The organism is Streptomyces sp. ID05-39B (assembly GCF_033794725.1).
GTDB classification, from domain to species: domain Bacteria; phylum Actinomycetota; class Actinomycetes; order Streptomycetales; family Streptomycetaceae; genus Streptomyces; species Streptomyces bobili.
In genome coordinates this window covers 56,494-112,308 of the sequence record NZ_JARGEF010000001.1, presented here as the reverse complement: position 1 = coordinate 112,308, position 55,815 = coordinate 56,494, and the positions used below count along the sequence as shown (strand labels likewise).

54 protein-coding genes and 1 pseudogene (2 of these 55 cut by a window edge) are annotated in these 55,815 nt (G+C 70.6%); 21 read left to right on the top strand and 34 right to left on the bottom strand.

The features are described from left to right. Positions 1-321, top strand: the final stretch of a protein-coding gene (locus P1P75_RS00515; RefSeq protein WP_319250795.1) for a substrate-binding domain-containing protein. It extends 861 nt beyond the left edge of the window; the window shows 321 of its 1,182 coding nt (coding positions 862-1,182); its start codon lies off the left edge, out of view; its stop codon occupies positions 319-321. 52 nt (positions 322-373) lie between these two features. Here the strand turns inward: P1P75_RS00515 and P1P75_RS00510 are convergent, their stop codons facing one another. Next, positions 374-3,289: a GH59 galactosidase gene (locus P1P75_RS00510; protein ID WP_319250793.1), complete on the bottom strand. Its 2,916-nt coding sequence runs from the start codon at positions 3,287-3,289 to the stop codon at positions 374-376. A gap of 213 nt (positions 3,290-3,502) precedes the next feature. Further along, on the bottom strand, positions 3,503-6,493 hold the full coding sequence (locus tag P1P75_RS00505; protein ID WP_319250791.1) for a glycosyl hydrolase 115 family protein: 2,991 nt from the start codon (positions 6,491-6,493) through the stop codon (positions 3,503-3,505). Positions 6,494-7,006: 513 nt separating this feature from the next. Here P1P75_RS00505 and P1P75_RS00500 point away from each other — a divergent pair. Then, complete coding sequence (locus tag P1P75_RS00500; protein ID WP_319250789.1) at positions 7,007-7,897, top strand: alpha/beta hydrolase; 891 nt, start codon at positions 7,007-7,009, stop codon at positions 7,895-7,897. Positions 7,898-8,011: 114 nt separating this feature from the next. Here the strand turns inward: P1P75_RS00500 and P1P75_RS00495 are convergent, their stop codons facing one another. After that, positions 8,012-8,350: a thioredoxin domain-containing protein gene (locus P1P75_RS00495; RefSeq protein ID WP_319250787.1), complete on the bottom strand. Its 339-nt coding sequence runs from the start codon at positions 8,348-8,350 to the stop codon at positions 8,012-8,014. A gap of 298 nt (positions 8,351-8,648) precedes the next feature. Continuing rightward, complete coding sequence (locus P1P75_RS00490) at positions 8,649-9,788, bottom strand: helix-turn-helix domain-containing protein (RefSeq protein ID WP_319250785.1); 1,140 nt, start codon at positions 9,786-9,788, stop codon at positions 8,649-8,651. Positions 9,789-9,874: 86 nt separating this feature from the next. Between P1P75_RS00490 and P1P75_RS00485 the strand changes: the two genes are divergently transcribed. Together P1P75_RS00485 and P1P75_RS00480 are read left to right on the top strand one after the other, a co-directional pair. Beyond that, complete coding sequence (locus P1P75_RS00485) at positions 9,875-10,930, top strand: ferredoxin reductase (protein ID WP_319250783.1); 1,056 nt, start codon at positions 9,875-9,877, stop codon at positions 10,928-10,930. Between the two features lie 7 nt (positions 10,931-10,937). Continuing rightward, a complete protein-coding gene (locus tag P1P75_RS00480; protein ID WP_319250781.1) occupies positions 10,938-12,056 on the top strand; it encodes an acyl-CoA desaturase in 1,119 nt (372 codons plus the stop codon). Between the two features lie 212 nt (positions 12,057-12,268). On the opposite strand, the gene P1P75_RS00475 is transcribed toward P1P75_RS00480, so the two are convergent. The 4 genes from P1P75_RS00475 to P1P75_RS00460 form a co-directional block, all read right to left on the bottom strand. Continuing rightward, complete coding sequence (locus tag P1P75_RS00475; RefSeq protein ID WP_319250779.1) at positions 12,269-12,775, bottom strand: DinB family protein; 507 nt, start codon at positions 12,773-12,775, stop codon at positions 12,269-12,271. A 91-nt stretch (positions 12,776-12,866) separates the two neighbouring features. Further along, positions 12,867-13,148 carry a hypothetical protein gene (locus P1P75_RS00470; protein ID WP_319250776.1) on the bottom strand — a complete coding sequence of 94 codons (282 nt, stop codon included), beginning with the start codon at positions 13,146-13,148 and terminating at the stop codon, positions 12,867-12,869. Between the two features lie 432 nt (positions 13,149-13,580). After that, positions 13,581-14,051 (bottom strand): MarR family transcriptional regulator, encoded by a 471-nt coding sequence (locus P1P75_RS00465; RefSeq protein WP_319250774.1) that lies wholly within the window; start codon positions 14,049-14,051, stop codon positions 13,581-13,583. A 174-nt stretch (positions 14,052-14,225) separates the two neighbouring features. Beyond that, complete coding sequence (locus tag P1P75_RS00460; protein WP_319250772.1) at positions 14,226-14,372, bottom strand: malic enzyme-like NAD(P)-binding protein; 147 nt, start codon at positions 14,370-14,372, stop codon at positions 14,226-14,228. A 223-nt stretch (positions 14,373-14,595) separates the two neighbouring features. Here P1P75_RS00460 and P1P75_RS00455 point away from each other — a divergent pair. After that, positions 14,596-15,177, top strand: a pseudogene (locus P1P75_RS00455) (LLM class flavin-dependent oxidoreductase); the annotation flags it as partial. A gap of 48 nt (positions 15,178-15,225) precedes the next feature. Here the strand turns inward: P1P75_RS00455 and P1P75_RS00450 are convergent. Then, on the bottom strand, positions 15,226-15,888 hold the full coding sequence (locus tag P1P75_RS00450) for a response regulator transcription factor (RefSeq protein WP_319250770.1): 663 nt from the start codon (positions 15,886-15,888) through the stop codon (positions 15,226-15,228). Next, positions 15,885-17,012 (bottom strand): sensor histidine kinase, encoded by a 1,128-nt coding sequence (locus P1P75_RS00445; protein ID WP_319250768.1) that lies wholly within the window; start codon positions 17,010-17,012, stop codon positions 15,885-15,887. Before P1P75_RS00445 ends, P1P75_RS00450 begins: the two co-directional genes overlap by 4 nt. 226 nt (positions 17,013-17,238) lie before the next feature. Here P1P75_RS00445 and P1P75_RS00440 point away from each other — a divergent pair, with 226 nt between their 5' ends. Further along, complete coding sequence (locus P1P75_RS00440; RefSeq protein WP_319250766.1) at positions 17,239-17,613, top strand: DUF6223 family protein; 375 nt, start codon at positions 17,239-17,241, stop codon at positions 17,611-17,613. A 95-nt stretch (positions 17,614-17,708) separates the two neighbouring features. On the opposite strand, the gene P1P75_RS00435 is transcribed toward P1P75_RS00440, so the two are convergent. Beyond that, a complete protein-coding gene (locus tag P1P75_RS00435) occupies positions 17,709-18,497 on the bottom strand; it encodes an MBL fold metallo-hydrolase (protein WP_319250764.1) in 789 nt (262 codons plus the stop codon). A 92-nt stretch (positions 18,498-18,589) separates the two neighbouring features. Between P1P75_RS00435 and P1P75_RS00430 the strand changes: the two genes are divergently transcribed. Next, on the top strand, positions 18,590-19,198 hold the full coding sequence (locus P1P75_RS00430) for an ABATE domain-containing protein (protein ID WP_319250762.1): 609 nt from the start codon (positions 18,590-18,592) through the stop codon (positions 19,196-19,198). A gap of 426 nt (positions 19,199-19,624) precedes the next feature. Here P1P75_RS00430 and P1P75_RS00425 read toward each other — a convergent pair whose 3' ends face one another. Next, positions 19,625-20,065: a hypothetical protein gene (locus tag P1P75_RS00425; RefSeq protein ID WP_319250760.1), complete on the bottom strand. Its 441-nt coding sequence runs from the start codon at positions 20,063-20,065 to the stop codon at positions 19,625-19,627. 557 nt (positions 20,066-20,622) lie between these two features. On the opposite strand from P1P75_RS00425, the gene P1P75_RS00420 reads away from it, so the two are divergent. Next, the gene (locus tag P1P75_RS00420; protein ID WP_319250758.1) at positions 20,623-21,510 is read left to right on the top strand and encodes a hypothetical protein; all 888 of its coding nucleotides are present in this window, start codon (positions 20,623-20,625) and stop codon (positions 21,508-21,510) included. Between the two features lie 243 nt (positions 21,511-21,753). On the opposite strand, the gene P1P75_RS00415 is transcribed toward P1P75_RS00420, so the two are convergent. Then, positions 21,754-22,632, bottom strand: a complete 879-nt coding sequence (locus P1P75_RS00415) for an alpha/beta hydrolase (protein ID WP_319250756.1) — start codon at positions 22,630-22,632, stop codon at positions 21,754-21,756. A 662-nt stretch (positions 22,633-23,294) separates the two neighbouring features. On the opposite strand from P1P75_RS00415, the gene P1P75_RS00410 reads away from it, so the two are divergent. The 4 genes from P1P75_RS00410 (at position 23,295) to P1P75_RS00395 (ending at position 24,908) form a co-directional block, all read left to right on the top strand. Then, positions 23,295-23,630: a metalloregulator ArsR/SmtB family transcription factor gene (locus tag P1P75_RS00410; protein WP_319250754.1), complete on the top strand. Its 336-nt coding sequence runs from the start codon at positions 23,295-23,297 to the stop codon at positions 23,628-23,630. Then, entirely contained in the window at positions 23,630-24,349 is a 720-nt protein-coding gene (locus tag P1P75_RS00405) for a cation transporter (protein WP_319250752.1), read from the top strand. Before P1P75_RS00410 ends, P1P75_RS00405 begins: the two co-directional genes overlap by 1 nt. A 104-nt stretch (positions 24,350-24,453) precedes the next feature. Next, complete coding sequence (locus tag P1P75_RS00400) at positions 24,454-24,675, top strand: hypothetical protein (protein WP_319250750.1); 222 nt, start codon at positions 24,454-24,456, stop codon at positions 24,673-24,675. Beyond that, on the top strand, positions 24,672-24,908 hold the full coding sequence (locus P1P75_RS00395; protein WP_319250749.1) for a hypothetical protein: 237 nt from the start codon (positions 24,672-24,674) through the stop codon (positions 24,906-24,908). Before P1P75_RS00400 ends, P1P75_RS00395 begins: the two co-directional genes overlap by 4 nt. A gap of 201 nt (positions 24,909-25,109) precedes the next feature. Here P1P75_RS00395 and P1P75_RS00390 read toward each other — a convergent pair whose 3' ends face one another. Further along, positions 25,110-25,859 carry a hypothetical protein gene (locus P1P75_RS00390; RefSeq protein WP_319250747.1) on the bottom strand — a complete coding sequence of 250 codons (750 nt, stop codon included), beginning with the start codon at positions 25,857-25,859 and terminating at the stop codon, positions 25,110-25,112. A 91-nt stretch (positions 25,860-25,950) separates the two neighbouring features. Here P1P75_RS00390 and P1P75_RS00385 point away from each other — a divergent pair, with 91 nt between their 5' ends. Continuing rightward, positions 25,951-26,868, top strand: coding sequence for a LysR substrate-binding domain-containing protein (locus tag P1P75_RS00385; RefSeq protein ID WP_319250745.1), 918 nt, complete (start codon positions 25,951-25,953; stop codon positions 26,866-26,868). 386 nt (positions 26,869-27,254) lie between these two features. On the opposite strand, the gene P1P75_RS00380 is transcribed toward P1P75_RS00385, so the two are convergent. Further along, the gene (locus P1P75_RS00380) at positions 27,255-27,725 is read right to left on the bottom strand and encodes a pRL2-23 (protein WP_319250743.1); all 471 of its coding nucleotides are present in this window, start codon (positions 27,723-27,725) and stop codon (positions 27,255-27,257) included. A gap of 268 nt (positions 27,726-27,993) precedes the next feature. On the opposite strand from P1P75_RS00380, the gene P1P75_RS00375 reads away from it, so the two are divergent. The 3 genes from P1P75_RS00375 to P1P75_RS00365 are packed head-to-tail and all read left to right on the top strand — an operon-like array spanning position 27,994 to position 29,584. After that, positions 27,994-28,890: a hypothetical protein gene (locus tag P1P75_RS00375; RefSeq protein WP_319250741.1), complete on the top strand. Its 897-nt coding sequence runs from the start codon at positions 27,994-27,996 to the stop codon at positions 28,888-28,890. Beyond that, entirely contained in the window at positions 28,887-29,291 is a 405-nt protein-coding gene (locus P1P75_RS00370) for a hypothetical protein (RefSeq protein ID WP_319250740.1), read from the top strand. The genes P1P75_RS00375 and P1P75_RS00370 overlap by 4 nt, the downstream gene beginning before the upstream one ends. Next, positions 29,288-29,584 (top strand): hypothetical protein, encoded by a 297-nt coding sequence (locus tag P1P75_RS00365; protein WP_319250738.1) that lies wholly within the window; start codon positions 29,288-29,290, stop codon positions 29,582-29,584. The genes P1P75_RS00370 and P1P75_RS00365 overlap by 4 nt, the downstream gene beginning before the upstream one ends. Before the next feature lie 29 nt (positions 29,585-29,613). On the opposite strand, the gene P1P75_RS00360 is transcribed toward P1P75_RS00365, so the two are convergent. The 4 genes from P1P75_RS00360 to P1P75_RS00345 form a co-directional block, all read right to left on the bottom strand. Then, a complete protein-coding gene (locus P1P75_RS00360) occupies positions 29,614-29,961 on the bottom strand; it encodes a VOC family protein (RefSeq protein WP_319250736.1) in 348 nt (115 codons plus the stop codon). Between the two features lie 104 nt (positions 29,962-30,065). Continuing rightward, positions 30,066-30,554, bottom strand: coding sequence for a DUF6882 domain-containing protein (locus tag P1P75_RS00355; protein ID WP_319250734.1), 489 nt, complete (start codon positions 30,552-30,554; stop codon positions 30,066-30,068). 562 nt (positions 30,555-31,116) lie between these two features. Next, positions 31,117-31,545, bottom strand: a complete 429-nt coding sequence (locus P1P75_RS00350; protein WP_319250732.1) for a hypothetical protein — start codon at positions 31,543-31,545, stop codon at positions 31,117-31,119. Between the two features lie 407 nt (positions 31,546-31,952). Then, positions 31,953-32,894, bottom strand: a complete 942-nt coding sequence (locus P1P75_RS00345; protein WP_319250731.1) for an aldo/keto reductase — start codon at positions 32,892-32,894, stop codon at positions 31,953-31,955. Positions 32,895-32,940: 46 nt separating this feature from the next. Between P1P75_RS00345 and P1P75_RS00340 the strand changes: the two genes are divergently transcribed. Beyond that, a complete protein-coding gene (locus P1P75_RS00340; RefSeq protein WP_319250729.1) occupies positions 32,941-34,368 on the top strand; it encodes a PLP-dependent aminotransferase family protein in 1,428 nt (475 codons plus the stop codon). A 48-nt stretch (positions 34,369-34,416) separates the two neighbouring features. On the opposite strand, the gene P1P75_RS00335 is transcribed toward P1P75_RS00340, so the two are convergent. Beyond that, entirely contained in the window at positions 34,417-34,734 is a 318-nt protein-coding gene (locus tag P1P75_RS00335) for a hypothetical protein (RefSeq protein ID WP_319250727.1), read from the bottom strand. Here P1P75_RS00335 and P1P75_RS00330 point away from each other — a divergent pair. Then, positions 34,717-35,676, top strand: a complete 960-nt coding sequence (locus tag P1P75_RS00330) for a PP2C family protein-serine/threonine phosphatase (protein ID WP_319250725.1) — start codon at positions 34,717-34,719, stop codon at positions 35,674-35,676. The genes P1P75_RS00335 and P1P75_RS00330 overlap by 18 nt on opposite strands. A 265-nt stretch (positions 35,677-35,941) precedes the next feature. After that, a complete protein-coding gene (locus P1P75_RS00325; protein ID WP_319250723.1) occupies positions 35,942-36,772 on the top strand; it encodes an alpha/beta hydrolase in 831 nt (276 codons plus the stop codon). A gap of 52 nt (positions 36,773-36,824) precedes the next feature. On the opposite strand, the gene P1P75_RS00320 is transcribed toward P1P75_RS00325, so the two are convergent. The 4 genes from P1P75_RS00320 to P1P75_RS00305 form a co-directional block, all read right to left on the bottom strand. Further along, positions 36,825-37,469 (bottom strand): dihydrofolate reductase family protein, encoded by a 645-nt coding sequence (locus P1P75_RS00320; protein WP_319250721.1) that lies wholly within the window; start codon positions 37,467-37,469, stop codon positions 36,825-36,827. A 143-nt stretch (positions 37,470-37,612) separates the two neighbouring features. Beyond that, positions 37,613-38,197 (bottom strand): hypothetical protein, encoded by a 585-nt coding sequence (locus P1P75_RS00315; RefSeq protein WP_319250719.1) that lies wholly within the window; start codon positions 38,195-38,197, stop codon positions 37,613-37,615. A gap of 252 nt (positions 38,198-38,449) precedes the next feature. Beyond that, entirely contained in the window at positions 38,450-38,863 is a 414-nt protein-coding gene (locus P1P75_RS00310; RefSeq protein WP_319250717.1) for a hypothetical protein, read from the bottom strand. Positions 38,864-39,069: 206 nt separating this feature from the next. Beyond that, positions 39,070-40,227: a M20/M25/M40 family metallo-hydrolase gene (locus P1P75_RS00305; protein WP_319250872.1), complete on the bottom strand. Its 1,158-nt coding sequence runs from the start codon at positions 40,225-40,227 to the stop codon at positions 39,070-39,072. A 168-nt stretch (positions 40,228-40,395) separates the two neighbouring features. On the opposite strand from P1P75_RS00305, the gene P1P75_RS00300 reads away from it, so the two are divergent. Continuing rightward, positions 40,396-41,283 (top strand): LysR family transcriptional regulator, encoded by an 888-nt coding sequence (locus tag P1P75_RS00300; RefSeq protein WP_319250715.1) that lies wholly within the window; start codon positions 40,396-40,398, stop codon positions 41,281-41,283. A 242-nt stretch (positions 41,284-41,525) separates the two neighbouring features. Here P1P75_RS00300 and narI read toward each other — a convergent pair whose 3' ends face one another. From narI to P1P75_RS00270, 6 genes are all read right to left on the bottom strand, one after another. Next, the gene (gene narI / locus P1P75_RS00295; RefSeq protein ID WP_319250713.1) at positions 41,526-42,299 is read right to left on the bottom strand and encodes a respiratory nitrate reductase subunit gamma; all 774 of its coding nucleotides are present in this window, start codon (positions 42,297-42,299) and stop codon (positions 41,526-41,528) included. Then, complete coding sequence (narJ, locus tag P1P75_RS00290; RefSeq protein WP_319250711.1) at positions 42,296-42,958, bottom strand: nitrate reductase molybdenum cofactor assembly chaperone; 663 nt, start codon at positions 42,956-42,958, stop codon at positions 42,296-42,298. The genes narI and narJ overlap by 4 nt, the downstream gene beginning before the upstream one ends. After that, positions 42,955-44,709, bottom strand: coding sequence for a nitrate reductase subunit beta (gene narH / locus P1P75_RS00285; RefSeq protein WP_319250709.1), 1,755 nt, complete (start codon positions 44,707-44,709; stop codon positions 42,955-42,957). Before narH ends, narJ begins: the two co-directional genes overlap by 4 nt. Next, positions 44,709-48,398: a nitrate reductase subunit alpha gene (locus P1P75_RS00280; protein WP_319250871.1), complete on the bottom strand. Its 3,690-nt coding sequence runs from the start codon at positions 48,396-48,398 to the stop codon at positions 44,709-44,711. Before P1P75_RS00280 ends, narH begins: the two co-directional genes overlap by 1 nt. 302 nt (positions 48,399-48,700) lie before the next feature. Beyond that, on the bottom strand, positions 48,701-49,177 hold the full coding sequence (locus P1P75_RS00275) for a hemerythrin domain-containing protein (protein ID WP_319250707.1): 477 nt from the start codon (positions 49,175-49,177) through the stop codon (positions 48,701-48,703). A gap of 48 nt (positions 49,178-49,225) precedes the next feature. Next, positions 49,226-50,437 (bottom strand): MFS transporter, encoded by a 1,212-nt coding sequence (locus P1P75_RS00270; protein ID WP_319250869.1) that lies wholly within the window; start codon positions 50,435-50,437, stop codon positions 49,226-49,228. A gap of 388 nt (positions 50,438-50,825) precedes the next feature. Between P1P75_RS00270 and P1P75_RS00265 the strand changes: the two genes are divergently transcribed. Then, positions 50,826-51,248, top strand: coding sequence for a pyridoxamine 5'-phosphate oxidase family protein (locus tag P1P75_RS00265; RefSeq protein WP_319250705.1), 423 nt, complete (start codon positions 50,826-50,828; stop codon positions 51,246-51,248). 112 nt (positions 51,249-51,360) lie between these two features. Here the strand turns inward: P1P75_RS00265 and P1P75_RS00260 are convergent, their stop codons facing one another. The 4 genes from P1P75_RS00260 to P1P75_RS00245 all read right to left on the bottom strand — a co-directional run. Continuing rightward, a complete protein-coding gene (locus P1P75_RS00260; protein ID WP_319250703.1) occupies positions 51,361-52,365 on the bottom strand; it encodes a nitroreductase family protein in 1,005 nt (334 codons plus the stop codon). A gap of 131 nt (positions 52,366-52,496) precedes the next feature. Next, positions 52,497-52,943, bottom strand: a complete 447-nt coding sequence (locus tag P1P75_RS00255; RefSeq protein ID WP_319250701.1) for a hypothetical protein — start codon at positions 52,941-52,943, stop codon at positions 52,497-52,499. After that, positions 52,943-55,573, bottom strand: a complete 2,631-nt coding sequence (locus tag P1P75_RS00250) for a multicopper oxidase domain-containing protein (RefSeq protein WP_319250699.1) — start codon at positions 55,571-55,573, stop codon at positions 52,943-52,945. Before P1P75_RS00250 ends, P1P75_RS00255 begins: the two co-directional genes overlap by 1 nt. Beyond that, positions 55,570-55,815, bottom strand: the 3' end of a protein-coding gene (locus tag P1P75_RS00245) for a TIGR04053 family radical SAM/SPASM domain-containing protein (protein ID WP_319250698.1). It continues 1,104 nt past the right edge of the window; 246 of the gene's 1,350 nt are visible here — the last part of the coding sequence; the start codon falls outside the window, past its right edge; it ends in the stop codon at positions 55,570-55,572. Before P1P75_RS00245 ends, P1P75_RS00250 begins: the two co-directional genes overlap by 4 nt.

Below are 55,815 nucleotides of genomic sequence, written 5' to 3'. Positions count from 1 at the left end.
AGCGACCCCGACGCCCTCTCGGTGGTCCAGTACCTGACCGAGCAGGGCATCCGCGTCCCCGACGACATGGCGCTCGTCAGCTACGACGACGAGGTCGCCCATCTCGCCGACCCGGCCATCACCGCGGTGCGGCCACCCAAGGCGCTCGTGGGCCGCACAGCCGTCGAGATGATGCTGGCACGCCTCCTCGAAGGCAGTGGCAGACCCGCACAACGAAGCCTGATCCTCCCGGAGTTGATGATCCGCTCATCCTCGCTCCCGGCCACGCCCCACTGCCTGCCCGCGCCCCCGCCCCGGCGTAAACGCCGCGAAACGGTGTGAGCGGCCCCGGCGACACCAGCGCCAGGACCACTCACCCCAGGTCGAGGACCGTCTACTGCGCGGTGTCCTCCCTACGCACCAGCTGGTCGTACGCCGCCCCCAGCCGGGCCGTGATCTGCTCGACGCCGACCATGTCGAGGCCCTTCTGCCCGTCCTCGGCGGCCTTCGCTGCGGCGAGGGCACGGGCGAACACCGGCCACGAGGTGTCGGTGTAGTCGCCCGGCTCCGGCGACCCCACGTCCGTCAGCGCGCGCCGGATCGGTGCCGTGTCGACGGCGCCGTCCACGTCGTGGCCTGAGACGGTGGTGAGGGCGTCCAGGACGAGCTTGCCGGACTTCAGGACGAAGCGCACCTCATGCCTGCCGTCGGGCAGGCCGCGCAGCGTGTACGTCGCCAGGCGCTTGTCGGTGGCGGCGGTCTTCGCGTTCGGGACGATCAACTCGCCGTCGACATGGACGTCGAGGACGGCGCTGCCGTCGTTGCCGCCGATGACATCGACGCCCGTGCCGCGGAACGGGACCGTGAAGGACGCTCCGGCCGTCGTGCTCGTCGACGTCGACCGGTACCAGTCCATCGCGTCACCGAGAGACGCCTTCCGGCTCCACGTGCCCTCGTACGACACCGCACTGTCCATGTTGTCCAACTGCGCGGCGGCGTACGGCGTGTAGCCGTCGATCGTCTCGACCTTCAGGTTGTCGAAGCCGGTCTTGTGGAATCCGCTGCCGAGCTTGACGCGGCCCTCGGTCTGCGGGGTCGGGTCGTGGTACGCCGCGACCGCCTGGCCGTCGACGAAGGCGGTGACCGTCGCCCCCTTCGCCTCGACTGCGAGGCGGTAGCCGCCGGCCGCCGCGACCGTGCCCTGCGCGATCGCCGTGCCGTACTCGTAGAACGTCCAGGCGCCGTCGGGTCCGATGCGCAGGTTGTAGGCGGCGTCACTGATCGCCATGCCCTTCTGCTGGCGCACGCCGAGGGCGGCGAGCCCGCCGTCCCGGTCCGGGAACGAGACGTCGACGGACGCCTTGTAGTTCTCCCAACGGAAGTCACCGACGGTGGTGTTGGGGGTGTTCCTGTTCCAGGCGGCGGTGTCCTTCATGGACTGGTCCATGTACTGGTACAGCACTCCGTCGCCGCCCACCTCCCACGCGCCGGTCTGGTCGACCAGGTAGCGGGGCTGGTTGCCGCGCGAGGAGAGGTACGGCTGGAACGTCCTGCCGACCCGGACCTTGCCCTCCTCGTCGTACGCGAAGTCGTCCGCGTAGAGGTAGGCGTCGCGGGTGTCGGCCCGCTTCCCGTTCGCGTCGGTGTCGAGGACTGCGCGCTTGCCGGACTTCGGCAGGCGCTGGTTCGTGGAAGCGTCGGCGCTCTTGTCGAGAGTCGTCAGGGTGGTGATGGACCGCGGCTTCACGGTGTACGTGTAGAAGCCGTCGGCGCCGGGGCGCGTCTGCCGGACCAGGTGCTTGAAATTGGCGTCGTAGCGCTGCCCGGCGTCGGCCGCCCGCGTCTCCCACACCTCCATCGTCGGATCACTGCCGAGGCGCAGGTTCTCCGCCTTGATGCGATAGGTCCTGCTCTGGTCACTGTCGTTGACGACGACGGTGGAGAAGTCCTTCTTCGCCGGGTCGGCCAGCGTCATGTAGCTCGGGGCGCCGTTGGACCCGTCGACGTTCTCGGTGCCGCTCACACCGCTGTGACTGGCCTCGGGAACCGTACGCCAGATACCCGCCGTGTTCGTCTCGTTCTCCCAGCCCGTCCTCGCGAACTGGGTGAACTGCTGCATGACGTACAGCGCCGCGTCGTAGTGCAGATACCCGGACCACGGGTCGCGCGCGCTCACCAGTTCCTTGTGGCTGTACTGGGCGCCCTCGTAGAAGGAGCCGATCGCAGGCTGGAAGATGTAGTGGGTGCGTTTGGAGTTCGCGTAACTCTTGACCAGGCGGTTGGCGACGTCGAGTGCGCTCTGCACGCCACCGATTCCGGTGCTGGCCCCGTTCGGGCCTTCGTTGTTGTTGACCCGGTAGTCGGTGTATCCGAACGAGGCGGTGCCCTCGCTGTACCAGACCTCCTTGTCCTGGCCGTACTTGTTGTCGCCGGTCGCCAGCTTCGTGTAGGGAAGGTATGTGGCGCTGTCGGCGGCACCGTCGCGCCGGTCCTCTGTCGTGTAGTGGTACCCGGCCGCGTCGACGATCCCGAAGAGGTCGGCGTCGCTGAGCATGGCCGGCCCCATGTTCAGGGTGTTGTTCTCATCGGAGGCGACGATCTTGATGCGGTGGTACGCATCCGCCACCGCGCCCCGCTTCGCGGCCGGAATGCCGTACCGCTCGTCGGCGAAATCCGTGTCGTTCACGATGGCGTTCTTGTACCACTTGACGAAGGACACGTCCGGCGATCGCGTCTCGTTCTTGTCCGGGTTCACATAGTCGACCATGTACCCGTACTTCTGGTGGACGTCGAGAAGGGTCTCCTTGTACCACCGGTACATGTCGTCCTTGCCCGTCCCCTTGTTCCACTCCAGCTGCACCCATCGCGGCATCTCCCAGCGCAGGATCGACACCTTGAGCTTCGGGTTGACCGTCTTGGCATCGGCGGCCAGTTGGAAGCCCGGGGAACGTGCGGCGTCGGCGAGTTCGTCCGCCGTGCGCATGGTCGCCGGATCGGCGCCGGTCGAGGTGTTCGTGTCCGAACCCATCTCGACCTTGACGTGATTGACGAGGGGATTCGCACCACCGAACAGCACCCGAATCAACTGCCAATAGCGATAGGGCTGTTCGGCCTTGTAGTCCATCAGCAGATTGCTCGTGCTGTTGCAGCTCAGCACGCCGAGGCCCTTGTACGTCAGGCCGTTCACGTTGTCGGCACGCACGTCGTTCCCGTCGACCACGACCTCCACCGGGTCGTCCGCCGCGTGACCGGCCGGCGCGGCGATCAGCCCCGTCGCCAGCGTCACGGCGGCGGTCGCGGCGAGCGACACCCATCTCGATCCCCTGCGTGCACGCGTCCTCGGTGCACGCGGCTTCTGTGGACTCTTCTGTGTACGCATCCGGCTTCGATTCCTTTGCCTCGTCTGCCTCGTCCTGGCTCGGGCGCGGGAACATGACACAACGACGCCGTTCGGGCCCTCTACGGATCACCCGCATCCGATCACACGCGTTCGCACTCGAACATCGAGGGCCCGGACGCCGGATCACTCGCCTTCGGGCAGCCACCTCACCTGTGCCGCGTGCCGGTTGAAGACGGGGTGATAGCTCTCCGGTGGCGCGAGATGGCTCGCCTGGAGGCCGCCCGTATCGACGACGATCTGATCGACGGCGATGGCCGGGTCGACCATGAACACCCGCAGTACGTGCTCACCGGGGGCGTCGACCGTCAGCACGGCGGCGAGTTTCTCGACCCCCTCCTCGACGTTGCGCGCCCAGGCGTCGCCCCGGTTGCCGGTGGCGATCGCCTGCCCGGTGAGCGTCACCGGCTCCTGCGCGTCGAGCGCGACGGCCACCCGTCGGGCGCCTCGCTCGTCGAGGGAGGGCAGCCGGAACACCGTCACCGGGAAGGCTCCGGCTGCCATGAACCGGATGCGATACCACAACTGCGGTGCGCGCCGCACCGGTTGGTGCGTGAAGGGAACGGCGGTGGAGGGCGAGGCCAGCATGGCACCGCCTCTGCGACCGAGCCCGCGCACCCGCTGCCACTCGGCACCACCGCCCGCGCGTCGCCCGTCGTAGTGGGCGGCGTCGAGGGAGACGTAGCCGTTCGCCTCGACGTATCCCCTGGCGCGCAGGCGCCCCCGCTCACCGTCGTTGACCACCTTCACCGGTACGGAGACCTCGCGCCCGGCACCCGCGAAGACGACGGTCGCTTCCTGCACCCCCTCCGGCACCCCGTCCCAGTCGATCTCCACCCGCACCCGTGTCTGGTCGGTGAACGTTCCAGCGTCCGCACTCAGCCGCACCCACGGCGCGCTGGCTGCCGCATGCCAATCCACCGCGTGGAACCCGGTGTTGAAGACGTCGACGAAGCGCACATCACGCGTGTACGACGAGAACGTCAGCGGCTTCTCGGCCCCGTTCGCGTTGCCCTCGGCCGCGACGCCGAGCCCGGCGGTGTCGGCGGCCGGTACGGTGACGACACTCGGGCGGCCCGGCGCCTTGGGGATCTGCGACGGGTAGGGATTGACGATCCCGCTCCACTTGCCGCCTGCCACTTGGGAGTTGTAGCGGGCCGTGAGTGCCACCTCCTTGTCGTGCGCGGCGTTCGCCAGCTTCGCGTACGTGTTGACGCCCGCGCCGCGTCCCTGGGCGATCGCGAGGGCGTTCCGCTCGGCCCAGTAGAACTTGAGGTTCATCCGGAACGCGCCGTGCACCGGATATTCGACCAGCTCGAAGAAGGCGTCCTGGTACGCGGCGGGCAGCGTGCCGCCCAGTGCCTGGGTGCGGTCCAGAAGTGCCTGATAGGCGGCCATGCGGCGGCCCATCTCGTCGCCGTGTCCGGTCAGCGAGAACTGGCCGCGGGCCACGAACTCGGGCCGCAGCTCGGCCGCGAGCCGGTAGTACTCGGTGCGGATCTCGGCGATCTCCCTGCCGTACCGCCGCCCGAACTGCCGGCCGGCCCACTCCTCGACGAAGTCCTCGACCGAGTCCGCGTCCCACCGGTCGACGTCCCAGGCCATGTCCATACAGAAGGACAGACCGTTCTCCTGCGACTTGAGGTCACCCACGTTGAAGATCCACAGGCGGTCGACCCGATGGTCGTACGCACGCCTCAACTCCTGCCATATTTTGGCTACTTGAGTGGAATCCAGCCACAGATAGCTCTTGGGCCGCCCCCAGTACGAGATGTGGTAGTACAGGCCGTTGCCGCCGCTGCGGGCACGCTCCTGCGCCGTGGGCAGCTGCCGCAGGTTGCCGTGGTTGTCGTCCGGCCACACGAGCGTCACGTCGTCGGGCACCCGCACGCCCGCGTTGTAGAGGTCGAGGACCTCCTTGTACGGGATGAAGATCTGCGAGGTGGCCCTGTCCCCGACCTCCTCCGCAAGGATCTGCCGCTGGGCGGCGACGATGTCGTTCATCACCGCCACCTTCTCCTCGATCGTGGTGGCGTGCTTCGTCTCCAGGGCCGAGTCGTGCAGCCCGCGCATGCCGATCGTCCAGCTGCTCTCGTACGCGGCGTTCTCCCGGGCTCGGGCGCGCCAGTAGTCGCAGATCGTGGCGGGGTTGACCGTGTAGTCGTAGACGGGGAGGGTGCCGTCCGCGTTCGGATGGTCGGCGGCCCACGGATCCCACTCGTGCACACCATTGCGCAGAATCGCCTCGGGGTGGCTGGATCCGACCACGATGCCGTAGGAGTCGGCGAGTTGCGGGTTCTCCCGGTGCTTGTTGAAGAAGTCGGAATACGGGTGCATGGCGGGCCACAGGTAGTTGGCCTTCAGCCGCAGGAGCAGCTCGAAGACGCGCCGGTACGTCTCCGGGCCGATGTTCTTGTCCGTCTCCTGGGTGCGGTGGGACCACGTGGTCAGGTTCTGCTCGTCGTTGATGAAGATGCCCCGGTAACGGACCGACGGTTCACGGCGCTTCACCTTGGCAGCCGGGACCGTCACGGTGTCGCGGCGCTCGATCGGCACGTCGGCCCACCAGTACCAGGGCGAGACGCCGATGCGTTCCGACAGGTCGTAGATCCCGTACACGGTGCCGCGCCGGTCACTGCCCGCGATCACCAGGGCCCGCTCGACGCCCTCCATGGGGCGCTCCACCACCTGGGTCACCGACGCCTCCCAGCGTCCCGCCACGCGCGAGACGTCCAGCCTCCCTTCGGCGACGAGCCGGTCGACGACGGGGCTCGCCCCGAGGGTGCCCACGACGACCGCGAGCCCCGGCAGCTCCGCACCGTCGCGAAGGAGCCGGGGCCGTACGCCGGAGACCCGCTCGATGTCGGCGCACAGGTCCCCCGCGGCACGGGCCACGGCGGGATCGGCGGCCGAGGCCACGAGGACAGCGGTGGCCGCGCCATTGATGACGAGCGGGAAGTCCGCCGCGCCGGCACCGGCCTCCGTCGTGGCCGCGTGCGCGGTACCGGTCACCAGCGCGGGCACCAGCGGTGCGGCACCGGCAGCAGCCATGCCGCGCAGGAAGGCCTTGCGGCTCAGGGGGTGGGAGTCTGCTCGATGCTCGGATCCGTCAGTCATGGGGCTGGAACTTAAAACGTTCCAATGAACGTGGTCAACACTCCTGACAACAACGCCCGTTGACCCAGCTGGACGTGGCGAGGCACTGCCTACGCCTGGCTGAAATCGATTCAGAGACCAGGTGGCACCCGCTTGGACATGACGGACGATGTCCTCGTCCTCCAGGAGTTCGTCCTCCCAGGTGTCGTAGTCGACGACGGCCTCGAACCGCTTCGGGTCCCACATGACGAGCATTCCGGCGTCCGTGGCCACCGGCGCCCGAGCCCCGTCACGGGGCTGAGCAGTCACTGCCTCCTCCAGCCGTCTCGGTGGCCTCACGCGAGCCAGCCGATTCTCCCAGCCGGCGACAGCCACCGACCTCGCGGGGCCGCGTCACGCCGACACCCGAGGCCACGTCAAGCCGCCGAAACCCCCGAAGGTCGGCTCGTGTCCGCTTGCCCCTTGCGTGATCAGCGACCAGCCCCCATCATCAGGAATCCTGATACTTTAAGTTTGTAGCGATTGGGTTCAGTCATGTCGTTCAAGCCCGGGATCCAGGCCAGAGTGGTTCAGCTGTTGCTCGGCCGAGTGATGAGCCGTGTGCACAAGGACCTGCACTTCACCGACATCCCGAAGCGCACGGAGTCCATCCGCGTGGAGACCGGCGCCGGACCGGTGACGTGCACCGTCTACCGTCCGTCGGCCGCCGCGGCCCCTGCCCCCGTGTACGTCAACTTCCACGGCGGCGGGTTCGTGATCACCCGGCCCCAGCAGGACGACCACATCTGCCGCTACATCGCCGCCACGGCCGGCTGCGTGGTGATCAACGTGGACTACGCCGTCGCCCCGCAGCGGCCGTACCCCGCACCCGTCACCCAGGCGTACGACGTCACCGCCTGGGTGGCCGAGAACGGCACCGCCAACAACTGGGACGGTTCGCGACTCGCCGTGGGCGGACACAGCGCCGGGGCCAACCTGACCGCCGCGGTCTGCCGCACCGCCCGGGACCGCGGCACCTTCACGCCCCGCCTCCAGATCATCGACTCCGCACCGCTGGACCAGCTCGCCGACCCGGCCACCAAGCAGTCACCCATCGTCAAGCCCCTGCTCACCCCGCAGCTCATGCGGATCTTCACCGCCGCCTACGTCCCCGATCCCGCCGACCTCACCCATCCGCTGGTGTCACCCGGACTCGCCGACGACCTCGCCGGACTACCGCCCGCCCTGGTCATCACCGCCGAGAACGACCGCCTGCGCGACGAGGGCGACGCCTACGCCAAGGCCCTGGAAGCCGCCGGCGTTCCGGTCACCCACCGTTGCTTCGAGGGTGTCGACCACTACTTCACCCACACCGGCCCGGTACCGGCCGGGAAGGAAGCCATCGATCTGATGGCCACCACCCTGCGCACGGCACTCACCGCCTGACCGCTGACGGGGGCTGGGAACTGTGACGGTGTCTCAGCCCCAAGGCCTTTCAGACGGCGCAGCTCCCACGGACGAGACGTGACGGCGTCGCGGCCACGTGCCGCAGCAGCCCGCTCAGAGGTGGCCGTCCAGGAACGCCCGTACCTCGGCGGTGGTCATAGGCCCCGTGCCGTGCGCCACCGCCTCGCCCTCCTTCAGCAGGACGCAGGACGGGGCTCCGGTGATCCCGTATCGCTCGGTCGCGGCCGGACAACGCGTGATGTCGGTGCGGACGGCCGTCAGGCGGCCCGAGTAGTCGTCGGCGATGCCACCCACGACGAGGTCCATCACCCGGCAGGGCTCGATCGCCTTGGGCCATGTCCCGGTGAAGTAGGCGAGGACCGGAACTCTGCTCATCCCGAGGATGAAATCGAACTCCGCGTCCTCACGGGGTCGGTGAACCCGCTGTGTCATGGAAGCTCCTGACCTCACGTTCCGTCATGCCATCGCCATCATCCCTCGCCCGGTGCGCCCCGCCGGCCCGGTCGGTCGTCCGGCCGACCTGTCGGAAGGGAGGAGGCACGAGGCCGTCGCAGAACCACGGTGGTCCACAGCGCGAGCGGCCCGCCCCGGCCCCTGGTGATCCGGCCGGGCCGCCCCGCCGGTCCCAGGTGCCCCCCGGCGCCCGTCGCGCGTTCGCGGGCCCCAGCTCGTGCCAGGGCACGATTCCCCGACCGCTCGCGGACACGGTCGTGGACGGTCGACGTACGCGTCAGCTGCCCCGCAGACCGACCGCCAGCGTCAGTTCAAGGACCCGGTGTGGCGATGCGAGATCCGGAAACAGCTCCCGCAGCTGCGACATCCGGTACCGGACCGTCTGGGGGTGGACGAACAGCGCCGCCGCCACCTCGTCCCGCCTGCCCTGGTGCAGCAGCCACGCCCGCAACGTCTCCTCCAGCCGCCGAGCGGTCGCGACGGGCAAGGTCCACAACGGTGCGAGGGCTCGGGCACGCAGGTCTGCGAACGCGTCCGCGTCGGCGCTCAGCACCAGCTCGGGCAGGTGGTCCTCGGTGTCGCGGATATCAGGGGAGAGGGAGCGCGCGCGTGCGGCTCGTGCGTACGAGGCGGACGCACGAGTCCATGGCCGGGCCGGGCCGACCACGGCGGTACGGTCGGTCAGCTGCCGCAAGAGATGTGATCGGTCGGCATCGGGGACGAGCAGCGCACCGGTGGCGTCCGGCAGATCGTCGAGGACCAGGGTGCTCGGGTCGAGCGTGCGGTAGGCAGGCCGGGCCTGGGCGGCGGGCAGCAGGACCGCGGTCAGCGAAACCGGAGGCTGCCATCCGGCCCGGTGAACAGCGGCCAGCAGCACGTCCGGGCTCGCGCCGGCGAGGAGGTCGCGGGCCAGATGTTCCAGGTGGCGCTCGTGGGCCCTGCCCCGGGCGGCCAGTTCGTCGGCGTGGCCCGCGGCGCTCGCGGCGGACAGCTCGTCGATGTAGGCGAAGGTCAGCTCGGCGAACTTGGCGACCTCTGCGGCGGGCAGACCCGCGGGTACGGCACCCGCGGCCAGGCATCGCCAGGCCACGCGGGCGCCGACGCGGTAGGCGCTGAGCAGCGCGTCCATCGAACGGCCGTCGCGCACCTCGCCGCGGCCCAGCTCATAGGCCGCGTCACCGGCGTCGCCGCCTGTGGCGTTCCCGCTCGCGAGGTCCAGGTAGTGCCCCAGGGCCGTGCGGACGGCTCGGCGGATGGTGCCGCCCATGCGGCCCGAAAGGGCGTTGGCGTAGGGAGGGACCTCGTCGATGATCGCCTCGACGACCTCGTCGGCGGTGGTCTTCAGCTCGGCCCGAAGTGCGGTGACCGTCGTCTCGTCCAGGGCCAGTTCACTGGCCCTCCGGATTGCATGACTCACGTTTTGTTCCCTGCGAACAATTCAGCCGACCAGATTTACGTCCTGCGGTCAGGACTTTACGCCTTGAGGCGCAGCAAGCTGGCCCCATGACGAGTACAGCCCTCCGCAGCAGGGCGTGGAAACTGCTGGAGATGGTCACGACGCCGCTGTTGCCGTCGGACTACCTCGACCTGGTCAGCCCGCTGCGTGCGGGCGCTGACCTGCGTGGGCGCATCGAGGCCGTGCACCCCGAGACGGGTGACGCCGCGACCATCGTGATCAGGCCGGGACGGGGCTGGCGCGGCCACACAGCCGGTCAGTACGTGCGCGTCGGGGTCGACGTCGACGGGGTGCGCCTGTGGCGTGCCTACTCCATCACCTCGCCGGCGAACCGCCAGGACGGCCGCCTCACGATCACCGTGAAGGCGATCCCGGACGGCAAGGTCAGCAACCACCTGGTCCGCCGGGCGAAACCGGGCACGCTGATCCAGCTCGACCAGGCGACCGGTGACTTCGTACTGCCGCGGGCCAAGCCCGCCAAGGTGCTCTACCTGACGGCCGGCAGCGGCATCACGCCCGTGATGGGCATGCTGCGCGACACCGAGTTCGACGACGTCGTCATGGTCCACTGCGCGCCACAGCCGCAAGACGTGATCTTCCGCAACGAACTGCACGATCTGGTCGCGGACAGGAAACTGCGGCTCACCGAGGTGCACACCGACACGGACGGCATGCTCGACATCGCCCGTCTCGACGAACTCGTGCCCGACTGGGCCGAGCGCGAGACCTGGGCCTGCGGGCCCGCGGGCATGCTCGACGCCGCCGAAAAGCACTGGGCCGAGCACGGCGTCCCGGAGCGCCTGCACACCGAACGCTTCCGCCCCGGCATCGTCGTCGCCGGCGACGGCGGCGAGGTCACGTTCAGCGCCACCGGCAAGACCGTCGACGCGGACGGCGCCACGCCGTTGTTGGACGTCGGCGAGGAGGCCGGCGTGCTCATGCCCTCCGGGTGCCGCATGGGCATCTGCTTCGGCTGCGTCACTCCGCTCAAGGCGGGCGCCGTCCGCGACCTGCGCACCGGCGAGATCACCGAAGCCGAGCCGGGCGTCCTCATCCAGACCTGTGTGTCCGCCGCGGCGGGCCCCTGCGACATCGAACGGTAGGAGCACCTTGACCGCCATCGACCCCACCGCCCACCTGACCGCGGAGCAGATCGAGGAACTGGGCCGCGAGCTGGACGCGATCCGCGACGAGGTGATCGCCGACCGCGGGGAGAAGGACGCCGCCTACATCCGCAAGGTCATCTCGGCGCAGCGCAAGCTGGAGCTGGTCAGCAGGGGCGTGCTGCTGTTCTCGCTCTTCCCGCCCGCTTGGGTGCTCGGCACCGCCGGGCTGTCCGTGGCGAAGATCATGGACAACATGGAGATCGGCCACAACGTCCTGCACGGCCAGTGGGACTGGATGCGGGACCCGAAGATCCACTCCACCACCTGGGACTGGGATCACGTCTCGCCGGCCGATCAGTGGAAGCACTCGCACAACGAGCTGCACCACACGTACACCAACGTGATCGGCAAGGACAACGACCTCGGCTACGGCATCATGCGCGTCGACGAGGACCAGAGGTGGCACCCGTTCCACCTCGGCCAGCCGCTGTGGAACTTCCTCAACGCCTGCTTCTTCGAGTACGGCATCGCGGCGTACGACCTGGAGCTGGGCAAGAACCTGAGCAAGCGCCGCCGCAAGAACCCGGAGTTCCGCGCGCGGGCCAAGGCCGTGGGCCGCAAGATCCGCAAGCAGGTGCTCAAGGACTACGTGATCCACCCGCTGCTGTCGGGCCCGTCGTTCCTCACCACGCTCGCCGCCACGTTCACCGCGAATCTGGTCCGCAACATCTGGACCCACTCGGTGATCATGTGCGGGCACTTCCCCGAGGGCGTGCAGGTCTTCGAGCGCCGGTCGATCAAGGGCGAGACGCGCGGCCAGTGGTACCTGCGCCAGATGATGGGCTCGGCGAACATCAGCGGCAGCAAGGCCCTGCACTTCATGACCGGCAACCTGTCGCACCAGATCGAGCACCACCTGTTCCCGGACCTGCCGAGCAACCGGTACGCCGAGGTCGCGGTGAAGGTGCGCGCGCTGTTCGAGAAGTATGAGCTGGAGTACGTCACCGGTCCGCTGCCCAAACAGGTGTTCTCCGCGTGGCACAAGGTCTTCCGGCTCTCGCTGCCGAACAAGAAGCCCAAGGTCAGGACGCCGGACCGCGAGCAGGAGCTCGCCGCCGCCTGATTCCCGGTATCGGTTCAGATCTTCCGGCCGAACCCGGCGGCACTCGGCGGCACCCGGCGGCACCTTCGGGTTCGGTGAGATCCGTCGCCGACGGTGCGCGACCCTGCGCCGCCGCTGCCGGGGTGGGCGGGTGAGCCGGAGTGCTGCGGCTTCCACGTCACCGTCACCGTCGCCTGGATCCGACTCCGGCTCCGCCCTGATCTCCGCCGGATCTAGTCGCCGGTCGTGCCGTCGAGCATCTCGCGCAGGATGTCCAGGTGGCCGTTGTGGCGGGCTGTCTCCTCGGTGAGGTGGAGGAGAATCCAGCGCAGGTCGACGTGGAGACCGTCGCGGACGGCTCGCTCGGCCTGGTCGTCCAGTCCATGCCCGGCAACCAGTTCGCGGTAGCGAGCGCTGTGTTCGGCGTATTCGTCGAGCAACTGCGTGAGCGGGAAGTCGACGGCGATACGCATCTCGCGGTCGGGGTCCTCCTCGGTCCAGGGGCCCCGGTCCTCCTCGCCGAGGAAGACCACCTGGAACCAGTAGTACTCGACCCAGCGCAGGTGGTTGATCACTCCGCTCATGGTCATCAGCGGTGATCCCGGCAGGAGCGCCTTGCGAGCGTTCTCCGCGGAGACGCCATCGCACTTGGCGCGGGCGGTGTCACGCGTGTAGTCGAGAAACGTGGTCAGCTGGGTACGCTCGTCCCACGTCGGCGGAGTGTCGTCGATTCTGGTCATCGCGCGAAGCGTCCCCGATCACCGCGACCGATGTCGAGGCATTTATCGACGGCCCCAACCCGCTCCACCCAGCTCCATGCCAGGCGGGTAGCTACCCGGAATCGGCCCCGCGGCCAAAGCCGTCCGAGAGCTCGTTGCCGTCGCCCGGCTCCAGACGTGCCGGCGGTGCCGGTCTGTACGAAAGCCACCCGAGGGCTCGTCCGCCCAGCCCGCCCGCGCCGGCGGACCAGCGGGCGGTCTCGGTGAGCGTCGCGCCGCCGTCCGCCAGCGCCGCGTACAGCGTGCCGCCGTCGGGCGAGAGCGCCAGACCGGTGGCGCCCTGCTCCCCCGCAACGGTGGTGATCGGGGTGCCTCGAAAACCCCTGACGCACATACCCGCATGCCGGCTCAGCCGGCCGTATGGGCGTGAGCCCAGCCACCTCGACGCACCCGGACCTCCCGTCCGAGAAGGTGCGCAGGCTCACCGAGCAGACGTTGGGGCGCACAGCCGGCCCGGCACGACTCGGCTTCGGTACCGCGCGACGGATCCCGAGTCGCCACGCGGATCAAGGTTCAGCCGTCCGCCGCCGCCTCGGTACGAGGCATCGGGCGGTGCCGGTGCGGGACGGGGCCAGGAACAGCATCAAGCATCAGTGCATCGAGCGTGGCGGCAAGCACGACCGGGAAGGAACCGTTCCCCTTTCGAAACGAGGCGCGCCCATCGACGATCCAGTCCCCGCCCGTCTGGAAGGGCCTCCGGCTCGCAGGCCCGGCTCCAGGACAATCTCAGGACCCCCTTGCTGCCGGCAGCACCGAGGTCGGCCGATCAGCCGGCGGGGTCCTCGTCCAGCTTCGCCACCACCCGTTCGGAGATGTCGGCCAGCATCCGCAGCTCCGCCGGCGTCACATGGTCCAGGAACAGCTCCCGCACCGTTTCCACATGCCGCGGAGCCGCCGCCTCGACCGCCGACCGCCCCGCATCCGTGATCACCACGAACGCTCCCCGCGCGTCTTCGGGGCACTCCTCACGCACGACGAGCCCCCGCCCGGCCATACGCGCGATGTGGTGGGACATCCGGCTCTTCTCCCACTCGAGCGCCCGGCCCAGATCCTGGTAGCGCTGCCGCCCATCCGGTACATCGGTCAGATTGACCAACACCGCGAAATCCGCGGCCGACACGTTCGACTCGCTCTGCAGCAGGCGCGACAGTCGGCCGCCCAGCCGCTCGTGCAACCGGACAAAGCCCCGCCAGGCGCGCTGCTCCTCTGCCGTCAACCAACGCACTCCGTCATCCATACAAGCGAGTGTAGATGTGTTGATGGGTCACCAAGTTGGACGAAGGCGAACCCGTCGGCCATGACATCTCTTGGGCCACGTCCCTCCTGCCCGCAGGCGGGGGCAGGAGGGGGTCACCCCCGTCGGCGTCCGCTCGTACCGGGCACTCCCCCGCGGCCCGCGCCGCCGTCACCATCATGGGCCGGTCACCCGGATGGCTCGGCAGCCGGCCACGGCCAGCCCGACCGCGGGGAAGACGTGGACGCTGTTGACCTGCGTGACCGGCACCTCGCGTCCATCCGGCGCCAGCGCCGGAAGGTGGGAACCAGCGGCGATCAGCACCCTGCCATCGGTCCAGCGGGCCAGGCCGGCGGGGCGTCGGCCTCTCCTCGCTCACCCAAGCCTCCGCCGGAGCCCTTTCCAGCGCCCCCCTTTTTTGTTGACACATCAAATAAAGGCCGCCTCACTTGATGCGTCAACCATTGGCCCGGAAGCCGCCCCGCCGGTGCAGCACCTACGCATGAAGGAACCCAGCCATGTCTGCATGCCGACCTCCGACGCCCGAGCCATCCGGCAGGTCGTCGAGGAGGCCGTGCTCGCGGAGGAGACCGGCGTCGACGTCATCGCCCTCAGCGAGCACCACCGCCCCGAGTACGCCATCTCGACCCCGGAGACCGTACTGGCCGGCATCGCCACCCGCACTCAGCGGATCGGCCTCTCCTCCGGAGTGACCGTCCTGAGTGCGGACGACCCGGTCCGCGTGTTCCAACGGTTCTCGACCGTGGACGCGCTCTCGAACGGCCGGGCGGAGATCATCCTCGGACGCGGCTCCTTCACCGAGTCCTTCCCCCTGTTCGGGTACGACCTCGCCGACCACGACGTCCTGTTCGAGGAGAAGACCGAGCTCTTCGCCGAGCTGCTGGAGGAGAAGCCCGTCACCTGGAGCGGCACCACACGCGCCCCACTGCAGGACGCCGACGTCTTCCGCAAGACCGACTCCGGGCACCTGACCACGTGGGTCGGTGTCGGCGGCTCGCCCCAGTCGGTCATCCGCACCGCGAACTACGGCTTCCCGCCCATGATCGCCATCACCGGCGGCAGCCCGGAGCGCTTCGCCCCTTACATCGACCTCTACCAGCGCGCCGCCCCGTCGTGCCTCTTCAGGAACCCGGCCGCGTACGGGCACGCGCTGGGGTCAGGAGTTGCGCGGGGCTACCAGACCGGATTCATAGGCAAGGACCACGAGCTGGGCGCGATCACGGGCGTGGAGCTTGGCCATGGCCCGGTTGATATGGGTCTTGGCGGTCAACGGGCTGATAACCAGGCGGTCGGAGATCTCGTCGTTGGACAGGCCCCGCGCGGCCAGGGCGACTGCCTCGCGTTCGCGCCTGGTCAGCTCCTCCAGCCCGCTGCCGGCGTGGGTGGGGGGCGGCTGGGTGACGTACCGGTCGATGAGCTTGCGGGTGATCGCGGGCGCGAGCAGGGCGTCGCCGCGGGCGGCGACACGTACGGCGTGCAGGAAGTCCTCAGGCACGATGTCCTTGACGAGGAACCCGGCGGCTCCGGCACGCAGCGCGTCGAAGACGTACTCGTCCAAACCGTAGTTGGTCAGTACGACGATGTGTACGCCGACCAGGGCCGGGTCCGCGGCGATGCGCCGGGTCGCTTCGATGCCGTTCATGACGGGCATCTGGATGTCGATGAGCACGACGTCGGGCAGCTGCTCCTTGACGAGTGCCAGGCACTCTTGGCCGTCGGCGGCCTCGGCCACGACCTCGATGTCGTCTTCGAGGTCGAGCAGCGCGCGAAAGCCGCTGCGGATGAGCGGCTGGTCGTCGACCAGCAGGACCCGGATCACGGCGCTCCGTTCGTGGGCAGTTCGGCCTGGACGGTGAAGCCGCCGGCGCCGCGCGGCCCGGTACGCAATCGGCCGCCCAGGGCGGTGACGCGTTCGCGCATACCGAGCAGCCCGAGGCCGGGCGTCGGCGCGGGGTGCGGGGTGGCCTCTCCGTTGTCGTCGACGCGGATGGCGAGGGCGTCCTGCCGGTAGTCGATGAGCACCGAGGCGGTGGTTGCGGCGGCATGCCGGGCGACGTTGGTGAGCGACTCCTGAACGATCCGGTAGGCGGTACGGCCCACCGCGGCCGTCACGGCGTGCGGATGTCCTTCGATCGTCAGCGTCGCGTCGAGGCCGGTTGTTCGGAACCCCTGCACCAGGTTCGAGATGTGGTCGAGTCCGTGCGGCGGGGTGGTGTCGTCGTCGCGCAGCGCCTCAAGGGTCGCGCGCAGCTCCCGGCTGGCCTCCCGGCCGGCTTCCTGGATCGCCAGCAGGGCCTCCGGCACCTGCTCGCCCCGCCGCCGTGCCACGTGGACGGCGACCTCGGACTGCACCTTGATGACCGAGATCTGATGGGTGAGCGAGTCGTGCAGCTCCCGCGCGATGCGCAGCCGCTCCTCGTCGGCCCGGCGCCCTGCAGCCTCCTCGCGGGTGCGCTCGGCCTCGTCCGCTCGCCGTTCGGCCTGCCGGACCGCCTCCCCCGCGGCGAAGGCGGCGATCAGCCAGGCGATCTCGAGGGTGTTCCGGGCCTGCGCCACGACCTCGCGCGCGGACCCGTCGTGGAAGACAAGGGCGGTGAGGTGGAGCACGACCACCAGGCCCACGGATGCGACCACTGCGACGGCGCGGTGCCCGGCACGTACCGCCCCGTAGACGGCGACCAGGTAGGAGACGGCGAGCACCTCGAACCCGGCGGCCAGACAGCCCACCGCGGACAGCCCGGTGACGGCCAGGACCACGAGCGGCGCCCGGCGCCGCGCGGCCAGTGCCAGCCCGCCGGCCGCCAGCAGCACGGAGCCGAGCAACTCGCGGCTCCCGGCCGGGGGCGGCCCGGACAGGCCGGTGCCCAGCAGCAGCGCCGCCACACCCACAGCGATCGCCCAGTCGGTGACCCGGGCCGGGACAGCGAACCGTCCTTTGTCCATGGGTGCACCGTAACCGGGTGCGGTTGTGGGCGCGTCCGGCTCTTGGACGAGGGTCGGCTACCGCGTGTGCGGTACCGCCGCGCCGCCTGCCGCATCCGCGGTATCCGGATGCCGCGGCGGCGGCAGCGGAAAGTGCCTGCGTCTGCTGGACGATCGACTGGGGGCCGACACGCATGCTGAAGCCACATGAGCCTCGCAGGCAGCGACGGAGAAGGAGGAGAGCGGCATGAGTGCTTCGACAGCGCTGATGGTGGCCGCCGAGGGCGGGATCATCGGCGACGGGCGGACCGGGGCCAACCTGGCCCTGGGGGTAGGGTTGATCGGCCTGGCCATCGGCTGGCTGGCCCTGGCCCGCGCCGGCGGCCGGATCGGCATCGGCGACGCGCGCACCGGCGGGATGGCGGCCATCTCGGTGGGTCTGGCCGGTACGACCCTCGCGGTGCTGCACCTGGCCACCTCCAGCGGCGGTCCCGGCACCGGTAACGGGCTCGTCGGCGCCATCGTCGCAGTCCCGCTGGGGCTGGGCGCCGTACTCCTCGGCCTCCGGGCGCTGACCCGCTCCCGCGGCACCGACCGGCCGATCGACCGGATGACCGCCTGACCGTCTGACCACACCGGGTCACGGCGTACGCGTGGCCACCGAGTCTGGCCCCGAACCCGGCAGGAGGTCTCGGTTTTCGGGGTGGCAGTTCTGGCTCAGGCGTGCCGCGCCCAGTCCTGGTCCAGGCGGTCGGCCAGGCCGGCGGCGGCGAAGGCGGCCTCCAGCTCCTCGCGGCCTTCGGTGAAGTGGGCCCAGCTGTCGTGGTGGACCGGGACGACACGGCGGGCGCCGAGAATGCGGGCGGCCTCGGCAGCCTGGACGCTGTCCAGGACGAGCGGGTTGCCGTCGAAGAGCACGGGGAAGCGGGGTGCGCCCGCGAACAGGACGGCGGTGTCCACGGGGGCGAAACGCTCGGCGATCTCCTTGACCGCGTCGAGGGAGGCGTTGTCGCCGCTGACGTAGACCGTCGGCAGGCCCTCACCGGTCAGGATGAAGCCGACGACCTGGCCGGTGAAGGGCTCGACCTCCTCGCGCGGACCTGGGCCGTGGATGGCGGGAACAGCGGTGACGGTGACGGTGCCGCCGCCGGGGCGCTCCAGCTCGACCGTCTCCCAGTCCGCCAGGCCCTTGGCCTTCTCCCCGAGGCGTTCGCCGCCGCCGGGGGTGGTCAGGGTGAGAGGGACGTCGGCGAGCAGGGCCCGGCCGGACGTGTCGAGGTTGTCGGCGTGCTCGTCATGAGAGAGCAGGACCACGTCGAGGGGGCCGAGGTCGGCGGGTGCGGCGGCGGAAGGGGCGGTCTTGGTCAGCGTCGGGCCGGCCGAGGGGTAGTCGCCGGGGTCGTCGAAGGTCGGATCGGTCAGGAAGCGCAGACCGCCGTACTCGAACAGAGCGGTAGGACCACCGAAGGTGCGGACCGGGAACTGACCGGCGTCGAGCTGGGACATCACGTCTCCGCTTCTCACGAAAAACTTTTGTATTTAACGTGAGCCAGGCTAGGCAGGCATCACGGAAAATTGCAAGCGCTACCATGACAGGCATGGGCGACACCCTGGCCACCGAGACGACGCAGAGCGCTCTGCCCCCAGCTCCGGGCGCCGACCGCTACCGTTCGCTGGACTTCGCCGACACCGCCGCGACCCTGCCCGCCGGCCAGAGCTACGACCTGCTCGCCACCCCGGAATCCGCCATGCGCTGGCTCGCCGCCCACGACCTGACCACCCCGGACGTAAAGCTGTACGACGTGTGCGCACAACGGATGCGCACGCTGCGCGCCCACGTACGCGCCCTGTTCGCCGCCCGCGTCGACGCGACCGCTCCTCCCGAGGAAACCCTGCACGCCGTGAACGAGGCACTCACGGCCGTGCCCACCGCACCCCTCCTCGCCTGGGACGGGGCCCGCGGGCTTCGCCGCGTCCAGGCACACCCCACCGACCGGGCCGTCAACCACGCCCTGGCGACCCTCGCCGCCGACGCCGCCGACCTGCTCACCGGTTCCGACGCCGGCATCCTCGCCGCCTGCGGCTCACCACCCTGCGACCGGTTCCTTCTGCGCACCCACGGCCGGCGGCACTGGTGCTCCACCCGCTGCGGCGACCGTGCCCGCGCCGCCCGCGCCTACGCCCGGCGCAGCAGCGCCTCGGGCTGACCTACCACCCGGAGCGTGCGGGTGCGCAGGTACGTCCATCTATGACAGGGCCTGACACAGGCCTCGGCTCCGGCCGGCGGCTCACGCGAAGCCGGCTCCGCCACCACGGGTGGGTGGGGGCCTGAGTCCCACGGCGCCGCGCCCTCCACCCTCATGCGCGGTCCGGCGGTGAAGTCGGCGCCGGCTGCCTTCGTCCGGTGGGCGGCCCATGCCGAGGAGTTCCGGGTCGACGGGCGCCTCGGATTCCGTCCACCCCACTATGGTCCCCGGCGCGGCGGCCCGGCCCCCGTCCCTGGTGACAGGCCCGGCCGCCCCGCCGGTCACGAACCGCAGCCCACTACGGGCCCTCGTGGGTCAACTCGGCCCAGGACAAGCCGATGTGGCCGCCGGCTCACCTCGACGCGAGTATGCGCTGGTAATTCCTGGTCAGCGGCGGCCGGCGGTCAGGATGACGAGGAACTGGCCGCCGCCCGCCTCGATGCCGGCGGTCACCGGCAGCCCCGGTACCAGCCGCGAGAACCTGTCCACCAGCCAATCCGCCGCTTCCTGGGCGTCCTGCCTGGTCGGACAACGGCCCACCATCTCGCGGCCCCCCTTGCGCTCCAGCCTCGCGGCAACGGTGATCAGCGGCGCGGGTTCTACTACGTACAGGTGGTCCGGCCAGGCGATGACCGCCGTGACCGCGCCCTTGCGGGTGTTGCACCCGCGGTGCGCGAGCCGCTCGGCGACCTTGGCCTTCCGGTCGGCGGTACGGCTGTCGACACTGGGCCCTTGCGGGTCGTTCACCGACTTGTCGGGGTCGACGGGTCCGTCACACACCCAGCAGCGCCAGCCGTCGCGCTCAGCCACATCATCAAGGAGACTCACCCGAGCAAACTAGCCTGCCCAGCCGCCACCGCGCGCACCAGGGTCTCGGCGACCCGGCGAGCTGCGGTCCATGAACAACTCCCGGCGCAAGAGTGGCCGTCCGCCGATCCCGACCGCTCCGGCGGCGCCGCCACTGTGCCCGCTCGCGTCCGGCCAGGTCACCGTGGCGCAAAAGGGGCAGCGGGGCCCAGACGGCAGCCATGTAACCGCCACTCGCGACAGCCGTGTCGCCACTGAAGAGAAGAGGGTGGTCAGGAGGCGCGGTACGAACGTGTTTACCGTCGTCAGCATCGCAGTGACCCCGCCCCGCTGGGACGACGCTGCCGGCCTCTCGGATCTGGGCGGCGATGGCGCCGACAGTCAGGGACGGCACAGCAACGAAACCCGCGGCGGGCGCAGGCGTCGCGCTCCGGCGACGGGTGGTTGCAGAGCAGTAGTCGCCAGGGCCGCTCTCCGATAGCGTACCGACCAGACGGTACGAACGGGCTGTCCCCCGCGTACCGCCATGTGCTCGATGAACAGCGACGTCTCATCCCCCACAGCACGGAGAGCCGCTCATGACGCAGAACGCGGACCGCGACAGCCTGGCCCTCGCGCGCAGGACTTGGAAGGTTCTCGAGCCCTACCACGGGGCTGTCTACTTCTCACCCGAAGCCGCGGGCCTCTACGCCGACTTGGGCGTGGACGCCAGGACGGGGTACTTCGCCTCCCGCTCCGCCGCGTTCGGTGCCGCTCCGGCGGATCTGGTCATCGCCACGTTCTACAACTTCAATCCCCAAGTGGTGCGCCGAGCCATACCCGCGGCGTGGGAAGCCGCCACGCCGCAGCGGTTCGCCGCCGCCCGGCTCACCGGGATCGATACCACGCTCCGCCGCGTCCTCGGCGCGGAGGTCTCCTCACCGGCGTTGGCCCGCGCGGCGGAACTGGCCCGCATCGCGGCTGAAGTGACCCTGCTTCATCCTCAGGGCCGGCCCCTCTTCGCCGCGCACGCCGCACTTCCGTGGCCGAGCGCACCCCACCTCGTCCTCTGGCACGCGCAGACGCTGCTGCGGGAGTTCCGTGGCGACGGTCACGTGGCAGCACTGCTGACCGCCGGGCTGAGCGGGATCGAGGCGCTCGTCACGCACGCCGCGACAGGCGACATCGACGCAGGGGTGCTGCGCAACTCGCGTGCGTGGACGCCGGAGCAGTGGGAACAGGCCGTGCGGAACCTGCGTGAGCGTGGATGGCTCGACGAAGGACCCCAACTGGCCCTGACGGAGGAGGGCGCGCGGCGAAGGGCGGAGATCGAGCACACCACCGACAGGCTGTCCGCCCTCCCCTATGACACGCTCGGTCCTGACGCCTGCTCCGAACTCCGTGTGCTGGCCAGGCCGTTCAGCCTCGCGGTGGCCAAGGAACTCCTCCCCTGGGCAGTCGACCGCCTCGGCGAAGAGGACGCGTGAGAGCAACACAGCGAGGGCGGAGGCCGACAGTCGCCGACCGGTGTGTCCGTCGGGACGCTGCGGGCCCACCCGAGGGCAAAGCCCAGGTGACGCCAGGTGCATCCAGCGCACTAGGCGGGAGCCCTGATCATCTGCCAGCCCGCCGACGATGCGATTCACTACCACGCGATCCACTGCACATGGTCTCGACGGCGCTTCGATCATGCACGTTCCTCTGCTGCGCGCAGGGACGTCGGGTGGCGGTCACGCCGCAGCGTTCAACAGAGCGGCGAGGATGCCGGGCCGTTCCAGAGCGATGAAGTGGCCCGCTCCCGGCACCTGCGTGAACTCGGCGGCAGGCAGCAGCTGCTTGTCGGCTTCCCGGTCCGAGGGGCGGGACCAGTCCGTCTGCCCGTAGACGAGGTGAACGGGGGCCTTGACCTCGGGGTAGCGCGAGCGGGCGGCGATGAGACTGGGCAGGCTCTGGTACACGGCCCTGGCGACGGTCGGATAGCCGGGGCGGCTGCCCACCTGGAGGAGTTCGTCGACGTAGTCCGCCCGCAAAGCGGCCTTGTCGCCCAGCCCGCCCCACAGGATCCTGCGGAGGGCGGCCTTGGGCTCCACCCCGGCGACCACTGGGCCCACCCCCGGAGCGAGGACACCGCTGACCACCACACGGGCGAGGAGACTGGACCGCATGATCCCGCCGGGGAAGTCGTAGGTGTTGACCGCGACGACGCGCCGTACCCGCTCCGGCAGATCGGCCGCGGTGGTCAGGGCGAGCACCGCCCCCATGGACTCCCCGACCAGGGTCACGTCACGGAGGTCGAGTTCGGTGAGAAGCCGCTTGACGCCCGCGCGCATGGCCGGCTCGTCGTACGACGCGCCCGGCACGATCTCGGAGTAGCCCATCCCCGGCAGGTCGAGGGCGTACGCGGTGTACCGGTCCGAAATCAGGGGGATGAGGGAGCGGAAGTGCTCGGCCTGGGTGCGCACGGTGTGCAGCAGGACTACGGGAGCGCCGGTGCCCGCCTTGAGGTAGCGCAACGTTCCCTCGTGGCTGTGACCTCCTGCGCGTGGGGCGATGGTGTGGCTGGTGGTCCCCGGGATGTGAATCGTGGGACGTAGCTCTGGGCTGGGCATCTCGTCAGCTTCCTTTTGTGTGACCCGCTGCGGACAGGTGATTCGGATAGGGAGGCCGAGGGGGTGACCACGCACCAGTCCTTGCACCAGCGAGGAAACCGATCGGTTTCCAATAAGGTACACCGATCAGTTTCCCCATGCAAGGGGATACGTCAGCGCCTGCCTGCCGCGCCGAGCCGCATGGTCAGCCGCACCGGCACCCACCGGGACCGGCACGAAACCCGCACGCTCGCCCCGCCATCTGTACTCACCGACACGCCTCACACCAAGCAACACCCGTAGGACGTGCGGCACTCGGTCCTGCCCAAGGGGGATGGCCCGGCTTTGCGTTGTCATCTGGGCCCATGATCCGAGTTCACCGACAATCGGGCCAGGTCCGCGGTCACGAGCCTGCCCGCCCGGAGTGCGACGTGGCGGGAGTGTCCGCCCGCGGCCCTGCGGCTCCGAGCGTCGGCCGCCTGTCCGGTCGGTCGCGAGGCCGGGCCGTCCACACCGACGGCACCACCGTCGACGACTTTCGCGTACGACTTGCCGCTACCGCGCGAGAACTCCCGCCGCTGACACCCCGGCGCGCAGTCCACTCGTGAGCCGTACCCCAGGGGTCTCACCTAGGCCCTCAGTACAGGGTTTCCTGAATTCAAGGTGCGATGTATCGTCGTGCCATGCTGACTGTTGCCTCCGACATCGAGGTGCTGGCCCGGTTCGGACGGGCGCTCGCCGACCCGATCCGCTGCCGCATCCTGCTCGCCCTGCGCGAGGCCCCCGCCTACCCGGCCGACCTTGCCGACGCGCTCGGGATCTCTCGTACCCGGCTGTCGAACCACCTGGCGTGCCTGCGCGACTGCGGCCTGGTCGTCACCACCCCTGATGGTCGCCGCACCCGCTACGAGCTCGCCGACGAACGCCTCGGCCACGCCCTGGACGACCTGCGGACCGCCGTGGTGGCCGTCGAGACCGACCGCACGTGCACCGACGCCGAGACCGAGGGTTGCTGCTGATGACCGCCGGGATATCCATATCCCTCGGGCCACCCCCGGCCCGTCGCGAGGCGCTCGCCAAGCGCATACGGCTGCTGGTCGCCGCGACCATCACCTACAACGTCATCGAGGCGGTCGTCGCCATCACCGCCGGCATGGTCGCCTCCTCCACCGCCCTGATCGGCTTCGGCCTGGACTCGGTCATCGAGGTCTCCTCCGCCTCCGCGGTCGCCTGGCAGTTCCTCGCCCGCGAGCACGCCGTGCGCGAGGCCCGGGAGAAGATCACCCTGCGGATCATCGCGGTCTCGTTCTTCGCGCTCGCCGCCTACGTCACCTTCGACGCCGTCCGCGCTCTGACCGGCACCGCCGAAGCCGAACGCTCCGTCCCCGGACTCGTCATCGCCGCCCTGTCGCTGGCGATCATGCCGTTCCTCTCCTTCGCCCAGCGCAAGGCCGGACGCGAACTCGGCTCCGCCTCCGCGGTCGCCGACTCCAAGCAGACCCTGCTCTGCACCTACCTGTCTGCTGTGCTCCTGGTGGGACTGGTCCTCAACGCCACGCTCGGCTGGTCCTGGGCCGACCCGATCGCCGCCCTCGTCATCGCCGTCATCGCCGCCAAGGAAGGCCGCGACGCCTGGCAGGGCAAGGGCTGCTGCGCACCGTCCACCGCTGCCGTGGCTCCGAAGGCCGGTGCCGAGGCCGGTGCGTGCGGCTGCAGCCCCGGCTGCGACTGCTGCTGAAACGTGGCCGCCGACCAGGCTTGCAACCGGTACCGCGGTACAGGCTCAGCCTCGGATACGTCCCGCCCGCACGTGCGCAGACACCTCCGACGGGAGTGGTCACGATGACGGCCCGGGTACCGCCGTCCTGCCCGCTGCCCACCACCGAGCAGCCGCTGCGGGTCGCGGAATTCGACGCACTGTTCGCCGAGCGGCTGCTCGGTTCTTCCCGGCCGGACCGGCTACGGCTGGAGCCGGCGCCGGCCGGCGGTGAGGGTACGGAGGAGACGGTGCGAGACCTGGGGCCCGGGAGAGCGGCTGCTGCTCGTTCTTCACCTTCACTGTGAGTCCCGGCCCGGGAGAGATCCGTCTGCGCATCGAGGTCGACGCCGCGCACGAGGCGGTGCTGGACGCCGCCCAGGAGCGGGCCGCCGCAGCGGCCGGCCGGGATGTGCCGCGGGGCAACGGTCTGCGCAGCGGGCAGGTCGCCGCCGCGGCAGGGGTGAACATCCAGACCCTGCGTTACTACGCGCGGCGGCCGGTACTGGTTCTGCTTGTCTGCACCTCGCAGCCCGGCTGATCTGCACCTCACAGCCCGGCTGATCTGGGCGAGGTCGGCTGCGGCGAAGCTGCCGAGGCCGCGTTCGACCAGCGACCACATGCCGTCCTGCGGGTGCGGGTCGGGTGGGCAGGCGGGTAGCTGGAAGACGGTGAGCCGGGTGACGTCAGCGACGCGCGGACAGCCGGCCGCCCACCGCCGCCACTTGTCAACGACCTCCGGTCATGGGGTCGGAGAGGAGGCGGTCAACTCGGTCAACCCGTCGACGAGCTGGGCGAATTCGGTGCGTTGCCGGTCGGTCAGTGCGGCGTAGAGCGGCGCCTGCAGCTCATCGGTGACCTGCTCGGCACGCTGCCGTCGGGGGATCAGGGCTGCGGCCACGGAATGTGGACCTTGCCATCCGTAGTGGGTTGCCTGCTCGTCGCCGAGGTTGATGACCATTGCCGCTCGGGCGCTCAGCCCGCACAGGCGCACCGCCGCGAGATGACAGGCGCCACGGTGTTCCCGCAGTACGTGGATGCGCTGCATGGCCGCACCGACCGGGTCGTCGGAGGGACAGGCTTGCGCGCGCCAGCCGGCGAACAGAGGCAGTGCGTCGGCGTCGGCGGCGTCGATCAGCTGCTGTGCCAAGCGGTTGAAGTGCTCCACGTCGACATCGGCGGGGATGTTGGCGCGCCCCCACGTCCGGACGGCCTGTGCATACAGGGCGGCGGCTTCCTCCGCCGGCATCACGGACCGTCCCGCGAGCCAGCCCGCAGTAACCAGGTGGGGGCCGAGGAAGCCCTGCACCGCCTGGACCACCGAGACCGATGCCTCGCCGAGCACTCCGAACCGGCCGCGGCAGTAGAAGCCGCGCCCAGGGGGAAAGCCGGCACGCAGACCCACGGCGGCGGTCGCCTCGTCGGACATGAACTCGTCACCGAAGTCGTGGATGGGCCGGGCAACCGCGGCGATGCAGTCGAAGATCTCCATGCGCCGAAGGTCGCCCACCAAGACCCAATAGGTCAAGGGGGTTAATCCTGATGAAACCCTTTAGGGAATCTATCGAGTAAGGTCTCGGGTCATGCTGGATGTCCGCCGTCTGCACATGCTCAAAACCGTCGCCGCCCGCGGCTCCATCGCGGCGGCCGCCCAGTCACTGGCCCTGTCCCCCGGTGCCGTGTCCCAGCAGTTGTCCGCGCTGCGGCGTGAGGTGGGAGTGGAGTTGCTGCGCCCCGACGGGCGAACGGTGGCACTGACGGAGGCGGGCCGGGTGCTCCTCGAGCACTCCGACCGGATCCTGGCCGCCGTACAGGAGGCCGAGAGCGCCCTCGCGGCGGTCAAAGGCACGGTCGGCACCACCGCCACCCTGGCCGCCTTGCCGTCGACCGTCTCCAGGATCGTGGGCCCCGCACTGACCGCACTGGGCTCACACCACCCGCAGCTCATCGTGACGTGCCTCGTCACCGACCAGGCGCAACTGCGGGAACTCACCCTCGGCACCGTCGACGTGGTGCTGGGACAGCGGTATCACCACATGCCCGACGCCCCACCCAGGGGCGTCGAGATCTCCCCGCTGCTCGACGATCCGCTGCTCGTCGTCACCGCGGCCGACCAGGGCGACGAACGGCCAGTCGCCCTAAGGGATCTGGCCGCGCACACCCTCGCCGTGCCCCCACCGACCACGGACTGCGGTCAGGCCATCCTGCACGCCTGCCACCAGGCCGGCTTCACCCCCACGACGCGCTACATCACCGCCGACACCGGCGCCCAGCTCACCCTCGCACGGGCCGGCCTCGCCACCGCACTCGTACCGCGGACGGCCATCGACCCGGCAACACCCGGAATCCGCACGGCTCCCATCGAGGATCGCCCGATCCTGCGCCTGTTGTTCGCCGCGACGCGCCACACGGAAAGCGCGAACCCGACGACCACGGCCGTCATCGCGGCCCTGCGCACAGCGGCGCGTCAGGGGCACACCACGCGCCGCCCGGCGGCCTAGGTGTATTGCCCTGAGAGGCCGTCGAGCGGCCGGAGGAAGCGGGGGACCGAGTGCGTGACACGCTTCGCGAGGTCGTGCCCACGCGGCCGGACGGGGCGAATCGCGTTCAACGGAACTGCCGGGGAACCACAAACGATCGAGGTTGGCGTCCGCACGGTGGAGAAGGGCCGGCCGCGGATCGTGCTTCGCGCCCTCGACCTCTTTCGAGCACGGCGCTGTGTCGATCGGCAGCCTGGGCACCCAGGACGCCACCGGCTTCCGGGAGGCGATGGCATGCTGCGCCCGGCTGCCGAGCCACCGGCAACAGGACACCGGAACTGGTTGCGACGCCGCCGGATCGTGCAGCGCATTCGTCCGCCGCGGAGAAGACGCCGGCGTCAGAAGCCTCACGAATGGTTGAGATACGCGGCAGCGGTGTCCACGAAGGTGTTGTGCGCGGCCACGGCTGCTAGGCGGTGGGCCTCGATGTCGTCGGCGTCAGTCAGGTCTCGGAGGTTGTATGTAGAGGTCACCAGGTCGGCGGCTGCCTGCCTCATGGCTGGGTCGAGGATGAGTAGCTGGACCCGGACGAGTTGAGCTGTCGTCGCTGACCGCGTCGCGTACCTCTCCGCTTTCAGGCTGGCCAGATACTCCTGATCCGTCGTATGACCAGGGCGTTGGAAGTCTTGCTGCGCGTGCAGGACGCGACGGTGCTCAGTCGCGCAGGCAGCCAGCGCAGCAATGGCATCGAACTGCTCCCGCCGCAGCGTCTCCGCGCGGTCCTGGACACGGCCTGCGCGAGCGGTCTGATGCTGGATGACACCAGCGACGACTGCGCCGAGAAGGGTCCCCAAGACAGCAATGACAGTGGTCCACATATGCCCCCCTTTCAGAGAGTGAACTGGGACCTTCAGCACTCGTCAAGCAGCCGCAGCGTCACTCGTGCCTTGGCCGACGCCACTCGACCTCGGCGGGCTGCCGCCACGCCGAACGACGAGGCGTGAAGGCGCCGTTGCACGAGCCGTTCGTCCCGTTCCGCACGGGTGCCGGAGCGGCGCCGACGCTGGTCGGCCACCCCGCCGCAGCTTCGGGGACCTGGAGGCCTGCGACGTGATCGTTCGAGGCCCTGGTGGATACTGAGGCCTCATGGCTTCCGACCGCGCGAAGCGCCTTCGCCGACTGGCCCGTACGCTCACCGACCGTTTCGACCTCGCCCCCCATCGGCATGGGGTGGTGGAGGCCGTATGGTCCGGCTCCGCGCGCGCGTGGACGTTCGCGTGGACCGACGGGCCGACGGTCGCTCAGGTGCGGGCAGCCTGCCGGGAGACCGAGCCGGTGGCGAGCGAAGGCCTTCGGTACGCACGCTCGCTCTCGCAGGACGCCGTCGCGCTCGGTGCCGTTCGCCTGACGATCCTCTCCGCCACCACCGCCACGGGGCGTCGGCCCCACGTCCGCCCGGCCGACGTGGATGCGCTGTGGAGGGACAGTCCGTTTCCGGTGCCGCGCACGGAACGGGAGCACGCACTCGTGTACGCCGTGGTCTACGAGGTCCACGCCGCGCGCCACAGCAACCGGGCCGACGCCGCACAGATCTGCGAGGTGATCAACCAGTACGGCCTGGCGGTGTTTCTGCGTCGCTGCGGAGCCGAACTGTCCGCCGTCGAGACTCTCACCGCCCACTACGCGGCGTCGCACGCCCACCCCACCTGGCGCCACCAACTGGCCCCGATGAATCCCGACGCACTGTTGCGGGCGGTCCGGGACGACCCGCGGGCGTCGGCCGCACTCCTCGATGCCGCCCTCACCCTCCTTCCCGCACTGCCCGCCGAATCCGCCGCGGCCGAGGTCGAACTCCGGGCCCGTCGCGAGCGTGTCTCACCGACGGCTCAGTCACGGCCCGGTACGGGTGGGTGCGGGTGGTTACCGGCGGGTACGGACTGTTGGGCGCCCGGACGGTATCGGTCCGGGGGAGGGAGGGCCCCGGGGGCCCGCCCCGGCGCTCGGACGGCGCTGTCACACCCCCGCCGTACGCTTCGGCCATGAGCGTCTCCCTCTACTACAACGCGCACCGCACGACACCGTTGACCGAGGCCGAATCAGCATCGGTCGCGCGCGTCGTCGCAGCGCACATGGCGTCGTTTCCGTACGACGACGAGGAAAGCCTGTACGTGTACGACGGGCACACGGCCGGACCGGAGGAGATCGTCGCCGGGTCCACCAAGATGCCGCTCGACCCCGCTCGTCTGGTGCCGGTGATCGCCCATGTGCTGGGTTCCGTGACCGAACTGCGCAGAGCCGTGCCGGATGCGGAGTGGCGCGTGCACCTGGACGACCTCGACGTCCCGTGGGACGAGGCCGAGGGATATGCCCTGCCCGGGATGCGTGACCCGGAACTCATCGCGGAACTTTCGGCGAACCGCGACGACGACAGGACACACGGATGACCGGGTCACGACCGCAGAAGGCCGCGGACGCACCGCCGGGCACTCCCGAGCAGCGGCGTCTCCTGCAGTTCGGCGAGGCGCTGTACCGCCGCATCGCTCCGGACGCGGATCTCGGTCACGTGCTGCTGCCTGAGGACGACGCGGTGGCGGTCGTTCACCGTGTGCGCGGCGGTGGGACGATCCTCGTGGCGGCCGACCGGTCGGTTCTCTTCTTCGGCTCGGCACTCGACATCAGTGCCGCCCTGATCGACTTCCGCTCCGGCCGGCGCACGCCGATGGAACAGTTCCGGTAGCACCGGGGCGAAGGCACGTGCAGGCGTTGTCAGCGGTGGCTCAGCACATTGACCACTCGGCCGTTGGGGTCGCGGACGAAGAACCGCCGCACACCCCACTCCTCGTCCCGCAACGGATGCACGATCTCCGCGCCGCTGTTGCGCATGACCGCGTACGCCGCGTCCACGTCATCCACCTCCACGCTCATGTCCGGCGTGACCGGAGCGGTCCTGTCGCTGGTCATGAAGCTGACCTGGGCCGCCGGAGTGGACGGTGGGGCAAGCGTGACGATCCAGCCGAGATCCATGACCTCCTGGAACCCCAGCAGGCCGTAGAACTCCCGGCTCCCCTGCATCGCGTCCGACTGGACGACGGGCATGACACGGCGAACGGTCATCGACGACTCCAGGTGAGGTATGGCGTGTCTGCTGAGCTCACCATGAAGTCTCCTCCCTCAGATCCGCCCCCGCACGCACGTGTCGGCCTGATCGTCCGTGACCGTCACTGCCCGTCGGCGACGGGCACCAGGTCATGGACCATGAAGTGCAGTTGTACGTCGTCCGTCGACTCAGCCCACAGCCCCTCGGCGTCGAGCACGGAAGCCGCGACCAGCCGCGCCTCCGCCACCAGTTCGGGCTGATAGCCGAAGCCCGGCCATGGCAGGACGGGAAAATCGTTCTCCTCACCGAACTGCCGCACCCGTTCGATGTCGCCCAGGACAGCGTGCGGCAGTGACTCGTTCGCCCAGGACCACAGCCAGGTCTGCTGGGCGAGGCTGACACTGCCGATCATCGTGAGTCGGCCGGTGAGGAACACCTTTGCGTCACGCCGCCACGTGATCCGCGCGTCGTCCATCGACCACTCGTACTGCACATCCCCCGACAGGCCGAAGCGCTCGACCATGAGGGCCTGTCGCGAGCGGGCACGCTCTCGGGCTTCGGCCACGAGCGCCTCCCAGCCCGGATGGTCATGCTTCGAGCGGTCGTCCATCTTGTCTCCTCACACACCACTGTCGGCAAGATCCTCTCACCCGTCGCTGCAAGCAGCGTAAGACGTCGGCGGCAGGTTCCGGATCCTCCACACCGGCTGAACGAGCCACCCGCCGAGACGCCCCCGGCGGCCGCCCGGCGGCCGCCGAAGGGCGTTCGGTCTCACCTCTCGGGCTGACGGGTCAGCCCGCGGTTGTCCCTGTCCGTCGTCGGCAGGTCAGCCTGTGGTTGACGATGTCCGTCGGCGCACGGTTTACCTCAAGAGGTCCCTGCGCGCCGCAAGTTGACGGGTCTGGCCTCCCGCCGGACGACGTGCCGGCGCACCTGCCCGACGAGGACAGTCACGCCGCGTTGCCGGTCGGGACTCGCCTTGTCGTGGAAGATCGCAGGTCGAGAGTCAGGCCAGGTACAGCCGGCCGCGGGGGAACACCATGAAGAGTGCTGCCTGCCACAACCGTGAGACGTCAGCCTGGCCCCCGGACCCGCGCTCATCGTCCGTCAGCCCCGCCGCGGCCTTGGCAGGCTGTGGCGGGGCTGACGGACGATGTACCTGATGCGGTCGGTCAGACGCGGTAGAGGTTGATGGTGACCGACCCGTCGTCGCCGGTGATGGTGTACTCACCGGGACCCTCGAACGGCACGCACCCGGCGGCAAGGACGTCGTCGACGTTGATGCCGGTGTCGTCCTCGTCCACGAAGGCGCACACCGCGATGACGGGGTGGTCGACGAACCGCGTCTCGTAGGGACCCGCGTCCGGATAGCGCGCAAGGGTCGGGGTGTTGATGCCGACGTCCGGGTGCTCCCACAGCGCGGTCTGCTGGTCCCAGGGCGCCTGCAGATAGATCCGGCCGTAGGGCTCGGGCAGGTTGTTGTCGTCACGCTCCTGGGGGTTGGAGAAGTCGATCGAGTACAGGACGGGTCCAGGTGCCGCCTGCGCGGAGGTCGCCGCTCCGCCGAGCAGTGACAGCACTGCCGAGGCAACGGCCGTCATTCGGCCCACAGACTGGAAACGCATCCTTCTCCCCTTTCACTATGCGCAGTCGCTTGACTACACAGCGAAAGCGTAGGTGGAGGGAGGCGCCTCCGACCGGGGCCGATGACCAAACCACTCAGCAGGCTGACGCGGGGGCTCACCCCGCGTCGGCGAGCGCACCGCCCGGCGCACCGCGACGAGGCAGGGTCCGGTCGTTGTTCGTCGCGCCGGCCGGCCGGGCGCCGGAGAGCGTACGGCAGGTGATGCCGTCGCACGCCGAGTGCGGGAATGAGAAGGGCGTGACCCGACCGGAGTTCTGGGGCGGGACGCGGAAGCCGTCGGCTGAATCAGCGGCGAGCGCTGACGCCCGGCGCCGGACCGAGGAGAGCGCGAGTGCGGTGTTGTGGCGGGTGGGCCCCGACAGGTCACATCGCCAAGTCCAGGCGTTCGCGTTGCCCGGCGTCCAGTTTCAGCGTCACTCCGGCGACCGCCTCGTCCAGTTGCCGGGGCGAGCTGACGCCGACGATCGGTGTGGCGGCGGGGTTGCCTCCGGTCAGCCAGGCGAGCACCACCCGGTTGCGGTTCGTGCCGGTCTCGGCGGCGATCTCGTCCAGCGCCGCGAGGCGGCGGGCGGTGCCGGGATGGTCGTACTCCGCCGGCAGCGGCTTGTCGGCGCGGGTGTATCCACCGCTGAGCAGCGGCGTGTACGCCCACAGTTCCATGTCCGGGTGGTGTTCCAGGTAGTGGAGCACCTCGTCGGTGACCGCACCGAACCGGTGCACCACGGGCTGCCCGGTTCCCGGCCGCGGTCGCAGGTAGGTGTGGTGCTGCTGCACCGCGGTGAAGCCGGCACTGCCGTGTGCCCGCGCCAGCTGCCGGGCCCGATCCACCTGCCAGGCGGGGTAGTTGGAGCATCCGAGTCGGCCGACCGTCCCCGCGGACATCAGCTCGCCGAAGGCGGCGACGGTCTCCTCCAGCGGTGTGACCGGATCCGGCTTGTGAGCCCAGTACAACTCGACGTGGTCCGTGCCGAGTCGGCGGAGACTGGCCTCGATCCCCTTCTTCACCACCTCGGCCGACAGTCCCTCGGCCGACTCCGGGAATCGTCCGGCCACGGTCGGCTCGCAGCCGACCTTGGTGCTGATCCTGATCCGGTCGCGGACACCCGGCCGGCGTGCCAGCCAGCGTCCGAGCAAGGTCTCGCTCTGCCCGCCGAAGCCTGTGGGATCGGCCCAGAACGCATAGCAGTCGGCGGTGTCGATCCAGACGCCTCCGGCGTCCACGAAGCGGTCCAGCAACTCGAACGACCGCCGCTCGTCCTGAACCGTCCCGAACAGCATGGCCCCGAGGGCCAGTTTCTCCGTCATGTCCCTCACGCTATGCGGATTCGGATCGGCGGTACGCTCCAATGTCGTGGCTGCTTCCCAGACCAATCTCGCGTGGGCGACACTGCTCGACGTCAGCCCTGCGGAAGGCGGGCGCCGCCGCCTGCACGATCGGCTGGCGCACGCACTGCGCGCGGCGATCCGGGACGGCCGGCTGACCGAGGGCGCCGTCCTGCCACCGAGCCGGACGCTCGCCGAGGAACTCGGCTGCTCCCGCTGGGTCGTGACGGAGGCGTACGGGCAACTCGTCGCGGAGGGTTACCTTTCCGCCCGGGTGGGCTCCGCCACGCGGGTCTCGTGGATACCGGATGCCGCGCCGCCGGCTCCCCGTGTGCCGCGCGAACCGGCGCGGCCCTCGATCCGCTACGACCTCGCACCCGGCCTGCCCGACCTGCGGGCGTTTCCGCGCCGCCGGTGGGCGGACGCCGTACGGGCGGTCACCGGCTCGGCCGTCCACTACGACCTCGGCCTGCCGGACCCCGCAGGGCACGCGGAGCTGCGTACCACCGTCGCGCGGTATCTGCGGCGTTCGCGCGGCGCGGCCACCGACGCCGGGTCCGTGTCCGTGTGCGCGGGCGTCACCGACGCGCTGGTTCGCACGTGCCGGGCGCTGCGCGCCGAGGGGATCACCGATCTGGCGGTGGAGCAGCCGGGGTGGGGGCGGCTGCGGGACGCCGCGACCAGTGCCGGCCTGCGCGTGCACCCGGTGCCGGTGGACCACGACGGCCTGTGCGTCGACCATCTCGCGCGAACGGCGGCGCGGGCCGTCGTCGTCGGCGCGGCGCACCAGTTCCCCACCGGCACGGTGCTGTCCCCCGCGCGCCGGGCCCGTCTGGTGCGGTGGGCCCGCGACGTGGACGGATTCGTCATCGAGGACGACTACGACGCCGAGTTCCGCTACGACCACCACCCGGTCGCCGTCGTGCAGGGGATGGACCCCGGCCGGGTGTTCCTCCTCGGCTCGGTCAGCAAGACGCTGTCGCCGGCCCTCGGCCTGGGCTGGCTGGTCGCACCCCCCGCGATGACGCCGGCGCTCCGGTCGGCGAACCTGGTCGCCGCCGCACCGCCCGTGCTGGACCAACTCGCCCTCGCCGCCTTCATCGACCGCGGATGGTACGACGCCCACCTGCGCGCTGCCCGGCGACGGTTCCGGTCCCGCCGCGACCTGCTGATCCGGACCCTCGGTACCCAGGTGCCGGAGGGCCGGGTCACCGGTACCGCCGCCGGGCTGCACATCCTGCTGCACCTGCCGGACACCACCGACACCCGCGGGACGGTCCGGGCGGCGGCCGCGGCCGGGCTGCGTCTGGCGGACCTCGACGACTATCGCGCGCACCGGCCGGCCGACCGCGCGCTCGTCCTCGGGTACGGCAACATCGGCGACACCGAGATCGCTCCGGCCGTCGCACTCCTGCGCGACGCCCTGCGTACGCCGGCGGGTCCTGAGGACCGCTGACGCCGGGCTGCTCGGAGCGGGCTCCACGCCGCCCTCACCCTCGGCGGATCACTCGCGCGGGCGATGTCGCGGATCGGTCAGGGATGTCTCGACCGGTAGCGGAAAGACGTATGGGCGACCAGTCAGGAGGTTGTCGTGGCCGATGAGTTCGCTTTGGGAGAGGTCCTTGCCGCTGCGGAGGATGCCGCACCGATGGACTCCGTCGATGTCGTGGCACGTTACGTGCAGAAGCGCTTCGGGGCAGTGTCGGTTGCCTTTCTGTTCCTGGATTTCGTCGGCCAGGAGCTCGTGCGGCTCACCGCCGCCGACGATGCCGGAGCCGGCGGAACCAGCCCGGTTCGCATCCCCTTGCAGGGCAGCGTCCACGAGCTGGTTCTCCGTGATCAGCGACTGCACCGGGAGCCGGACGCCGAGGGCCGGCAGCGGGTCATCGCACCGGTCACCAACCGTGGCGACTGCATCGGTGTCCTGGAGATGACGCTCCCCCACACCGACGGGGACGTGCTGCGGCACGTGTCGGAGGCCGCCCACACTCTCGCCTACATCATCGTCACCGACCGTCGCTTCACCGACGCCTACCAGTGGGGGCAGCGCACCACCGCGCTGACACTCGCTGCGGAGATCCAGCATCAGCTGCTTCCCTCCGCGTCCTGCTGCGAGACGCCCCAGTTCACCCTGGCCTGCGCGCTCGTACCCGCGGACGACATCGGTGGCGACACCTACGACTACAGCCTGGACCGCGACACCCTGCACCTGTCGCTGACCGACGCCATGGGCCACGACGTCGACTCGGCGCTGCTGGCCACACTGCTGCTCGGCGCACTGCGCGGCGCCCGGCGCACAGGGTGCGACGTCGCCAGGCAAGCACGTCAGGCCCACCAGGCCCTGCTCGCCCACGGGCGCGGCGCCATGGCGACCGGGCAGCTGCTCTGCGTCGACCTCACGCGGGCGCGCATCGAACTCGTCAATGCCGGCCATCCCTGGCCCCTGCGGCTGCGCGACGGCGTCGTGAAGGAGATCCCCCTCTCCGTCAACCTGCCCTTCGGTGTCCCCTCCCCGGTCCCCTACCGCGTCCAGGAACTCGACCTGCGTCCCGGCGACCGGATCATCCTGCTCACCGACGGCATGCAGGACCGGGAAGCGGCCTCGGTCGACCTGTCCGTACTGCTTCGCCGGACCCGCCACCTGCACGCGAGACAGACGGTCCAGTCGCTGACGGAGGCGGTGAAGGACGCCTGCCACGGCCGTCCCCGGGACGACGCCAGCGTCATCTGCCTGGACTGGCACGGCGGGATCGGCGGTCGCTGACACCACGGACGGCTCGCCCGCCGGATCACGTGCGTCCCTCGCACCGACAGCGCTCCGGCCGTACGCACGGTGGCGCCCGGCGTCTTCCCGCCTGGCGGAACGGCCGCCTGAAGTGTCCGGTGGCCGACGCGAGCGTACGGTTGCCAGTGGCGCAGGGGGCCGCCCTCCGCAGAGGGAGAGGCGTGCTTCGGCGTGCCGCCCCGCGCCCTCCTCCCTCGCGGCGCACTGCCGCCGACCTCGGCCGATCAAGCGGAAGGTTTCAGTCATGGGCACAGTCACCATCGACGACGGCACGGTCATCTTCTACAAGGACTGGGGTCCCCGCGACGGTCAGCCGGTCGTCTTCCACCATGGTTGGCCACTGAGCGCCGACGACTGGGACAACCAGATGCTGTTCTTCCTGCAGCACGGCTACCGGGTGATCGCCCACGATCGCCGCGGCCACGGCCGCTCCACCCAGACGGCGACCGGCCACGACATGGACACCTACGCCTCCGACGTGGCCGCCCTCGCCGACACGCTCGACCTGCGGGGCGCCGTCCACATCGGGCACTCGACCGGCGGCGGCGAGGTCGCACGCTACGTCGCCCGCGCCACACCGGGCCGGGTGGCGAAGGCCGTGCTCGTCAGCGCCGTGACACCGATCATGGTCAAGTCGGACTCCAACCCGGGCGGCCTGCCGATCGAGACGTTCGACGGATTCCGTACGGCCCTCGCCGCCAACCGCTCGCAGTTCTACATCGAGGTGCCTTCGGGCCCGTTCTACGGCTTCAACCGGCCCGGCGCGAAGGTGTCACAGGGGCTGGTGGACAACTGGTGGCGCCAAGGGATGATGGGCGCCGCCAACGCCCACTACGAGTGCATCAAGGCCTTCTCCGAGACGGACTTCAACGAGGATCTCCGGCGGATCGACGTCCCCGTTCTCGTCGCTCACGGCACCGACGACCAGATCGTCCCCTACGCGGACGCGGCGCCTCTGGCGGTCAAGATGCTGAGCAGCGCAACGCTGAAGACCTACGAAGGTCTCCCCCACGGGATGCTGTCGACCCACCCCGAGATCCTCAACCCCGACATTCTCGCCTTCCTGCGGTCGTAGAGGTACCCGGACCCCGTCCGCTGAGGACCTGACCCGCCTGGCGCGGGCGGCTTCAGGTGTCGCGCCCGACGCCACGATCGGGTGCGCTCATGTCTCCCGTCCGGGGCGTGCCGTCGGCCAGCCCGTAGCGCAGATACACCGTGCCGTTCGGGCTGGCCGCGGGCGGTTCGAGGAGGGTGACGTTCGTGGGCACCTCGCCCCCGTCGAACACCTTCTTGCCGACGCCGAGCATGATCGGGTGCACCCAGAGGTCGAGACGGTCGAAGAGCTTCTCGCGCAGCAGGGTCTGCACCAGGTTCAGGCTCCCGACCACCTTCACCTGCTCGTGCCGGTCGCGGATCTCGCGCACCGCGCCGGCCAGGTCCGGGCCGAGCTGCGTGGACCCGGCCCACGAGAGGTCGGGCCTGCCGCGGGAGGCCACGTACTTCGGGACACTGTTGAAGAGCGTGGCGATCTCGCTGTCCTCGCCGCCCTTCTGGTGCGGCCAGTAGGAGGCGAAGAGGTCGTACGTCCGTCGGCCGAGCAGGAGGGCGTCGGTGCCCTCGTACGCGGCACCGATCTGCGCGCCGGCGACCTCGTCCAGCAGGGGCGCCTGCCAGCCGCCGAACGGGAACCCCTCCGGGTCCTCGTCCGGACCTCCGGGCGCCTGCCCGACCATGTCGAGGGTGGCGAACAGCTCGATGTGGATGAGCCCCATGACTTGCTCCCGATGAGTTGGTTGTCCCGTTCGGAAGATAGACCTGTGGGAGCCGCCAGACTCATCGCCGCGACGGCGAAGGCTTCACATTCACCGTGTCCCGATCGCTGTACGCCGCTGCCCCGATCGCTCTACGCCGTCGCTCAGAACTCCTGCTGCACATCGCGGTACCGCCTGGACGGCACGTCCGTGTTTCCCCAGGTGCGGACGACGACGTGATCGGTGAAGGCGTGCACCACTCGATAGGCGGGGGCGGCCTTCGCCTCGCGCAGCTGTGCCGTGATGTACTGCTCCGCCTCACGCCGGTCACGCCGGGGTGTGCCGCACAGTTGCCAGGCCTGGCCGTTCCACATCTCCGGGACCCACCGCTCCTGCGGCTGAGGACGCTCCTCGCGGAGGCCGTAGCGCGACCGCACCCTCACCTCCCGCTCGACGGCCGGCGCACTGTAGCCATCCTGGGATGTCTGCTTGGGTGCCGCCCGGCGCCGGGTCTCGCACAGCAGGCACAGATCCCGTGCGCTGTCGTCGACGGGGCCGGTCGGGTGCTCCTGGCAGCGCGTCGTCGGCTTCGGTCCGGTGATCGACTCGTCGAGGTGGGACAGGGCCCGTGCCAGGTCCGCCCGGATCTCGTGCAGCGCGGCGTCCGGGGTGTCCCGGGACAGCTGTTCGCCGTGCTCGCCCAGGACCCGCAGGGCACGGCCCAGGGCCACCAGCTGCGCGTGGTTCACGTAACCCTCCGTTTGGGTCTGCACCCTCGCGCCGTTCCGGCCGTGTGGGAGGTGTCAGCCTACGCGCCGCGAGGTGTCCCTCAGCATGCGCGGCCGGATCGCCTGCCGCAGCTCGCCGGCTGTCGCCCGGGACCAGGGCGGCCCGCGCCGGTTCGAGACCGGGCTCGTCCGAGTCGCCCGGCACACGCACAGGGTCAGGGCCCGCCCGAAGAAGAACGCACCCTGCGAAGAGGTCACCCGGCCCAACTGCCCTCAAGGCCGAGGGGCGTTCCGGTCCATCTCGTTCAGCAGGGCCTCTACCAGGGCGGGTTGCAGGCCCAGGGCGAGGAAGGTCACCGTCGTGTAGTCGCGGCGTACGATCTCGATCCTGTGGAAGGCCAGGAGTACCGACTGGTTGGTGAGCCTGTTCACCTCCCTCACGTCTTCCCACCTCACCGCCTCCCGGACACGGCCGACGATGCTGGTGACGACCAGGCCGCCGGTGTAGAGGTGGCACCGGTTGAGGCCCCACCTCACGGTCGCGCGAGCCCAGGCGGCTTTCAGGCCGAACAGGGCGAGGACCACGGCCACCGTGACGGCGCCCCTGACGAACGCGTCCCGTGGCCTGTACCAGATGAGCGCGCCGAGCAGGACGGTGGCCAGCGCGACGAGACACCGCCGTGCCATCTGCGCGAGACCGCCCATCACCCCCGCGACGGGATAACTGCCGCGCAGCCGGCCGAGGCCGAGGCTGCGCCCGATCCCTGGGCCGGATCCGGGTCCGCGTCCCGGGCCCGGTCCGGGTCCGGCTCCGCGTCCGGCGCCGGCTCCGCGTCCGGCGCCGGGTCCGGGTCCGGCGCCGGGTCCGGGTCCGGGTCCGTTCGTCCTCTGTCTCATGACATACCGCCTCTTGTGGGGCCGGGCTCGGGCCATCGCCGGGTCCGGCTGACGAGTTCAGCCAGCAATCGGGTACGGGGGACCATGCGCGTGATGTCGACGTACTCGGTGTCGGCGTGGGCACCGCCGCCCACCGCACCCAGGCCGTCCAGCGTCGGACAGCCCACCGCCGCGGTGTAGTTGCCGTCCGAGGAGCCTCCGACGGCGATCCCCCGCAGCGGCTCCTGGCCCAGTTCGGCGGCGAGCCGGGCGGCCAGGGCGAACAGTTCGGCGGAGGACTCCGCTTCCATGGGCGGCCGTTGCCCGCCGCCCCGTACCTCCAGCCGGGCTCCGGGTGTGCGGGCGGTGAGGCCTCGTATGCGTGCGTCGATCCGGACCTGCGCCGTCGTGGTCGGCACGCGCACATCCACCGACACCCGCGCCAGCGCGGGCACCGTGTTGCGTGTGCTGCCCGCCGACAGCAGGGTGGGTGTGACCGTAGCGGCTCCCAGGGTGGGGTGAGCGGCATCGTCCGAGTCGGTGACATCGGCGAGGGCCGTCGTGGCCCCGATTTCCGCGACGGCCAGCACCTGATGGGCGGCCTCGACCGCCGCGTTGACCCCCTTGTGGGGTTCGAGACCGGCGTGCGCGGCCCTGCCGCGGACCACCACCTCGTACCGCGAAGTGCCCTTGCGGGCCGTCTTGAGCGCGCCCGTCTCGTCCGCGGACGCCTCCAGCACGAAGGCCGCCGCGGACCGCCGCGCGGTGTCCTCGATCAGCCGCCTGGAGGTCGGGGAGCCGACCTCCTCATCGCCGGTGACCAGCACGCACACACCGTCCGGTGACGGCAGTGAGGCCAGCGCGTGGAACAGTTGCACCAGACCGGCCTTCATGTCCAGGACCCCGGGACCGCGGGCCGTCCCGCCTGCCAACGACCAGGGGTGGGTCCGCAGCGAGCCCATCGGCCACACCGTGTCGTGGTGGCCCAGCAGGAGGACCCGCGGAGCGCCGAAGGCCCACCGCAGATGGGTCACTCCCTCGATCACGATCGTCTCCGGTTCCGCCCCCAGCAGCCGCGTGCCTAGGGCGGTCACCACGTCGGCGCTGCGCGCCACGGCGGCGTGGTCGGCCGAGAAGGACTCGCAGCACACGAGTTCCTCCAGATCGGCCAGCATCGTCGTCAACAAGGCCTGCCTCTCCCGAATTTGATGTTCCGTCAGGAGGCCGCCGCCCGGTCCCCCTGGCCGGGCGGCGCCGTGCAGCCGACGTTAGAAGTGCGCCAGGTATTCCACCAGCGACTAGATTGCATGGGATCAATGAGCGGCAGGAATGGGTGGAGGACCGTGTTCGAGATCGACGCACTGCGGCTGCTCGTGGCCGTGGCCGAGACCGGGTCGTTCACCGGCGCGGCCGCCCGGCTCAACTACACGCAGTCCGCGGTGTCCCGGCGGATCGCCACGTTGGAGCAGCAGGCGGGCGGCGCCCTGTTCGAGCGGCTCCCGCGGGGCGTACGGCCCACTCCGGCAGGCCGTGCGCTGCACCGGCACGCCGTTGAGGTCCTCGACCGGCTGTCCCGGGCCGAGCACGAACTGGCCGTACTGCACACGGGCCATGGCGGGCTGCTGCACGTGGGCGCGTTCGCCACCGCCAACGTCTCGCTGCTGCCCACCGCGCTGCGAGCGCTCCGCGAGACCAGGCCGGACGTCGAGGTCGTCGCCGTCGAAGGCCCGACCGACACCCTGCTGCGGCGCCTCGCGGACGCGACCCTGGACATCGCCGTCGTCAGCGACTACCCGTCCGGACTGCCGCAGGCCGACGGCGTGACGACCACCGTCCTGTGCGAGGACGAACTCCTCGTCGCGCTCCCCCGCGAACACCGCCTTGCCGGTGCGGAGACGGTCGACCTGCGCGAACTGCGCGACGAGGCCTGGCTGCAGAGTGCCTACGGCGATCGTCCCACCATGCTCGCCGACGCCTGCGCACGAGCGGGCTTCACACCCCGGAAGATCATCCGCATCGCGGAGTGGGCGGGCAAGTTCGGGTACGCCGGTGCCGGCCTGGGCGTCGCGCTGGTCCCCTCACTCGCCGCCCGAGCGGTCCCCGACGGACTCGTCCTGCGCCACCTCTGCGACCCCGCCCTCCGCCGGACCGTGCACGTCGCGCTGCCCCCCGCCCCACTCCCGGCGGCCCTGAAACTACGCGAACTGCTCCACGCCGCCACACCTCCGTGACCGGCCGCCGCCCCGGCCCGGAACTGGCCTCCGCGCAAAGCGTCCACGACCACCGAAAGTCGGTCCCTGCTCGTGCGGTCAGCCGGTCGGAGCTACCACCTGGGTTCCTCGCGGGGTCACTGTCGGCGAGCCACACCAGAGTTCGCCGACCGGAGCTAGAGCCGGCTGTCTGGACCCTTACCCACCGCAACGAAGCCCTGGGCGACGAACTCCACGTGCGCCCACAGCGGACCCGCTCCCACTCACGATCCCGTGCGTTCCCAACCGCGGCGCGGGGTCCGGGCGCCGAGGCGCATTTCGTCGCGGCTGCGGTAGACGATGTAGGGCCGGGTGAGATAGCCCAGGGGTGCGGTGAGCATGTGAACGAGTCGGGTGAAGGGCCAGAAGGCGAACAGCAGGAGCGCGCTCAGAGCGTGCAGCCGGAACAGGATCGGAGCGCCGGCCATGTGGTCCGGGTCGGGTTGCAGGTAGAAGATCGACCGGAACCAGGGGGAGATGGTCTCCCGGTAGTTGTAGCCGCCGCCGACGAGGTTCGCCGCCACGGTGGCGGCCAGGCCCAGGACGATGGTCAGGGTCAGGGAGACGTACATGGCCTTGTCGTTGCGGGTGGTGGCCGAGAAGACCGGCCCGACGGTACGACGCCGGTAGACGAGGATGGCCAGTCCTCCCACGGTGGCCACGCCCGCGAGGGTGCCGAGCACGACGGCGGACACGTGGTAGGCGTGTTCGCTGATGCCCGCGGCCTCCGTCCAGCTCTCGGGGATGACCAGGCCGCCGATGTGGCCGATCAGAACGACGAGGATGCCGAAGTGGAACAGCGGGCTGCCGATGCGCAGCAGGCGCCGCTCGTACAGCTGGGAGGAACGGGTGGTCCAGCCGAACTTGTCGTAGCGGTAACGCCAGACATGGCCGAGGACGAACACTGCCAGCACGACGTACGGCAGGACGACCCACAACAGGATGTCTCCGGTGCCTGCCTCCGCCGCCAGGGGGACGTGCTGCGCGGGTGCGCTCATCGAGGGCCTCCTACGACGGGGTCGGGCAGGAACACGGGGGCGGCGTACGGGTCGAGGCCGACCTGTTCCTCGGGCGGGCCCTGGGCCGCCAGGCGCATGACGGCTTCGCGGTCGTCGCCGGCGAGGGTGGGCAGGGTCGCGGAGACGGAGTCCAGGACGTGGGCCCAGGGCGAGCCGTCGTCGTTCAGGGCGAGCCGCAGGAGTTCCAGGCCGGCGCGGTGTTCGGTGAGCAGGCGTCCCCCGGCGGTCGGGTCGGTGGCGGCGAATTCGAGGACGACGGCGAGGTGATCGGGCAGTTCGTCGTCGCCCAGGCGCCATCCGGCCGCCGCGTAGGTCTGCTTCAACCGCAGCAGGCCGAGGCCGCGCCTTCTGGTGTCTCCGTGCGCGTAGTACGTCAGGTAGAGACAGCAGCGTTTGCGGTGGTCGAAGGTGGCCACATAGGTGGCGGCCAGGTCCGCGGGAACGGTCCGCTCGGCGTGTGCCGTGAAGCGGAGCAGAGGGCGGGCGACCGCTTCCGGCAGGGTGGCGGCGACCCGACCGGCCAGCGCCAGGGTCTGCTCGAACCCGTCGTCGGGATAGGCGAGCAGCAGTGACTGGGCCTGCCAGGCGTGAGAGAACCAGGGCTTCGCTCGGTCCGTGCGTGCGTTCTTGCCTTTCATGGCTTCGGATCGACCTCCCCGCCGTTGTCCGCGCCGGCGCCGCTACCGGTGCCGCCACCGCTACCGCTGCCACTGCCGGACGGTCTGTCCGGGAACAGGCCGGGCGGAGAGCTTTTGCCGTCCCAGTTGAGGAGGTTGACTCGGGTGGCCTTGTCGCTGGGCGTGGCCGGGGTGTCCGCGGTCTGCCGGTCGCGCAGGGCGTGGAAGTTCTCCACCGCGATGGGTGCGGCGCCGCCGGAGGTCTCGCCGAAGGGGCCGGAGCCGCCCATGCCGGGGCCGCCCTCGTAGTCGAGGCTGCACTCGGTGGCCAGCTCCTCCAGCTTGTGGGCCTGTTCGGCGTGGGCGGGTGGGATGACGTACCGCTCGTCGTACTTGGCCAGGGCCAGCAGCCGGTACATGTCGTACATCTGCTCCTCACCCATGCCCACGGCCTCCGGGATCGCGGCATCGGGCTCGCGGCCGAGGTTGATGTCTCGCATGTACGCCCGCATCGCTGCCAGCCGGCGCAGGACCGCGTCAACCGGTGCCGGGTCGCCGGCGGTGAACAGCTGGGCGAGGTAGTCGACGGGGATGCGCAGGGACTCGACGGCCGCGAACAGGTTGTGGTGGTCCTCGGCGTCGCGGCCGGTGTCACGGACGGCGTCGACCACCGGTGACAGCGGCGGGATGTACCAGACCATGGGCAGCGTCCGGTACTCCGGGTGCAGCGGCAGGGCCACCTTGTAGGTGTTGATCAGGGAGTGGACCGGGGAGCGCTGGGCGGCCTCGACCCAGTCGCGGGGGATGCCCGCCTTCTCGGCTGCGGCGATGACCTGAGGGTCGTGCGGGTCGAGGAAGACCTGCCGCTGGGCCTCGTACAGGCCGGTGTCGTCGGGGGTGGAGGCGGCTTCGAGGACGCGGTCGGCGTCGTAGAGGACCAGCCCGATGTAGCGCAGCCGGCCGACACAGGTCTCGGAACAGACGGTGGGCAGGCCGACCTCGACGCGGGGGAAGCAGAAGGTGCACTTCTCGGCCTTGCCGGTGCGGTGGTTGAAGTACACCTTCTTGTACGGGCATCCCGTGACGCACATCCGCCAGCCGCGGCAGCGGTCCTGATCGACCAGGACGATGCCGTCCTCCTCGCGCTTGTAGATCGCGCCGGAGGGGCAGGAGGCCGCGCAGGACGGGTTGAGGCAGTGCTCGCAGATCCGCGGCAGATAGAACATGAAGGTCTGCTCGAACTCGAACTTGATCTTCTCGGAGACCTCGTTCAGCAGGACGTCCTGCTCGCTGGTCGCCGCCGAGCCGCCGAGGTCGTCGTCCCAGTTCGCCGACCAGGTGATCTTCATGTCCTTGCCGGAGATCAGGGATTTGGGCCGGGCGACGGGGGTGTGCTCCTGGAGCGGGGCGTTGGTCAGGGTCTCGTAGTCGTAGGTCCAGGGCTCGTAGTAGTCGTCGAGAGACGGCAGCTTGGGGTTGGAGAAGATCTGGATCAGCTTCTTGAACCGCCCGCCCGCCTTCAGCGCGAGGCGGCCCTTCTTGTTGAGTTCCCAGCCGCCCTTCCAGGTGTCCTGGTCCTCGTAGCGGCGGGGGTAGCCCTGGCCGGGGCGGGTCTCGACGTTGTTGAACCAGACGTACTCGACACCGGTGCGGTTGGTCCAGGCCTGTTTGCAGGTGACCGAGCAGGTGTGGCAGCCGATGCACTTGTCGAGGTTCATCACCATCGCCATCTGGGCCATGACGCGTCCGATGGGGGCTTCGCCATGGGGCATCAGTACGTCACCTCCTGGTTCGTACGGCGGCGGACGACGGTGACCTCGTCGCGCTGATTGCCGGTGGGACCGAGGTAGTTGAAGGCGTAGGAGAGCTGGGCGTAGCCGCCGATGAGGTGGCTGGGTTTGATCAGCAGGCGGGTCAGGGAGTTGTGGATGCCGCCGCGTCGGCCCGTGGTCTCGGTGCGGGGCACGTCGATCAAGCGGTCCTGGGCGTGGTGCATGTAGACGGTGCCCTCGGGCATGCGGTGCGAGACGACCGCGCGGGCGGCGACCACACCGTTGCGGTTGACCGCCTCGACCCAGTCGTTGTCCTTCACACCGACCTTGGCCGCGTCCTGCGTGCTCATCCAGATCGTCGGACCGCCCCGGGACAGCGAGAGCATGAACAGGTTGTCCTGGTACTCGGAGTGGATGGACCACTTGTTGTGCGGGGTCAAGTAGCGCACGGTGACGCCGAGTTCTCCGGTGTCCCCGATCCGCGGCTCGTCGAAGAGGGCAGCCATGTTCAACGGGGGCCGGTAGACGGGGAGTTGCTCGCCGAGGGCCGTCATCCAGTCGTGGTCGAGGTAGAAGTGCTGGCGGCCGGTGAGGGTGTGCCAGGGCTTGAGGCGCTCGACGTTGATGGTGAACGGCGAGTAACGGCGGCCACCGGTCTCCGACCCGGACCACTCCGGGGAGGTGATGACCGGGACGGGGGCGGCCTGGGTGTCCGCGAAGGTGATCTGCTTGCCCTCGTGCTCGGCGGCCAGGTCCGCGAGCCGCGTGCCGGTGCGGGCTTCGAGCGTGCGGAAGCCCTGGGTGGCGAGGTGGCCGTTGGTGGTGCCGGACAGGGCGAGAATCGCCTCGCAGGCGTGCGTGTCGCGGGCGATCGAGGGCCGTCCGTCGGCCGCCCCGCCGCGCACGGTGCCGTTCTTGTGGCGCAGGTACTCCAGTTCCCGCTCCACTGCGAAGGTGATGCCCTTGGTGGTGGCGCCCAGGCTGTCCAGCAGGGGGCCGAGGGCGGCCATCTTGTCGGCGACGGCCGCATAGTCGCGTTCCACCGTCACCAGCTTCGGCATCGTGCGGCCGGGGACCGGCTCGCACTCCCCCGCCTTCCAGTCGAGCACCCGGCCGTGCGGATTGGCCATCTCGTCCGGAGTGTCGTGCTGCAGCGCGGCGGCGACCACGTCCTTGCGCACGCCCAGGTGATCGGCGGCCTGGCGGCTGAACTCCCTGGCGATGGTGTGGAAGGCGTCCCAGTCGGTGCGGGTCTGCCAGGGCGGGGCGATGGCCGGGTTGAAGGCGTGCACGAAGGGGTGCATGTCGGTGCTGGACAGGTCGTGTTTCTCGTACCAGGTGGCGGCGGGCAGGACGACGTCGGAGAAGATGGTCGTGCTGGTCATCCGGAAGTCCAGGGTCAGCAGCAGGTCGAGCTTGCCCTCGGGCGCCTCTTCCCGCCACACCACGTCCCGCGGGCGTGCCTCCGGCGGCGCCTCGGCCGCCCGGACCGCATGGTCGGTGCCCAGCAGGTGCTTGAGGAAGTACTCGTTGCCCTTCGCCGACGAACCCAGCAGGTTGGCCCGCCACACGGTCAGCACGCGGGGGTGGTTCTCGGGGGCGTCCGGGTCTTCGCCCGCGAACCGCAGCCGTCCCGCCTTGAGTTCGTCCACGATGTGCTCGGCGACCGGACGGCCCGCGGTGTCGGCCTCGTCGGCGAGGTCGAGGGGGTTGCGGTCGAAGGTCGGGTACGACGGCATCCAGCCCATTCGGGCGGACTGGGCGATGACGTCGGCGGTGGTCTTCCCGGCGAACGGGCCGCCCGTGCCCGGACCGGCCGCTGCGAGGGTGTCGGCGGAGAACGGGTCGTAGCGGAACTGGTCGCTGTGCAGGTACCAGTACGCGGTCTGGATCATCTGCCGGGCCGGACGGTTCCAGTCGGCGGCGGTCGCGATCGCCGAGTAGCCGGTGATCGGGCGGACCTTCTCCTGGCCGACGTAGTGGGCCCAGCCGCCCCCGTTGACGCCCTGGCAGCCGGTCAGCGTGGTCAGTGTCAGAAAGGCCCGGTAGATGGTGTCGGAGTGGAACCAGTGGTTGGTACCCGCACCCATGATGATCATCGAACGGCCGCCGGACTCCTCGGCGTTGGCGGCGAACTCCCGGGCGATCCGCGCCGCCTTCTGGGCGTCCACTCCGGTGATCGCCGCCTGCCAGGCCGGCGTGTACGGCTCCTCCGCGTCCTCGTACGAGGACGGCCACCGGCCGGGCAGCCCGTCGCGAGCGACCCCGTACTGGGCGAGCAGGAGGTCGTACACCGTGGTCACCAGACGACCGGCGACCCGCTGGACCGGTACGCCGCGCCGCAGTCGCGCCGCGCTGCCGTCGGGAGCGTCGAAGCGCGGCAGTTCTACCGTGACCGGCGCCTCGTCGCCGCCCTCGGTGGACAGCAGAGGCCGGGTGTCCCCGAGGTCCAGGTTCCACTTCCCGGCGCCGGACTCTCCGTAGCGGTCGCCGAGCGTGCCGTTCGGCACCACCGGTTGCCGTGTGTGCGCGTCCAGCAGCACGGTCCGGAACTCGGCGTGCTCGGCCTCGGCGTGTTCTCCACCGAGATCCGCGGCGGTGAGGAACTTGCCCGGTGTGAAGGTGCCCGGCTCGTCCCTGCTCTCTTCCAGGGCGACCAGGAAGGGCAGATCGGTGTAGCGCTTGACGTAGTCGGTGAACTGCGGCGTGGTCCGGTCGACGAAGTATTCCCTGAGGATCACGTGCCCCATCGCCATGGCGAGGGCCCCGTCGGTGCCCGGCTGGGCCGCGAGCCACTCGTCGGCGAACTTCACGTTGTCCGCGTAGTCCGGGGAGACGGCGACGACCTTCTGGCCGCGGTAACGGGCCTCCGCCATCCAGTGCGCGTCCGGCGTGCGCGTCACCGGCAGGTTGGAGCCCCACATGATCAGGTAGCCGGCGTCCCACCAGTCCCCGGACTCCGGTACGTCGGTCTGGTCCCCGAACACCTGGGGCGAGGCCACCGGCAGGTCCGCGTACCAGTCGTAGAACGAGAGCATCGCGCCGCCGAGCAGCGAGTAGAAGCGGGCCCCGGCGGCGTGCGAGACCATCGACATCGCCGGGATCGGCGAGAAGCCGGCCAGTCTGTCCGGGCCGAAGGTTTTGATCGTGTGCACGTGCGCGGCCGCGACCAGCTCCACCGCCTCGTCCCAGCTCGCCCGCACCAGGCCACCCTTGCCGCGGGCCCGCTTGTAGCGGCGGGCGCGTTCCGGGTCGGAGACGATGTCCGCCCAGGCGGCCACCGGGTCGCCGAGGCGGGCCTTGGCCTCGCGGTACATCTGCAGCAGTACGCCGCGTACGTACGGGTAGCGCACCCGGGTGGGCGAGTAGGTGTACCAGGAGAAGGCGGCGCCGCGCGGGCAGCCGCGCGGCTCGTACTCGGGACGGTCCGGGCCGACCGAGGGGTAGTCGGTCTGCTGGGCCTCCCAGGTGATGATGCCGTCCTTGACGTACACCTTCCACGAGCACGAGCCGGTGCAGTTCACCCCGTGGGTGGAACGCACCACTTTGTCGTGCGACCAGCGGTCGCGGTAGAAGTCGTCGGCCTGCCGGCCGCCCTTCCTGTGCAGGGTCCGCAGGTCCGCGGAGACCTCCGCCCGGGTGAAGAACCGGCGGCTGCGCACCAGCGCCTCCGCCAGATCGCTGTCCATGCCCGCCCGCCGCTGTTCCCGGCTGCTCTCCCTGCTCACCGCGCCACTCCGCTCCGGACGCCATGAACGTCCGTTCGATATGTGATCGGTTCGGCCGCCCCGACTCTACGGGGGCTGTCCCCCCGGGGGTCAACACCACGCCACGAGCAATCGCATTCCGGCGGAGATCGTCTGCGGAACGGAGGCACCCCCGGCAACGCCCGGCCATGACCGGGCAGGCAGAACTCTGTGCCCCACTCGGAACGAGCGGGGCACAGAGCTGTCGGGAGTGTGCCGGACGACGGGCCGGCGGGCGCGACCCTTCAGACGGCCTGCCGCGACAGTGTGCTGCCCGCCTTCGTCCGGGTGGCCTCGACCGCCTCCCACTCCTCGGTATCGAGGCCGGCGAGTGCGGCCGGGAAGACGCCGTCCTGTTCCTTGAGAATGTGGTCGCGCAGCACGGCCATCGCGTCCATCAGCCGGTCCGGCCAGGCCGGGTCCGAGGGAACCCCGCCGTCGGCGGCCTCGGACAGAACCGCCTCGATCCGGCGGTGCTCGGCCTCCAGAGTGGCGATCTGGTCGGGGAAGTCCCCGGCCAGGGCGGGGAACAGCCCCTCTTCCTCGACCTGGGTGTGCGGGCCGAGTACCCGCGCGATCTCGCGGGCGACCTCCGCCATCCTGATCGTCTCGCCGCTGCGGTGAGCCGGGCGGAGGTGACTGATCAGGCGAATGACCTCCTCGTGTTCCTGGGTCAGTTCGTCGATGGTTTCCAGTGCCTGGCAGCCGCAGTACTCGCACATCGGTCTTCTCCGTGGTTCGTGGGCCGGTCGGCTTCGGTCCGTCCGCCCTCAGGCGGTGGTGCCGGCCGGGCGGTGATCCGGGCGCGCCTCGCTGAGCCGCTTGCGGTCGCCGCCCCCGGCGGCCGCGCGGACGCCGGTGAGGGTGTAGGCCAGCGCTGCGGCGGCCACGACGGCGAGAAGGGCGAGCCCGGCGGCGTACGTCCCGTACGCGCCGTACAGCGAACCCATCACCAGCGGCGGCAGGAAGCCACCCAGGCCGCCCGCGGCGCCGACCACACCGGTGACCGAGCCGACCTGCCCGGCCGGGGTGAGAAGGGCAACCAGGGCGAAGGTGGCGCCGCTGGCCGCGCCCAGTGCGGCGGCCATGGCCAGGAAGGCGATGGTGCCGACCGGTGCGAGCGCCGGGGTGAAGGACTGAGTCACCGCGCCGGCCACGACCACGGCCAGCGAACCCGCGAGGATTCTGATCGGGCCCATGCGGTCCGACAACCAGCCGCCGACGGGACGCATCGCCACCGCCAGCAGCACGAACCCGGCCATCCGGTTCGCGGCGTCGGCCTGGGTGAGCCCGTAGCCGGTCTTGAGGTAGGTGGGCAGATAGACGGAGAAGGCGACGTAGCCGCCGAACCCGACCGCGTACAGCGCGGACGCCTGCCAGGTGATGGGCAGTCGGGCGGTGACGGCCAGCCTGCGGGCCAGCGGCTCGGTCGGCACGGCGCGGCCGGGTGCGTCACGCAGCAGCAGCGCGGCGGTCACGGCGTAGACGCCCAGTACCGCGGCTGTGATCAGGAACGGGGTGGACATGCTGTTCGCGTCGACCAGCTTCACGGTGGTCAGAGCGCTGATGGCGGTGCCGCCCATACCCGCGCCGAAGACTCCGATGGCGAGACCGCGCCGCTCGGGCGGGAACCATGCGCTGACGAACGGCACGCCCACGGCGAAGGCGGTGCCACCGATGCCGAGGAAGAACCCGCCGGCCAGGAGGGCCGGGAGGGAGGAGTGACCGGCCAGGCCGAGGTAGAGCACAGGCACGATGGTGGCCGCCGACACGATCGGGAACATGACCCGTCCGCCGAACCGGTCAGTCAGGGCGCCGACCGGGATACGGCCCAGCGATCCCACCACGACCGGTACCGCCACCAGCAACGACTGCTCGAAGGACGACAGGTCGAGGCCGTCCTTGAACCGCGGGCCGAGAGGGCTGAGCAGCGCCCAGGCCCAGAAGTTCACCGCGAAACCCACGGTGGACAGAGCCAGCATCAGCCACGCCCGGCGTGACACCGGCGATCCCTGCACTGAGCTGCCGCTCTTCGACTTCGACGGCTGGACCATGTTGTCCGTCCCTTCCCTTTTCCATGGTGGTACGGCACCACCGGGATCGCATACGCGCCGCAGGCCTCTTGCCTGGGAAACGACATCCCTCGACCACTGTCCGCACCGGGACCCGCCGCAGGCATGGGCCCAAGGGTCCCCACCGACGGACGGACGGCCCTCACGTTCGGGCCGACCGTCCCCCGCCCGGCTTCCTCCCACCGGCCTGCTCCTACGGCTCCCATGAAACAACCGCTCGGCTCGGCGTGCCCAGGCAGAGAGGTGAAAGGGCCGGTCGGCCCTACCCCCTCGCAGCAACCACGGGGACGATGGACTGATGTCCCAGAACGACGCCTTTCGCGCACTCGACCGGCAGGAGTGCCTACGCCTGCTCAGCAAGGTGCCGGTCGGCCGCGTGGTCTACACACGGCAGGCACTCCCCGCGGTCCTCCCCATCAACTTCTCCCTGGACACCGACAACTCGGTGCTTCTGCGGACCTCACGGGACTCCGACCTCATCCGCGCCATCGACGGCGTCGTGGTCGCCTTCGAGGCCGACGAGTTCGACGCGGCGACCCAGTCCGGCTGGAGCGTCGTCGTCACCGGACGGGCCACGGTGGTGACCGATCCCGCCGAGCACCGGCGGCTGTCGGAGTCCGGACCCATCTCCTGGATGCCCGTTGACGACGCGGTGTTCATCCGCATCGACTCCGGGTTGATCACCGGCCGGGAGCTCAGGGGAACGCGCGCAACCCGGTGAGTACCGGCCCGCTGCGGCTCGACGGGCCCGGGGCCCGTCACGCGCGGAGGGCCGGGCCGGCGGTACTCCGTCGGGCCGGCCCTCCACGGACGTCTCGCGAGAAGTGCTCGGATCAGAAGGCTCCGGCCGGGTTCGGCGCGACGGCGTCGAGTACACGGTCCGCGCCCGCACGGGGTGTCCGGCCGCCCTCGGGGCCGTACCCGAAGCGGATCATCAGCTGCGGGCAGCAATGCCGACTGGGGCCGGCCATCGCCGCCCGCAGGTCCGGCCACTCCATCGCCTGGTGCAACATCGATGTGCGCAGCCCGTGCCGGGTCGCCGTGAGCAGCACCCGTTGCAGTGCCTGGCCCGCCCGCACCCAGTCCTCCCGCCGGTCCCGGGACGTCCACAGCAACGCCACCTGGGCGTGACGCTCGAAACGCGCGACGGGCAGCCACGGCGTGGGCACCGCTCCGGCGAAGTCCCGCACCGGCATCCGACCGGAGGCGTCCCGCGGCCCCAGCGCCGTTGTCGGAATGCCGTAGGAAGCGTCCGTTCGCGGAGCGGTCACCCACCTGCGCGCCTCGGCCAGGCCATCCCGGTGGGCGGCGTTGCGCATCTCAGCGGCCTGGGTCAGGCGCAGCAGGCGCCGGGTTCCCGCAATGTCGGGCACCTCCAGGTGAGCGCCCTCGGCGCGGGCGGAGCCGATCATGTCGGTCACGATCGCATCCGGCACCGGGCGCCCGGTGAACGGCATCCGGCTCGTGTGGCGCCGAGCGACCGCGTCGTACAGATCGTGGAGGGGAAGCGGCGTGTCGGCACGGCGCCCCGCCAGCTGCACCCTGACCAGCAGGTCGGGATCGTCCGCCGTGGGAAGCAACCGGACATGGGGATCCCAGCCCAGGTGGGCGGCGGCCACCCGAAGGTTGAGGACGGCAGCCCCCACCGACAGGTGCTGGGCGCGCAGATCCGGGTCGGCCACCGACAGTCGTCTCCGCCGGTCCAGACGGACCTCGATCGACCGGCTCTCCGGGTCCAGACCGAACCGCCAGGGCTGGGTGTTGTGGATCGAGGGCGCGGCCACCGCCGCGGCCAGCAGGACCTCAACAGCTGTGGCGTCGACTTCCCTGGACTGCATCACGGATCCTTTCGCCAAGTTTTCGCGTCCCGTCAACTCTGCGTCGCGGCGCCCTTCTGGAAGAGGGTTGACCGGCCTCCTCCGGTGGGCCGTACGGCCCCGTTCCGGGGACCGTGCCAGGTGGCCGCCGGTCAGGTGACGGGCAGGGCCGTGGCCAGCAGGACGACGCCGAGGGAGCCGACGAGGGACACGACCGCAAGACCACGGGCCAGGTCGGGGCGGCCCCTGGAGTGGGCTGTGCCGTGAGCCGCCGCGGCGAGCATGACCACGACGAAGAGGGCCAGCTTGGTCGCCAGGGTGCGGCCGTAGCCGGGCTCCGCGAGGGAGGCCCAGGTGACCCCCCTGTGCCAGGCCATGGCCCAGCCGGTGGCCAGTTGCACGGGCAGGAACAGGGCCCCGGTCAGCAGCCCGAAGCGGCGGCCCGCGGCCGCCGTGAAGGCGTCCTTGGCCTCCGGGGTGAGCAGGTGGCGGGCCAGCGGCAGGATCACCAGGGACAGGGCCAGTTGGCCGCCGACCCACAGGGCGGCGCCGGCCACGTGCGCGAACCGCACCAGGGACCACAGGCCGACGGTGTCCACTAGCCGCTCACCTCCACCATTCCGTGGGCCCCGGCTTCGGCATGGCGCATGTCGTGGTCGACGAAGGGGTAATGGCCTGCCTCGGGGAACGTCGTCTCGACGAAGCCGCCCTGCGCCACGGCCAGGTCCAGCACCTGCGCGCCGCCCGCCTGGCCCGGCCGCAGCAGGTAGGCGCCCTCCTTGTACACGGTGTCGAACACGGTGCCGACGATGTGGAAGGCGATGCCGTCACTGGGTCCGGCGGCGACCAGCCAGAAGCGGGCTCGCTCGCCGGCCTTCAGCTTCAGGGGCCGCTGGGCGTACTGGCCGGCCATTCCGTTGAACACCCAGGCGTCCGGCGTGTTCTGCCGCATCTTGGCCACTTGAGCGCTGCTGCCGGGCGTGCCGAGGTACAACGCGGAGGAGACCAGCACGTATTCGTGGTCCGCCTTCGCGAGATCGGGCGGGTCGACGATGACGGCGCCGTACATTCCGTTGCCCATGTGCTGGAGCATCGGTGCAGTGCTGCAGTGGTAGAGCCAGGCTCCGGCCCGCTCGGCGCGGAAGCGGTAGACCAGGCGCTCGCCGGACTGGATCGTGCGCATCGGCCGGTCGGGGGCGAGGGAACCGGCGTGGAAGTCGATGCCGTGTCCCATGCCCGCGTCGTCGTTGACGAGGGTGACTTCGAAGACGTCGCCGACCTTGCCGTGCAGGGTGGGACCCGGGGCGGTTCCTCCGAAGGTCCACATCTGCTGCCTGACGCCCGGTGCCACTTCGACCGTGGTGTGGGCGGCGTGCAGTTCGACCTTGTGAACCGTTCCGCCGGGCACGGGCGCCAGGACCGCGTCGCGTGGTCGCCAGTGCGCCGAGTAGTCGGCCGAGAGGTCCAGGGCGCCGTCGCCGGCGGCGGCCGACGTGTGTCCCTCGTGGCCGCCACCGGCGGTCGCCGAGTCGTCCTTCACGACGATGTCCATCGTCATCCCCGCCGCCCGGTGTCCCGGCAGGGTGCACCAGGCCCGGCCGTCCTCGGTGACCGGCCCGAGATCGAGTACACGGCTGTCGCCTCGGGCGAGCATCGGGGTGGCAGGACCGTCCTCGACCTTGAGGTCGTGGCGCTGGGCGTCGGTGTTGGTGACCTTCAGCCGCAGTCGGGTGCCTGCCGGGACCTCGATCCGGGCCGGCCGGATGCGCATGTCCGCCATGGTGACGGCGACCGTGCGGGTGGTTCCGGTCCCCGCCCCCGCCGTCCCGGCCGCGCTCGTCCCTCCGGCCGGGTCTCCGCCGCCGTTGGCCACCAGCACGGCCAGCACGGTGAGTACGGCGCCCGCCGCGGTGCCCCACAGGGCGGGCCGCCGCGACGCACCGCTCGCGTCCGACGACAGGTGTCCGCCGCCACGGACGAGTACGGGCACCACCATGGCGAGGAACGCCGCGCCGGACAGCGCGGCCAGCAGCAGGCCTGCCGTCACGGCCGGGCCCGGCAGCGGAAGGGCCGCCACCGCGACACCGGTGTTGAGCGCCACCATCCTCGGCAGCCATCCCCGTTCCAGCAGGGACCGTACGGCCGCACGGTCCCGCGGACCGCTGCTCAGAACGACGGGCAGCAGGTAGGTGAGCGCACCGATCAGGATCTGGGCGACGAAGCCGACGAGCAGGACGGGGAGCAGGGCGTCGATACCGGTCTGCGCCGCGGCGAACGGCCGGGTGGCCAGCCAGGCGAGGTCCGCCGCCACCGCGAGCGTCAGCCAGCAGGTGGCCGCGGCGAGCATCCAGGCCGCCGCCGCGGAGACGGGGCGGCGGTGGCGCACGGTCCGCACGAGCAGGTCGGCGGCGAGGACAGCGCCCCCCAGGTAGAGGGCGAGGCCCGCCACGGCCGGCCGGCGCAGGCCGAGTGCCAGGGCCGTCACCGCCACGACCAGTCCCCCGGCGGCGAGCCACAGCACCCACCGCGACACCTTCGTGGTGCGGTCCTTCATCCGTACGCCCAGCACGGTGGGCCACAGCATGAACATCGTGCCGAGGACGGGCAGGCCGATCCAGCCGAGCAACGTGACGTGCAGATGCGCCAGGCGCAGGCCCGCGTACCGGTCGGGCCCGCCGGCACCGCCGGTGGCCAGCAGCGCGCCGAGGACGGCACCCGCGATCAGGGCGGCCGTGGCGGCCCGGTAGTAGGAGACGATCGGCTTGAGCCGTCCGCCGAGCGCGCCCCGGCCGAGGCGGACCAGCATGAGCAGGTGCGCGATGGCGGCCGCGACCAGTGCCACGGCGGCGACGGCGGTCAGGAGCGGCCGGGCGGTCCACACCCCGAGGAGCAGTCCGGCCACGGAGAGGTTGGCCGTGGCCAGCCGGGCGGTGCTCCAGCGCTCGTCGGGGACCTCGGCGTGCAGCAGGGCGACGGCGAAGTGCTCGCTCCAGACGAGGATGGCGGTGGTGACGGCACCGAGCAGGAACATGTGCACGGCCAGCCAGCGGGCCACCGGCAGCGACTCCTGCGCGGCGACCGCCGCCAGGGCCAGGCCGAGCCACGCCACGACCAGGACGTGGGCGCGCAGGTGCCGGGCCTTCACGCCGGACGCCCGGAACCTGTTCGGGTACCTGCCGGGTCCGCTCGCGTCGCCGGCCGGGGAGGGCCCGCGGGTGATGCCGGTCATGCCTCTCCTCGATACCGGGTCGGACCCGTGTCGCCGTACTCGGCCGGATCCGGGCCGCGATACTCGGCCGGACGACCCGTACCGCCGCCCTGCCGTGGAGCGTCGCCGCCCGTAGCAGTTCGGCGCTGCCCGCTCTCCGCGTCGGCTGCGGACAGCAGCGCGGCCAGTTCCCGCGGGCGGGGGAAGGAACCGGGGAGGTAGCCGCACCAGGGCTCCTCGGCGTACGGGTCGCCGGTGACGCC

Bases quoted from the DNA above. Each gene is read 5' to 3' on its own strand.
- P1P75_RS00505 (WP_319250791.1), bottom strand. From the start codon at position 6,493: ATGACTGACGGATCCGAGCATCGAGCAGACTCCCACCCCCTGAGCCGC.
- P1P75_RS00500 (WP_319250789.1), top strand. From the start codon at position 7,007: ATGTCGTTCAAGCCCGGGATCCAGGCCAGAGTGGTTCAGCTGTTGCTC.
- P1P75_RS00495 (WP_319250787.1), bottom strand. From the start codon at position 8,350: ATGACACAGCGGGTTCACCGACCCCGTGAGGACGCGGAGTTCGATTTC.
- P1P75_RS00485 (WP_319250783.1), top strand. From the start codon at position 9,875: ATGACGAGTACAGCCCTCCGCAGCAGGGCGTGGAAACTGCTGGAGATG.
- P1P75_RS00475 (WP_319250779.1), bottom strand. From the start codon at position 12,775: ATGACCAGAATCGACGACACTCCGCCGACGTGGGACGAGCGTACCCAG.
- P1P75_RS00470 (WP_319250776.1), bottom strand. From the start codon at position 13,148: ATGTGCGTCAGGGGTTTTCGAGGCACCCCGATCACCACCGTTGCGGGG.
- P1P75_RS00465 (WP_319250774.1), bottom strand. From the start codon at position 14,051: ATGGATGACGGAGTGCGTTGGTTGACGGCAGAGGAGCAGCGCGCCTGG.
- P1P75_RS00445 (WP_319250768.1), bottom strand. From the start codon at position 17,012: ATGGACAAAGGACGGTTCGCTGTCCCGGCCCGGGTCACCGACTGGGCG.
- P1P75_RS00440 (WP_319250766.1), top strand. From the start codon at position 17,239: ATGAGTGCTTCGACAGCGCTGATGGTGGCCGCCGAGGGCGGGATCATC.
- P1P75_RS00435 (WP_319250764.1), bottom strand. From the start codon at position 18,497: ATGTCCCAGCTCGACGCCGGTCAGTTCCCGGTCCGCACCTTCGGTGGT.
- P1P75_RS00430 (WP_319250762.1), top strand. From the start codon at position 18,590: ATGGGCGACACCCTGGCCACCGAGACGACGCAGAGCGCTCTGCCCCCA.
- P1P75_RS00420 (WP_319250758.1), top strand. From the start codon at position 20,623: ATGACGCAGAACGCGGACCGCGACAGCCTGGCCCTCGCGCGCAGGACT.
- P1P75_RS00415 (WP_319250756.1), bottom strand. From the start codon at position 22,632: ATGCCCAGCCCAGAGCTACGTCCCACGATTCACATCCCGGGGACCACC.
- P1P75_RS00410 (WP_319250754.1), top strand. From the start codon at position 23,295: ATGCTGACTGTTGCCTCCGACATCGAGGTGCTGGCCCGGTTCGGACGG.
- P1P75_RS00405 (WP_319250752.1), top strand. From the start codon at position 23,630: ATGACCGCCGGGATATCCATATCCCTCGGGCCACCCCCGGCCCGTCGC.
- P1P75_RS00400 (WP_319250750.1), top strand. From the start codon at position 24,454: ATGACGGCCCGGGTACCGCCGTCCTGCCCGCTGCCCACCACCGAGCAG.
- P1P75_RS00390 (WP_319250747.1), bottom strand. From the start codon at position 25,859: ATGGAGATCTTCGACTGCATCGCCGCGGTTGCCCGGCCCATCCACGAC.
- P1P75_RS00385 (WP_319250745.1), top strand. From the start codon at position 25,951: ATGCTGGATGTCCGCCGTCTGCACATGCTCAAAACCGTCGCCGCCCGC.
- P1P75_RS00380 (WP_319250743.1), bottom strand. From the start codon at position 27,725: ATGTGGACCACTGTCATTGCTGTCTTGGGGACCCTTCTCGGCGCAGTC.
- P1P75_RS00375 (WP_319250741.1), top strand. From the start codon at position 27,994: ATGGCTTCCGACCGCGCGAAGCGCCTTCGCCGACTGGCCCGTACGCTC.
- P1P75_RS00370 (WP_319250740.1), top strand. From the start codon at position 28,887: ATGAGCGTCTCCCTCTACTACAACGCGCACCGCACGACACCGTTGACC.
- P1P75_RS00365 (WP_319250738.1), top strand. From the start codon at position 29,288: ATGACCGGGTCACGACCGCAGAAGGCCGCGGACGCACCGCCGGGCACT.
- P1P75_RS00360 (WP_319250736.1), bottom strand. From the start codon at position 29,961: ATGACCGTTCGCCGTGTCATGCCCGTCGTCCAGTCGGACGCGATGCAG.
- P1P75_RS00355 (WP_319250734.1), bottom strand. From the start codon at position 30,554: ATGGACGACCGCTCGAAGCATGACCATCCGGGCTGGGAGGCGCTCGTG.
- P1P75_RS00350 (WP_319250732.1), bottom strand. From the start codon at position 31,545: ATGACGGCCGTTGCCTCGGCAGTGCTGTCACTGCTCGGCGGAGCGGCG.
- P1P75_RS00345 (WP_319250731.1), bottom strand. From the start codon at position 32,894: ATGACGGAGAAACTGGCCCTCGGGGCCATGCTGTTCGGGACGGTTCAG.
- P1P75_RS00325 (WP_319250723.1), top strand. From the start codon at position 35,942: ATGGGCACAGTCACCATCGACGACGGCACGGTCATCTTCTACAAGGAC.
- P1P75_RS00320 (WP_319250721.1), bottom strand. From the start codon at position 37,469: ATGGGGCTCATCCACATCGAGCTGTTCGCCACCCTCGACATGGTCGGG.
- P1P75_RS00310 (WP_319250717.1), bottom strand. From the start codon at position 38,863: ATGGCACGGCGGTGTCTCGTCGCGCTGGCCACCGTCCTGCTCGGCGCG.
- P1P75_RS00305 (WP_319250872.1), bottom strand. From the start codon at position 40,227: ATGCTGGCCGATCTGGAGGAACTCGTGTGCTGCGAGTCCTTCTCGGCC.
- narI (WP_319250713.1), bottom strand. From the start codon at position 42,299: ATGAGCGCACCCGCGCAGCACGTCCCCCTGGCGGCGGAGGCAGGCACC.
- narJ (WP_319250711.1), bottom strand. From the start codon at position 42,958: ATGAAAGGCAAGAACGCACGCACGGACCGAGCGAAGCCCTGGTTCTCT.
- narH (WP_319250709.1), bottom strand. From the start codon at position 44,709: ATGCCCCATGGCGAAGCCCCCATCGGACGCGTCATGGCCCAGATGGCG.
- P1P75_RS00280 (WP_319250871.1), bottom strand. From the start codon at position 48,398: ATGGACAGCGATCTGGCGGAGGCGCTGGTGCGCAGCCGCCGGTTCTTC.
- P1P75_RS00275 (WP_319250707.1), bottom strand. From the start codon at position 49,177: ATGTGCGAGTACTGCGGCTGCCAGGCACTGGAAACCATCGACGAACTG.
- P1P75_RS00270 (WP_319250869.1), bottom strand. From the start codon at position 50,437: ATGCTGGCTCTGTCCACCGTGGGTTTCGCGGTGAACTTCTGGGCCTGG.
- P1P75_RS00265 (WP_319250705.1), top strand. From the start codon at position 50,826: ATGTCCCAGAACGACGCCTTTCGCGCACTCGACCGGCAGGAGTGCCTA.
- P1P75_RS00260 (WP_319250703.1), bottom strand. From the start codon at position 52,365: ATGCAGTCCAGGGAAGTCGACGCCACAGCTGTTGAGGTCCTGCTGGCC.
- P1P75_RS00250 (WP_319250699.1), bottom strand. From the start codon at position 55,573: ATGACCGGCATCACCCGCGGGCCCTCCCCGGCCGGCGACGCGAGCGGA.